This is a genomic window from Paenibacillus sp. LPE1-1-1.1, assembly GCF_040676435.1.
GTDB lineage: Bacteria > Bacillota > Bacilli > Paenibacillales > Paenibacillaceae > Pristimantibacillus.
Genome location: NZ_JBEGHY010000045.1, coordinates 173,014 through 230,684 on the forward strand (window position 1 = coordinate 173,014; position 57,671 = coordinate 230,684).

Consider the following 57,671-nt stretch of genomic DNA (forward strand, 5'->3'; position numbering starts at 1 on the left):
AATCCCCATATTCATCCGATGTCGAACAATAGCGTGGACGAACTGCTCTATTATGTCGAGCAAACCGATGATGCCTATGTGAGAGAGCGCATGCTCGATACGGTCGGTTGGGGATGCCAAACCTATAACCGGTTTGACCTTGAATTCGATTACGGCAGGAGGGGATGGATGTCGGAGCGATTCTGCCATTCGGAGGGACTGCTTACACAGAAATACAGCGACGGCTCTCCGGCGAGCACCTGGTTCTGTCTGATGCCGTGGGCGAGCGGAAGTATCATCGAAGGCCTCGTTGGCGATTTTTGGGATAGCGGCTTTGCATGAAGGTTGATGGCTATGAAACCGAATTATCTTGTCATAATTCGGTCTATTTTTTGACATTATGAAGCGCATACATTTCGCGATGGCAAATTGGAATGCAAGAGATGATTGACGGTTATGTTGGCCTGACTTTGAAAAATGCTCTTGAGCCAAGCTGCAATTTCGACACAAAAGGGGTCAAGCAGTCGGTTGTTATTTATATTGAATAATTACAAAAAGTATTTAATCCCTCTATGGTTAGTTTACATGAGGAATTATATCATTTTGTATATGGTAGCTGCATCGCTTCGGACTTCCCGGCTTCTAAAAACTTACGCGAACCGGCAACCATTGGAAGTAAAAAGAAGGTTTTTTGAAAGCGTTACATTTTTGGTGTAGCCAAATCCTAAGGGGGTATTTACATGAGGTTGCGCAAGTCCATGCTGGTATTCTGTACTCTGGTTTTGGTGCTCATGGCGGCATGCAGCGGTGGTTCAGGCGAAGGTGCGACTAAGAATGGAACCGGCAATGCGGGCAAAAATGCCGAGAACACGCCTGCCGCGTCAAATTCAACCGATGGTAACGAATCGACTGAAGAAGAAGTGAGCGGCACGCCTGAAATGGACTTCGATATGGGAGGCCGTACGATCAAATGGGTCTCTTGGTACGACGAGTCGATTTTGGAAGACAATCCGGATAATATCAAGAAGAAAGGAAATTTGGACGCGTTAATGAAGAAACATAATTTTAAAATAGAATACGTCGTTGTCGATTACGGAGAATATCAGAATAAGGTAACGGCTTCGCTGGTTGCGGGAGAGCCGCTAGGCGATATTATCCGGGTAGCCAGACCGTGGATGATTCCAACGCTGGTCAATCAGGACTTGTTCTGGCCGGTCGATGAATACACGAAAAACGAGAAAGTATTTATTCAGCAATATACGAACGAATACTCTCAATACGAAGGCAGAGGCTACGGTTTCAGGACAGGCATCAACGGTGCTTCAGGCGGCTTTTTCTATAACCGTACTTTGATGAATCAATTGGGCCTCAAGCCATTGCAGGAATATGTGAATGAAGAAGACTGGAATTGGGAGACGCTCATTCAGGTTGCTAAAGAGGCGAACAAAGATACGAATAACGATGGGAAGCTGGATACATGGGGGCTTGCCAGCGATTCGCTTCTTGTACCGGCCATGGCGTCGAATGAAGCGAATCTGGTCGCCCAGGATAAGCAAAACCTCGAGGACCCCAAAACGATAGAAGTGTTGAACTTCTTATCTCGACTAGCAACCGAGGACATCGCCAGACCTACGGAAGGTGGAGATTGGACCGAGCCCGGTCAATTTTTCCGCCAAGGCAACACGTTGATGTATGCAGGCCAGGATTATGAAATGGATGGTTTCAAAAAAGATATGCCAGATCATGACATCGGTTTCCTGCCTTTCCCCAAAGGGCCTAGCGCTACACAATATCATTCTTCCAACACAATACCAAACTACTTGACGATTCCTAGTGCAGTCGAACATCCGGAGCAATTGGTATACCTCTATGAGAAGATCAACGATATTGATTCAATCTACGAATATCCGAAACAAGCCTCACTTGAAGCGTTATTCAGCAACGAGGACGATATCAATAATGCAAAGATGGCCGGAGAGAGCATTAAAGTGGTCGATATTAATAATGGATATCCGTCCATGCCTTATTACGAGCTTACCGGGGAAATTCAGGAAGGAATTTCGGTATCGACCGTCGTCGAGAAATATAAAGGGCCTTTCCAAACGGCGATTGATGAGGTGTGGAAAAAATAAGATTTAATTTAGTGTATCAAACAGTCCCCGAAACGTATGCGGGGACTGTTTCCTTCCTATCGTTACAGCTGCGATAAGTTGCTGGAATGAAATGGATTCTATTTACTGCGAGAGAGGGATGTTTCAATGAGTACATTTATTTTATCCGCGTTTGCTGATGAAATTGATTCTGATTTAACAACTCAAATGGACGTATTGGATGAGCATGGGATTAAGTACATTGAAATGAGAGGAGTAAACGGGAAACTGCTCGTTTCCTATAGCTTGGACGAAATACGCGAGATTAAGCGGCAAATCGACGGAAGAGGGTTCAAGCTGTCGGCAGTAGGGTCTCCGATAGGGAAAATCAAGATTACGGATGATTTTGAACCCCATTTCGAGCTTTTCAAGCATACGGTGGAGATTGCCAAAATTATGGAATGCAAGTATATAAGGATGTTTAGTTTTTATATTCCAAGAGTGGAAGATCCATCAACCTATCGAACCGACGTGATTGATCGATGGGCGAAGTTTGCTGAATTCGCGGAAGAAAATGACGTCATTCTCCTTCACGAAAACGAAAGTGGAATATATGGAGATACGGCTGAACGTTGTCTGGATCTTCTGGCATCGTTGCGTTCCGATCATGTGAGAGGCATATTTGATTTTGCCAACTTTGTACAATGCGGCGTTACCAATTATCCGGACGCTTATGAACTGCTTAAGAACGATATCGAGTATGTGCATATCAAAGACGCCTTAAGAAACGGTGGTCACGTTGTGCCGGCAGGAGAAGGAGACGGCAACGTAAGAGAGATTCTTCACGCATTGCATAATCGGGGATATGAAGGTTTTTTATCACTCGAACCCCATCTCGAAAATTATACGGACTTTTCTACCCTTGAGCCCGATTCCCCCGGTTATAACCTGCCGGCAGGCGGAGCCAAACGCTTCGCTGTTGCAGTTCAAGCGATTAAGAAAGTGCTGAAAGAAATTGAAAACTAGGTGGAATCGATATAGAAAAGGTTCGGTTCATTTATTGCGAAAAACAATTCTTACGAGACTATTATTTACTTCTCTCTTCGTAACTTTTCCCATTATAATTCTAGGCTTGTATATGTATACCTGGAGTTATTCAAATGCAAGCCAAGAAATTTCCAGAAATACGCCGGCTCAGTTGTCTTCCTATATAAAGGATTTGCATCGCGAAATCGAATGGTTGGAAGTTCAACAGCTCGATATGCTTCAGGATATCGATTTGAATAAAATAGCTGTCGCATGGGACAAGATGGATAGGATCGAGCAAAGCCAAAGCATGAATGAGGTGTTGAATCGGCTAACTTCCATTAAAAACAATAGTACATACACGAAAGATATATTTATTCATTGTAACTTCTTAAATAAAACCGTCTCAACCCTGAATGGCGTCAGTACATATGATTATGAAAAGTTTGATTATTTTCTGCACAATGCAGGCAAAAATAAAAGTCGACTGATCAACTGGAACGATTCCCTTCATCTTGGCAGTGCTAAATTTGGCGGGAAAAATGGAGTGGAGCCGCTGTACATTGTTCAGATTGAATTAGATATGGAAAAACTGCAGGAATCCTTGCATCAAGTCAATTTATATCCTGAAAGCCGAGTCTTCTTACGATCCGAAGCGTTAGGTTTTACATTGTCCGGCGATGAAGAAGCCAATCTAGTCGAAGGCAGGAGTTATCAATTATATCAAGCATCATACGATGAACAAGGACTTTCCGTCGTTACGTATGTCCCTGAAGAACAGGTAAAAAAAACGATGAGAAAATTCAATTTATGGGCTTGGCTATTTTCCCTCGCGTCCATTGTCGCCGTGGTGAGCTATTCCTATTCTTCTTATAAGCTCGTCTATCAACCAATGCAGCTTCTCGTTCAGCGTTTTAGAAAAATGGAAGAAGGCGCGCCGGTTACGCCGATTGAGCACGAAAAAAAGGACGAGTTTGGGTTTTTGTATAACAAATTTAACCAGGCGCTTCTACAGATGCAAACGCTTATCGATCAGGACCATAAACAAAAGCTAATGATGAATAAGGCGGAGCTTAAACAGCTTCAATCTCAAATGAACCCGCAATTTATGTATAATAGCTTTTTTATTTTAAACGCTTTGGCGAAAACCGGAGACTTCGAGAGAATCGAACGGTTCGCGAATTTACTTGGCGAGTACTTTCGATTTGTTACCCGTAATGGGGAAGACAGCGTATTGCTGTCAGAAGAAATAAGGCACAGCCGTTTGTATACAGAGATTCAAGATTTCAGATTTTCGAGACGACTACGAGTAGAATTTAATGACTTGCCCAAGGAAATGGGGCAGATGTTGGTACCTAGATTGACTGTTCGTCTGATCATTGAGAGCGCTTACGAGCATAGCCTCGAGAAGATGCCGGCGGACGGACTGCTTCGCGTATCTTTCGAGATGAAGCAGGACGAGGCGTTAGTTATCGTTGAGGATAATGGGAACATCAACGATAACGAAATCGAAGCGTTAAAAAGTAGATTGGCTGGCACGGCCGAATCCTATGAAATAACGGGCAAGATCAATATTCTTCGTCGAATTCTCTTAACGTATGGGGATGGCATCGGTTTATTTGTTTCTAGGAGCGAGCTCAATGGGCTAAAGTTCGTTATTCGAATTAAGCTGCCGGAGATGAAGCCGGTAGGATGATCAGCTTCTTTGAAGTATCGATCACCCCCGATGCACCTTAAGTGTAGCGTTTTCATTTCATGACAACAACCTGCCGATCGTTCATTTATTACCTGTGAAATCATAGTTCTATTATTGTTTCTTAGCGGCAGAAGGAGAGTAGCCCTTCATTTCCTTGAACGCATTGCTGAAATAGGAAATATCGTAAAAGCCGCAGCGTTCAGCGGCTTCTGTCACCGTAAAGTCACCCGCCGACAGCATCATTTCGGCGTTGTTGATGCGAATGCGGTTAACATATTCTTTGTAGGTCGAGCCGGTGTTTTGTTTAAATAACTTGCCTAAATATACGGGATGAAGGTTTACCCTTTCCGCCAATTCGCCAATTGTAATATTTTCAGAATAATGGTCTGTAATGAATGCGATCAGCTTTTTAATCCGCGGATCGATTTGCGTTGCTGATCGCCGGTTATAGTTGCTGAGCAGTCGGTATAGGATGAGTTCGAACAAAGCCCGCGCTTGGATCATATAGAATGGTTGTTTACTCATCCACACCTGGTTGAATTCACGGATATAGCCAAGAATCTCTTTGGTGATCACATTCTTCGTTACGACCCCGAACGGCAGACGGATATGATTATGCGGTTCAGCCCAGAAGAAGTTGAAAGGATAGGAATGCATCGGGGTCTCCTTAAATGTGTGGGCTTCCCGAACGCTGCCACCAGGGACGTAGATAAGATCTCCCTCCTCGGCGGTGAATTTCTCTCCGTTAATGTAATAGCTGGCCTTGCCCTCAACTACGAACGTGAGATCGTGGAAACCGATTCTCGTCTTTTGGATCGTCCAATCCGGATAACATCTGCGATCGACGAATAGAAAGATATTCGGCACTAGGTGCGGATGATACTCAAGCTCCATAAAGAATCGCCTCCTCTATGAAAATATTAGATAATCCCTAAAATATTTTCAACTTTATGTTAAAAAACCATTTCACAAAGGATGTTCAGCATCAGATCGCCAAAAGGGATCTTCACATCCATATGATCCATGTGAATGGGAGGGAAATTCATAGTTGTGGCCTCCGTTTCCTTTCTTCCATCATAGCTTTGCCTGCATGCATCCGCAATGGATGAACCGCCGTTGCGATTATTTTGAAGAAGGCTGGTATGCCAAAGTTGAAAGTAGTCTTTAAAAATTACAACAAATAGCTAGTAATTATATAGACTCGAAATGTGACTCGATATTATGATTTAGGGAAACATGCGGCTGCCGTTTTGTGCGGGGCATGGTCAGAGGCTGAAGGGAGGATTATGATGATTTCGTAAGGCTAAGGGGCTTGTCAACGAATGATGTGCCGGGTTGATGGAAGAAGTTTTGTAAACGGTTACAAACCAAATGCTTTGCGAAGATAGAGGTTAAGAAATTGAATAGGGAGATGAGACCAATATGATTTCACGTATGAGAAAATCTATTTGCGTATCATTGGCATGCGTGGTTGCGCTGCCGCTATTTTTCGTGCCGGGGTCTACTAAAGCCTTAGCCGATCCGGCAACAACCGACGTTATCGTAAATTTATCGGCGGAAAATCAAGTGATCCGCGGTTTTGGAGGAATGAACCACTCCGTTTGGATTGGAGATTTGACACCAGCACAAAGAGAAACCGCTTTTGGCAATGGAGAGAACCAGTTAGGTTTTTCTGTGCTAAGAATTCCTATTGATGAAAATAAAGAAAATTGGCAAAGAGAAGTGGAAACGGCAAAAAAAGCGATTGAACACGGAGCCATCGTATTTGCCTCACCATGGAATCCCCCAAGTGAAATGGTCGAGACCTTCACGCTTGGCAAAAGCTCTGGCAGCGGTACCACTTATGAAGCGGAGACGGGTACAACTCTGACCAACACTGTTGTGCAAAACACCAATTCGGGCTACACCGGTACCGGATATGTCGAGTTTCAAGCTGCATCCGATGCGGCCACTCAGTGGAATAACATCGTCATTGGCAGCACGGGAACGAAAAATTTTCGAATCCGTTATGCGCTGCAGACGGGGACAAGTTATCTGGATGTATATGTGAACGGAACGAAAGTAATTGACGATGTGACCTTTGAAGCAACCGGCAGCCTTGCAACTTGGGGCGAGAAATCGATCCAGATTCCCATGAGCGTCGGCAACAATAATACGTTAAAACTGGTAACTACCGGTACAGGAGGACCGAATATCGATCATATCAACGCTACCGCATATGTTGAAGATCCAAACGCAAGACGGCTTAAGCACGATATGTACGATGATTATGCGCAGTACCTGAACGAGTTCGATTCGTTCATGAAGAGCAATGGCGTGGAGCTGTATGCGATATCGATTCAAAACGAACCGGACTATGCGCATGATTGGACGTGGTGGAGTTCGGAGGAAATCGTTCGTTTTATGAAAGAAAATGCCGGCTCCATCCATAACAGGGTCATCGCGCCGGAGTCGTTTTCTTACGTCAAACAAATGTCGGACCCTATTTTGAATGACCCGGAAGCGCTAGCAAACATGGATATTCTCGGCGCTCACACGTACGGCACTAGTTATAGTAATTTCCCTTACCCGCTATTCGAACAAAAAGGAGCGGGAAAAGAACTGTGGATGACGGAAGTGTACTATCCGAACAGCGAGACGAACTCGGCGGATCGCTGGCCCGAAGCATTGGGTGTTGCGGAACATATGTACAATGCCATGGTAGAAGGGAATTTCCAGACCTACGTATGGTGGTACATCCGCAGGCATTACGGTCCGTTGAAAGATGACAATACGATAAGCAAGCGCGGGTACAGCATGGCGCATTACTCGAAATTTGTCCGTCCCGGCTATGTAAGGGTTGACGCAACCAAAAATCCCGACCCTGAAGTATTCGTATCCGCCTATAAAGGTGACGACAATAAGGTAGTGATTGTCGTCATCAACAAAGGAGATTCAGCGGTGAGCCAAAATTTTGCTTTGCAAAACGGTACGGGGGCCGCTTCGCAAGTCTCTTCATGGGTAACGGACAGCAACAGGAATCTTGCGGTCGGAGCGTCTATTCAAGTGTCGAACGGTTCCTTTACGGCGGAGCTGCCTGCCCAAAGCGTTACGACTTTTGTAGCTGAGATTGCAAGCGACTTGGCGGCGCCCGTCACCACGCCTGCCTACGAAGGGGAAGGCCGGAACGGATGGTACCGCACACCCGTAAATGTAACCTTGACTGCCGAAGATGAGGGCGCGGGCGTTGCGCGCACGTTCTTCAAACTGAACGACGGAGCGGTAGCGGAAGGAACCTCTATCCGCATGCCGTATGAAGGGGAGAACAGCCTGCGCTATTGGAGCAAGGACAAGGCGGGCAACGTGGAGGAAGAAAAGGCCGCTACGGTGAACATTGACCTGACAGCGCCTACGGTCTCGTTCACCGTGCAAGACGGTACCGTTTATGGCATCGACCAAAACGTGGTTATCGGATGTTCGGCCGATGATGCGTTGTCGGGCGTGGTTTCCTCGGATTGCGACGAAATAGCGGCTGAAGCATACGAGCTTGAAACAGGCTTGCATACCTTCACGGCTACTGCGGAAGACGCGGCCGGCAACATTGCGAATCAATCGATTACTATATCCGTTACCGTGGATTTCGACAGCCTGTCCGAGCTGGTGGCACGGTTTGTGAACGCTGATAACGGCATCCGGCACGCTTTGGTTAAAAAACTTGACCAAGCGAAGTATTCGGCATCCAAAGGCAATTTGAAAGCCATGCATGGTCAACTCACTGCGTTTATCCATCAGGTGAACGCGCAGTGCGGAAAAGCGCTCACGGAAGAACAGGCGCAAGTTTTGAACGAATTGGCGAATTCGCTGAAATAATTGCAGAATATAGACGAATTTGTCTATATGTGACGAGAAACATGATGTTGTGTCCTAGGCTCCAAAAAATAACAAATGCCAAAACCCTTGAGAAATCAAGGGTTTTTTATATTTTTCACTTCTAAGCTTAGCCTTTTTCTAGTTCCACAAAATTGTAGCAATTAGGGATCTTCATGAAAGAATAAATTGTACGCCTTCCATTGCAATATATTTCGAATGGCGTTATTTACTACTCATGAAAATAAATCGGATAAGTGGAAATGGGACGATTACGATGAAGTGGATTAAGGGGAAAGGCGAGCATCAGGAAGCATGGGGGTCATTGACGCACGGTTATTGTCCAAAAAACGTAGTAAAGTTCATGTTCTCCCTTTCCCGTTACCGCTATAATCCAAGTTGATACTATTGAAAGCGCTTTATCTTTGTTGGGTCGTTGTTCGAGACAACTTTCATACATGTTGTTCTAACCAATTTATCTGGTGATGATGTAGCGCAGCTCGATCTATTTGAAGACGACTCTAGAGAGCGACAACTTATGTCAGCGATGGATGAGATCCGAAATAAGTACGGTACCGCATCAGTTGTATGGGCACACTCAAGTAGCTCTATTTATCGAATATATGTGCGGTGATGTTTTTCTCCGGTTAGCAATTACAGAAATAATCTCCAAAACGAACGTTACTGAAGATTTATTTAATAAGTATATCGAAGATATTGTAGATTTGTTTAATGTGTTTTTAAGAAAATTTGTAGAATATCTAGAGGAAAATGAAAAATTTGATAACTTCATAAATGACAAGAAGCTGAAAGATTTAATACCAAGAGTATATTATATTGCTAATGACAAGAGAGTAAAGGATAGATTGAAGATAGATTATACTATTGAAGATATATTATTTCACTTTCCAAAATTAAGAGATGGTTTGAGAAAGTATAATGTTGTTGAGGGGCTATCTGAGAAAGTAGAGAGTGAGTATCCACAATGGTCGACTATTTCAGAAGAAGCTAATGAACTTCATAATGGATTTTTTGAGGGTCAGACAACTCCTTTAAATCAGGAGTGGGAAAATGCCTTCAGAAAGTTGGAGGCAAACGTTTCGTTTATTGAGTATTTTAGTTATAAATTTTCTTGGAATTCCGTCAATAATGTAAGAGACTCTTTAATCGATATACTTGCGGCTATTCAGTATCGGTTTAGTTATATGAGAAATTTATCACGTATCTATGAAGACAATCCAATAATATTTAGAAAATTATCTAGAGATAGAGATAGACAGCGCTATGTTTCAATGTTCAATGAAAGAATGCCTGAAGCTTCAGAATGGAATAAAACATTGGACAACATAGTAACACATTTGCAATTTACTATTACAAGCGTTTGGACTATTGGCAGCATATTGTCTAGATATAAGCAAAAGTGTGAAGAATATGGGGTTGAACGTTTAAAACGACAGCTCGAAGTTTTTGACCTTTGGGGACGGATTGGGGACGTAAAAAATAAAATAAAAAATTGTGTTTCTGTATTTGCGACTTGCGGCGACAAATATGTACTGCTAATGAAGCTGTTTTAAATAAAGAGTCCTCATCATCAAAAGATGTGGAGCTATGTAAGAACAAAAAAACGGCACGTCTTTACGCACCGTTTGATTCAGTAATTTGAATTGTTTTCGGGGACAAGAGTGAATTGAATGAATTCACTGCACATGACAAGAACATGCTTACATTGCCGAGCTGTGACTAGAACCTACATACATAGCCGCGACTCACCTTAGCCAGCTGTGAAATTTACAATCTCACTGACGACTGAGGACAAGAGCTTGCAATGTTTGCCGACAAACGGATACGATAGTGTAAAATTCACCTTCGATCAGTCGTTCGACGGATTGTACAGCAGTATTAATCCCAAAATAATACGTCAAATACGCCATGACAACAGAACGATCTTGATATACAACGATGACTATAGACTTCTATCTAACAAAGCCCCGACTTGTTTGGCCATGACTTTAGGCGAATACGGCATTCCATTCCTGATCCACCATTCGATTACCCCTACATAAGCCGTCCCGGCATATTGCAGCATTACATCTTCATTTAGATCCGTATTTCTGCCGCTTTCTTTGTCGATCTCCTCTTTGAATCCTATCATGACAAAATCAATAAGCCGATTTCTGAATGACGGTGCTCCTTTGCTCGCTAGCATGGTCGAAAAAAACAAATAATTCTTCTCGAAGTATTCAAAAAAGGGTACGAGAGCGTTGCTCCAATCCAGCTTACATGCCCAATCACCCATCTCACTTAATTCATTGATATGTGCCGCAATGAGTTTATCCAATAAATCAAATTTATCTTGGTAATGAAGATAAATGGTTCCTCGATTTATATTTGCCCGATCGGCAATATCCTGAATTGTAATGTCGTCGAAATTCTTTTCCGTCATCAGCTCAATAACCGCTTTTTTCATGGATTCCTGCGATTTAAGAATTCTCCGATCCACTTTTGCCATCTTAAAGATCCACCAGACTTTCTTGGATAATTGACATTATCGAGTGTTATGTTGAGATATCAACAAATCACGTGTCTTTAACCATTGAATTTACGTACTTAATTAAATAATAATAGACATAAGTTGATTAATCAATTTATTTTGATTAGAGAACACATATCGATTTATGGAAAAGGAGACAAGCCCATGTGCAAAACTCACGTTCTAAGTGTTCCATCTGCCAAAGCGGCATTTGAAAAGAGCACAATTGAAAGGAGACCATTACGATCGGATGACGTCTCGATCGATATTAAGTTTAGCGGCATTTGCCATTCCGATATTCATAGTGCCTACGGGGACTGGAAAGGCGGAATTTTCCCTATGGTGCCTGGTCATGAAATCACCGGGGTTATAACGGCAGTAGGGGAGAAGGTCACGAAATTTGCTGTAGGTGATCGAGTTGGCGTAGGCTGTTATGTGGACTCTTGCGGCGAGTGCGAATACTGCATCCGAGGAGAAGAACAGCATTGTACAAAAGGCTTTGTAGCCACCTATAACTCCTTGGACTACGATGGCAATCCAACCTATGGCGGTTACAGCCAAAAAATCGTTGTTACCGAAAGATTCGTTGTGCATATCCCGGATCGTCTGGAGCTAGACGCAGCCAGTCCGCTTTTGTGCGCCGGTATTACCACGTACTCCCCATTGAAACGCTGGAATGCCGGTCCAGGAAAAAAGGTAGCGATTCTGGGAATGGGTGGTCTTGGCCACGTTGCGATACAGTTCGCGCATGCGATGGGTGCCGAAGTTACAGTCTTAAGCCGGGCGAAAGATAAGGAAAACGAAGCGTTGAGCTTTGGCGCGGATCATTACTTTGCAACTCTTGATCCTGAAACTTTCAACACGTTAGCCGGCCGTTTCGACCTGATTCTAAACACCGTGTCCGCCAATATTGACGTAGATTCGTATTTATCGCTACTTCGCGTAGACGGAACGCTTGTTAATGTCGGCGCGCCAGCGGAACCAAGTCCATACAACGTGTTCTCCCTAATCATGAGTCGCCGCAGTATTGCGGGGTCCTTGGTTGGCGGACTTCCGGAAACGCAAGAGATGCTTAATTTTGCTGCCGCCCATGGCATTACTCCTCAAATCGAGGTCATTCGTGCCGAGCAAGTAGACGAAGCCTATGAACGAATTCTGCGCAGTGACGTACGGTACCGATTCGTTATCGACATATCCACTTTATAGACCCGAATGGACGATAAACTTAAAAACCATTCACTCCGATTGGCTCTGATACTGGCCGCATTTTCCGCGTTGGGGCCATTTACTGTTGATATGTATCTCGCGTCGTTTCCGCAGATCATGGATTTTTTCGGAACTAACGCATCCATGATTCAAGCGAGTTTAACCGCCAGCCTATTAGGATTAGGCTTAGGCCAAATGGTTATGGGACCTTTAAGCGATAATTATGGAAGACGTACGCCATTGCTGATCTCCATGATTCTGTATATCGTTGCATCGCTGGGTTGTGCTTTTGTACCCAATATTGAATGCTTCATCGTTTTACGCTTCATCCAAGGGGTTGCCGCATCGGCCGGACTCGTGATTTCCCGTGCTATTGCTCGCGATAGATATAGCGGAGTCGAAATGACGAAATTTATCTCTCTGCTTACTATGATCAGCAATGTGGCTCCATTAGTTTCCCCAAATGCCGGAAGTGCCGTCACATCGTACAGCTCGTGGGTTGGCGTGTTTATTTTTTTGGGGCTGTTAGGAATACTATTAACGGGGATCACAACATGGGGGTTAGAGGAAAGCTTGCCTGTAGAGCATCGTGTCCCAAGCAACTTCATGGCATTAATGAGGAACTACAATCGATTGTTTCGTGATCGAACGTTTATGGGATATGCCCTTGTAAATGGTATTTTGTTCGCCGGTGTATTTGCCTTTGTTGCCGGCACTCCATTTATCTATCAGAACATTTTTGGTGTTTCGCCGCATCTATTTTCGATCCTGTTTGCAATGAACGGTCTCGCTATTATGATTGGATCGCAAGTTGTCAAACGAGTGGCTGGTCGGCTGACGGAACAAAGTATATTTCGGATTGGATTATCGTTGTCCTTTGTTTCTACTTCCGCTATCCTGATTGCGGTTCTTTCTAATGGCTCATTATCGGCGATATTTGTTTCTACCTTCTTATTCGCTGTATCCATCGGAATCATTGGACCTGTTTCTTTTACCTTAGCGATGGAGCCGCATGGACAAATTGCGGGGAGTGCGTCTGCCGTGCTCGGCACTTTTCAATTTGCATTAGGTGCAGTTACTTCTCCGCTTGTGGGAATTGCGGGCGAGAATTCGGCCATCCCTTTCGGAATCGTTATTTTTACAACCAGTCTACTGGCTATCGTTTCCTATATCGTCCTCATTAGGAAGGTGAAGACCGTAAGCGGTAGACACAACAACGTGGAAACAAATACCTAACTCAATCGGAGGGACTTAGAAAATGGAAATTAGAAGAGTTGGATCCCAACCTTCCGGCAAAGGACCGTCTGAATATTTTACCGGCACGGTTCGCATCGATCCACTGTTTGAAGCAACAGATCCTGCACGCGTAGCTGGAGCCAGCGTTACGTTCGAACCGGGCGCACGAACAGCATGGCATACTCATCCGCTGGGTCAGACGCTGATCGTAACGGCAGGCAGAGGACGAGTTCAACGCTGGGGAGGTCAGATCGAGGAAATTAGTCCCGGTGACGTGGTCTGGTTCCCGCCGGGCGAGAAACATTGGCATGGAGCTTCATCCACCACAGCTATGACGCATATTGCCATTCAAGAACGCCTTGACGGCAAAGCGGTCGAATGGATGGAAAAAGTCAGTGACGATCAATACCAGTCCTAAGACGACGAGTGCGACATATATGCCCATCATTGCAACAAGTACAGCAGCGCAGGTCTATCAGTATCATATGTAATGTTATCCTCTGGAACCGCCGTATACGGCCTCGCATGTACGGCGGTATGAGAGGAAGGAGGCTAGCCGCCTCCTCCTACTCGATTTATTAATGGGATACAAGGAGCAGTTTGCCGCGGCAGCTGCTTCTTTACTTTATTAAGCTAACGGGCAGGTTCGCTCAGTAAGAACCCGACGCAACTTCAGGATTTACTTAGGCTGCATAGGATCGCTAGGGAACTATGCAGTGACGGAGTTCGACTCGAACCATGGTTTTTAATGCGATTAATGATAGCGGGAAATCAAAAAAGAACCTGAGTAGCTTTATCAGGTTCTTGTATATTGCATATAAACAGACACGATGATATAATCAGATTACGACTTTCAATAACTAAATGAACATAATTACTTCATCTTACAATTAAAGTGTACCATGCCGGTAAACTCTTGTCAAATGTTTTTCTCAATTTAATGGTTAGGAGTGATATTGAATGAGTTCTTTGGTTCTTGGTTTTCAGGAAATGGAAAAAACGCAGCTTTTGCTCGTTGGCGGAAAAGGGTTGAATTTAGGGGAATTATCAAAAATTGAAGGAATACAAGTACCGGAAGGATTTTGTGTTACAACAGTGGGATATCAAAAAGCCCTCGAACAAAACGAAACGTATCATGCTTTGTTGGATCGACTAACCATGCTAAAAGTAGAAGATCGAGATCAAATTGGTGAAATCTGCAGGAAGATTCGACAAATCATTTTGGAAGTAGAAATTCCATCCGATGTTGTGGAAGCAGTTACTCACTATCTCTCCCAGTTTGGTGATGAACATGCATATGCAGTGCGATCTAGTGCGACCGCTGAAGATTTACCACATGCCTCTTTTGCTGGTCAACAAGACACCTATTTAAATATCATCGGCAAAGAAGCAATCATGCAGCATATCAGCAAATGTTGGGCTTCTTTATTTACGGATCGAGCGGTAATCTACCGTATGCATAATGGATTTGACCACTGTCAAGTTTATTTGTCCGTTATCGTTCAAAGGATGGTTTTCCCACAGGCTTCCGGGATTTTATTTACCGCTGATCCGATTACTTCTAACCGAAAGCTGCTATCCATCGATGCCAGTTTTGGACTTGGAGAAGCGCTGGTCTCTGGCTTGGTATCTGCCGATTGTTATAAAGTACAGGAAGAGGAAATCGTCGATAAGATGATAGCAACCAAAAAATTGGCTATCTATGGACTAAAAGAAGGCGGAACAGAGACACAGGAGATCGATCCTGATCAGCAAAAGACTCAAACACTTACTGAACCACAAATTTTACAACTGGCACGCATCGGAAGACAGATCGAAGCTTATTTCGACCGCCCCCAGGACATCGAATGGTGTTTGGTTGATGATACATTTTATATTGTCCAGAGTCGGCCAATCACTACTTTATACCCGATCCCTGAAGCGAATGATCAAGAAAATCACGTCTATGTATCGGTCGGTCATCAACAAATGATGACCGACCCCATGAAACCACTGGGACTGTCTTTTTACCTGTTAACGACTCCTGCACCCATGCGTAAATCTGGTGGAAGGTTGTTTGTTGATGTTACACATATGCTGGCTTCACCTGTCAGCAGAGAAACTTTCTTAAATACCCTGGGAAACTCCGATCCGCTCATAAAAGACGCATTTATGACCCTAATAGAGCGAAATTTTATAAAATCGTTACCAGATGATAGAAAAGAACTGAGTCCCGGTAATAGCAGTAAAGGTTGGTCGTCTGCAGGTTTTCAAGCACTAATCGAAAACGATCCGGCAATCGTTTCTGATTTGATTAAGAACAGTCAAACATCGATAGAAGAATTAAAACAAAACATCCAAACGAAATCAGGAGCAGATTTATTTGATTTTATTCTGGAAGATCTCCAGGAATTAAAGAAGATCTTATTTGACCCACAAAGTTCAAAAGTTTTTATGTCTGCTATGAATGCTTCGTCATGGATCAATGAAAAAATGTACGAGTGGTTAGGTGAAAAAAACGCAGCAGATACGCTTTCTCAATCTGTACAAAACAACATCACTTCGGAGATGGGTCTGGCGCTATTGGATGTCGCAGATGTGATTCGTCCTTATCCGGAAGTAATTGAGTATTTAAAACACGTAAAAGATGATAATTTTTTGGATGAACTGGTTAAGTTTGATGGTGGACAGGAAACTCAAGACGCTATCTATGCTTATCTCAACAAATACGGAATGCGATGTGCCGGTGAAATCGATATTTCGAGAACTCGTTGGAGTGAAAAACCAATTACACTTGTCCCCATGATTCTCAGTAATATCAAAAACTTTGAGCCTAATGCCGGCAATCGGAAATTTGAGCAAGGGCGACAGGAAGCTTTAGAAAAAGAACAAGAACTATTAGATCGATTGAAGCAATTACCGGATGGTGAACAAAAAGCTGAAGAGACAAAACGAGTGATCAGCTTAATCCGGAATTTCATCGGTTATCGTGAATATCCAAAATACGGCATGATTAATCGCTACTTCGTTTATAAGCAGGCTTTACTGAAAGAAGCCGAACAACTTGTACAAGCTAGCCTTATTCATGAAAAAGAAGATATATACTATCTCACTTTTGAAGAACTTCACGAAGTCGTACGCACAAATAAACTGGATTATCAGATCATCAGTAAACGAAAAGACGATTACAAATTTTTTGAAAAACTAGCTCCCCCACGTGTAATCACGTCTGATGGTGAAATCATTGCGGGTAAGTACAAACGAGAAAATCTGCCAGACAAAGCGATTGTAGGTCTACCTGTTTCTACCGGAGTTATAGAGGGACGAGCACGTGTCATCTTAAACATGGAAGATGCTGATCTGGAAGATGGAGATATATTAGTCACCGCCTTTACTGACCCTGGCTGGACATCATTGTTTGTATCCATTAAAGGCCTGGTCACCGAAGTTGGCGGACTGATGACCCATGGAGCCGTTATCGCTCGTGAATATGGCTTACCAGCAGTTGTCGGAGTGGAGAATGCTACCAAACTGATAAAAGATGGGCAACGTATTCGCGTGCATGGAACAGAAGGATATATCGAAATTTTGTAATGGCTTGTTGAACTAGCGGATAACGAAAGTGGAATGAAGCAGATTGCAGTGGCAGTCTGCTTTTTTCATTGAAGTAACGGGCAGGATAACGCAGTTACTCTCCAGAATTAAGAAAGAATTAACTTATAGGCAAGGGGTCGTTATTTTGAAATCATGCTTTGTTCACAATCAGGTTGAACATGAAACCAATTGTCCATTTTGTAGTAAATATTATTGCTCTAACTGTTTGAAGCTTGTCGGCAAGCGGAAAACAGTTATATGTAAAACCTGTTATGACCACTTTTTACGAAAAATTAAAAGGTCTAGTTTAAGAAGGTATTTGTTCATTTTGGCTGGTGCTTTTATAGCATTTCCATCGTTTTATATGGGTTTTCAGTCACTCGAAAACGATATTGACACCACTATACTTTATATTATAAGTGGCGGATTAGGATTGTTTTCTATTGTATTTAGCGCAGTCCGACTCCATCAATATAAGAACTGGGAAGTAGTAGACGAGTACCCTAGGCGAAATAAAACGTTGAACTAATGGGACATCATATTTAACATAGTGGCAGCTTGCTGCTGAACTGTAACCCTATTTGTAGACACAAAATTAAACTCAAGCAATTTAATCTGTATTGTTGTAAATAGGCGATTGGACATGGTGTAGGTTTACATTAGTGATAAGGAACATCACTTTAACGAATTTATGTTTGCTCATAAGATTGTTGAGATACAAAAAGCAGTTATTCGAGGTCTTATCTCCTAGGCTCCAACTAAACAAAAACCTTGTAGCACCGGGATTTCTCGGTGCTTTTTGATTTTTTGTAAGGCATTGAACTGCGGAGAATACTGCCGTAGTCACAGTGCGGATCATGCAGTCCTGACACGAGACAAAACTTAGGCATGATTAATAGCTTCGGTAATTTGCGTACTGAGGCTTTTTAACATGTTGAGCTTAAAAATGATGTTGACACGACACTAAAAGGTGTCCTATAATAAAAATGACACTAAATGGTGTCTTATTAGTGGGTAGTCATTTGAAAAGCTTTGAATCTAAATAAGTTCACTTGAAACCATTATGAGGAGGATGAGTATGATTATCGGTGCGGAAACAACCGCGAAAGTAGAAACCCAGCCCCGAGGAAAAATGATTGCTTATTGGACAGTCACATTACTACTTGCAGCAGCTGTTATGTTAAGCGGTATCGGGCAATTGATGCAATATGGGGGAAACGTCGAGTTAGTGACGAATCTTGGTTACCCATTATACGTCATGACCATTCTCGGGATTTGGAAAGTGCTTGGAGCCATCGCTCTCGTCATGCCAGGTTTTCCTCGGCTTAAAGAATGGGTTCACGCTGGCATCTTCTTTTTAATGACTGGTGCGGCTTTATCTCATGCGTTTGCTAATGATTATGGTGATAGCGGGTTTAATATTATCCTTCCGCTTTCATATGCTGCACTAAATATCGCTTCGTGGGCGCTACGTCCTAAGAGTCGCAAGCTTTAAGGAGTTGGGGGAATTAACGGATTTCCCTTCGTTTAATCTAATCCAGAAAACAATAATTTTGGAGGGAGAATGCTATGAGTGAGAACAATCAGTTGCGGGATGTGTTTGACGCGATTGCAGATCCAACTAGGCGCCGATTAATTCGTCTGTTAGCAGAGGCAGAGGAAGTACCGCTTCATGAATTAACGGAACAATTTCAAATGGGCCGTACAGCGGTATCCAAGCATTTGACAATCCTTAAAGAGGCCGGACTGGTACTTGACCGAAAAGTCGGCAGAGAAACGCGATTTAGGCTAAATGCCTCGCCGCTCAGAGAAATTCAAGATTGGGTGGCTTCCTATAGCAAGTTCTGGAGTATGAATATGTTGCGCTTGAACCAACTATTAGAGGAGGAAGAAGAATGAACTTAACATTATCCTTGGATTTTCAGTATACGACATCAATCGAGAAGCTCTGGTCCGCTTTAACCGATTCAAATAAGCTATCCAAGTGGGTGGCCAATATCCACACTGGTCAAGCGATGGAAAATGATTTTAAGCCTGTCGTAGGACATCGGTTTCAGTTTCGCACGCAGCCGACCGAATGGTGGGATGGAATTATTGACGGCGAAGTTCTTTTTGTTGATGCGCCAAACCAGGTGTCCTATACTTGGGTCAGCGGAGGAGAGAAGCACACGGTCAACTGGAAGCTGCAGGATTTAGGCGACGGAAAGGTTAACCTTCATCTCGAACAAACCGGACTCTCAAATGCTCAAGCTCTTAATGGAGCTAAGTATGGATGGAGTAAATGGTGCGGCCAGCTTGAAACGGTGTTGGAACAATAACCGCATTCGGCAAATTGGCCGTTACAGAAAGAATTGATGAAATTGAAAATGATCATACTTGACTATTAGCCGATGAGGAGTGTTCCTTTATGACGACAAGTAAAATGAATCCTAAGGTTGACGGATTTTTAAGAAAGGCTAAAAATTGGAAGGAAGAATTCGAGGAGTTGAGAAAAATCGTTCTTGACTGCGAGCTGACTGAAGATTTCAAGTGGATGCATCCTTGTTACACGTTTCAAGGTAAAAACATCGTTTTAATACACGGGTTTAAAAATTACTGCGCGCTTCTGTTTCACAAAGGCGCCTTGTTAAAAGATCCCCATGGGATTCTAGTCCAACAAACGGAAAATGTGCAGGCGGCTCGCCAAATTCGGTTCACCAGTGTTCAAGAAATAGATGAGATGCAGCTGATCTTGAAAGCTTATATTGATGAAGCCATTGAAGTTGAAAAAGCCGGCTTGCAAGTGGACTTTAAAGAGCATACAGAATACATCATCCCTGAAGAATTGCAAAATAAATTCGTTGAAATCCCTGATTTGAAAACGGCTTTTGAAGCATTGACGCCGGGACGGCAAAGAGCGTACATTTTTCATTTTTCTGAACCCAAACAATCCAAAACTCGAGAGTCAAGGGTTGAAAAATATTTGCCGCATATTCTGGATGGAAAGGGGTTAAATGATTAATATCTTTTTTTGTAAAATTCGATGAACGCCCGCCAAAATACCGAACAAGTACAAATCAAGTTGTCGCAATCCTCCTAACTTTGAGGGTAAGATTCGTTAAGAGGGTTGTGATGAAAAAATTCGTACGGAGCAAGCGTATCCTATTCTATCGGATGCGCTTTTCTTGTTATTCCTGTATCCCGTTCTTGTCGAAATATGGTATAAATGATAGAGATGACAAACTTCCGATAGGGACGATTTAGTTATGAAAAAGAGATTTAGTAGTTCTATAGTACTACTACTCATTCTGCTTCTGTTATCCGGCTGCTCCGCCACAGCTTCTATGCCGGAAGCAGAGAGGGGTAGGATCGACTTGAGCCGCTGGCATTTTGCCCAGAATGGCAGCGTGAAGCTGAACGGGGAATGGTCGCATTACCCAGGGCAGCTGCTAAGTCCGGACGAGCTGCAGGAGGGGCAAGGCGGCGATTACATCAAGGTGCCGGGATTCTGGAAAAACCATGGTTACCTGAAGGCTGGCCACGGCTATGCCACCTACAGACTGATCGTGCAGGTGGATGCGCCTGCGCCGAACCAGCTGTTAGCCCTTTATTTGCCGTTCGGGATCGAGTCGGCTTATAAACTTTGGATTAACGGGGAAGAAAAGGCATCGGCCGGCAAGGTTGGAAAGTCAAAGGCGGAGATGGAAGCGAAGTATCTCCCCCAAACCGTTATTTTTCCGGCGGATGATGAGGTGGAGATCGTTATTCAGGTGTCCAACTATGTCCAGCGGACAGGCGGCATTTGGGACGAGCTGCGGCTGGGCGAAGCCGGGGAAGTGACGGAATTTACGACGATGCGACTCGCGCAGGAGCTGTTCGTGGCAGGCGGGATCGTTATTATGGGCCTGTACCATTTGGGGCTTTATTTTATCAGGCGGAAGGATTTAACGCCGCTTTACTTTGGCGGTTTCTGTCTCTTGTTCGGCCTGCGGTCGCTGTTTCTGGGCGAGGTGATCATCAATCATATTTTTCCGGACATGAGCTTTGAAATCTATAAGAAATTTGAATATATCGGGCAATATTTCGGTCCGGCGTTATTCCTGTTATATGTGAAGCAGCTGTTTCCTAAGGAAACGCATAAGGGAATGGTCCGGTTCGGAACGACTGTATACGGGGTGCTTGGCGTCGTCGTTTTGGCGGCCCCGACCACGATTTTCACGCCTACGCTGGTGCTGACCCACGTGCTGCTGCTTATTCTCGCGCCTTATGTCGTTGGCGTCTTTATCCGCGCTGCGATAAGGAAGAGGGATGGCGCCTTGTTTTGCTGCATCCTGTTTTTAATTATGGCGCTCACTATTTTTAACGATCTGCTGTACTACAACAACATCATTCCGACCTTTGATATGGCGAAGTTCGGGGTGTTCGTGTTTATTTTCGCACAGGCGTTCATGCTGTCCAGAAAATTTTCGAAGGCGTTCTACGCGGTAGAGGATCTGTCGAACAAGCAGGCCAGATGGTCACAGGAGTTGGAGATGACGGTCGATGAGCGCACCAAGGCTCTTAAAAAGACGCTCGGCGACCTGAAGGATGCGCAAAGGCAGCTGGTCGAATCGGAGAAAATGGCGGCGCTGGGGGCTCTCGTAGCGGGGATAGCCCATGAAATCAATACGCCCGTTGGCGTCAGCGTGACGGCGGCTTCGCACTTAAATCAGAAGACAGGCGATTTCTCCGCTATCCTGCAGAGCAATAAACTGAAGAAGTCCGATCTGGATAACTATATCAAGCTGGCCGACGAGTCCTCACATATTATCTCTTATAACTTGAAGCGGGCATCGGAGTTGATCAATGGCTTCAAGCTCGTCGCGGTCGATCAATCCCACGAGAACAAACGGCAGTTCAACGTGAAGCAGTACCTGCAGGAGGTGCTGATCAGCCTGGGACCGAAGCTGAATCAAACGAAACTGGATGTGCAGCTCGAGTGCCCGGATGATATAGACATTACCAGCTATCCGGGAGCCTTCTCGCAGATACTAACCAATTTTCTGATGAATTCATTGATTCATGCCTATGATCCGGGCGAGAGCGGGACGATCCGGCTGACGGTACGGAAGGAAACCACGGGATTGTGGCTGAAGTACCGGGATAACGGCAAAGGAATGCCGCCGGAAGTGAAGGACAAAATATTCGATCCGTTCTTTACGACAAACCGAGGCGGCGGAGGCACCGGTCTCGGTATGCATATTATCTACAACCTGGTCACGCAGTCGCTCGGCGGTAAGATCGAATGCGAGAGCGAGCCGGGCCAAGGCACTGCCTTTATTATTAATATACCTCTAGAGGAGTAATTAACATGATATCTCGGACAGATGAAGAGCTGCGATTATCAGAGGATGAGGATGAACTCGTCTTTCTGGATGAGGGGGAGGACTCGGAGCAGGATGACCCTCTTGATTCCTGGCCCATATTAATCGTCGACGATCACGAGGAAGTTCACAAGGTGACCTCGTTAGTTCTTGGCGGCTTCGAATTCGAAGGGAAGGGGCTGCGGCTTCTTCATGCCTATTCCGGGGATGAAGCAAAAGCCATGCTGCGTGCTGAGCCGGATATTGCGGTCGTGCTGCTCGACGTCGTCATGGAGAAGGATGAGTCCGGACTTGAGGTCATCGAATTCATCCGCCGCGAGCTGCGGAACAGTGCGGTCCGCATCATCTTGCGGACGGGTCAGCCGGGGCAGGCCCCGGAACAGGAAGTCATTGTGAAATACGATATTAACGATTATAAGGAGAAAACGGAGCTGACGGCGCAGAAGCTTTTTACGACAATCATATCGTCACTGCGTTCTTATCGGGATCTTCGAATGATTCAAAGCAATAAGAAGGGGCTGGAGGACGTGGTGCGCTCCTCTTCTTCCATATTGAACGTTTATTCGCCCCAGGAGCTTGCGAGCGAAGTGCTTGTCCAGTTAAACACCATCCTTGATGCAGAGAACAGCTCAGAGGGTTTAGTCCTGCAGAAGGAAAATGACGGTTGGAGCATTCTGGCAGGCAGCGGAAAATTTGCGTCTGCTGACTATCTGCAGAAGCTGCCGCCCGAAGTATTGACCGAAGCCGATAGCGCGGCCGTGTCGAGCGTACGCTTCATGCTTGAGGATGGCTTCACCTGCTATTACCGGAACAGTACGGGTACGGAGAAAATGATCTATTTTAAGCGCGGGAAGCCTTTATCGGAATGGGACCGCTATTTGATTGAGGTCTACTGCGCCAATATATTGGCGGCTTTCGAGAATGTGGCACTAAACCGGGAGATCGAAAGCACCCAGAAGGAGATCATTTATACGCTTGGGGAGATAGCGGAGACCAGATCGAAGGAAACGGGCTTCCACGTTAAGCGCGTTGCCGAATATACGAAGCTGCTCGCGCTGAAATACGGGCTGCCGGACGAAGAGGCCGAGCTGATCAGCCTTGCAAGCCCGATGCATGACATCGGCAAGGTCGGAATCAGCGATGCGATTCTGAATAAGCCGGGTAAGCTGACCGCCGAGGAATACGAGATCATGAAGACGCACGCGCAATCCGGCTATGAGATGCTGAAGCATTCCGGCAGACCGATTATGAAAACAGCGTGCATCATTGCCCTGCAGCATCACGAGAAATATAACGGCAGCGGGTATCCGCAAGGGCTTAAAGGGGATCAAATACATATATATGGGCGTCTGACAGCCCTCGCAGACGTATTTGACGCGCTTGCCAGCGACCGAGTCTACAAGAAAGCATGGGCGCTTACCGATATTATCGGTTTTTTGCAGGAGCAGAGGGGAGAGCATTTCGACCCTGTTCTCACCGATTTGTTTATTAAGCACATCGATGAGTTTCTGGTAATCAGAGAAAAGTACGCGGACGAAAAAATATTTTAAGGCAAAGCTTGCAGCAATAGTCTTCCTTAAACGCTGGAGGAGGCGCAATAGTTGAAGTAACGCTTTCCGTACATAGACTTGCGTGAGCTGTATCCCGCTAGGTCCATCAAATATGAACTTCAACGCAACCTGATAGGGGTTGCGTTTTTTTATTTGGTGGGTTGCCTAAGGGGAGATGAACCCCTACAGGTTTATCCGCGCGTACGAGATGATGTAACGACTGCAGCGTGCGTAGGAGCATCATGGGAGAAAAATCGTTTCTAAGACCGTGCTCGAAGCCATTTCTTTATTTCCAATAGCAGCACTAATTGAACAAACCGTCGGATGAAAAGGAAACGATTTAGAGTGACACCGCATTATCAAAGGACAAGAACATACTTCCAAGAAGCTCCGCGCATAGCGCGGCTTTTTTATTTTTGTGATTCCTCATTGAGGACGGCCTAAGAGCTTTCACTTATAGGCAAAGTAATCAATTATAAATACTACATTGACAGTCATAGTAATGTGGCGTATTATACAAACATGGAGGTTGATTACATGAGCGAGAACAAAATTACATCCGACCTGCTGCGCGGACATACCGATACGATGATTTTACGGCTCTTATCCGAAGCTGACCGTTACGGCTACGAGATCGTAAAACTGATTGCCGAGCGCTCGGATGGCGAGTATGAATTAAAGGAAGCCACGATGTACTCGAGCGTCCGGAGGCTTGAGGCCGACGGTGATATCGAGTGGTATTGGGGCGATGAATCACAGGGTGGTCGGCGTAAATATTTTAGGATTACCGGAAAGGGTATGACTGCTTACGCCCGCAACAAAAGCAATTGGGAGTACGCAAAGCGCGTTCTTGAAAACTTATTATAAGGAGAGATGATGTTATGAATCAGAAATTGACGAATTATTTGAACGGCGTATTTACGCCATACGATGGAGTAAAAAGCGTCACCGAATTAAAGGCCGACCTGCACTCCGATTTACAGGAGCGGTTCCGTGAACTCAAAGCTGAGGGCAAGGACGATGAAACAGCGTTTAATATAACCATTGAAAGTATCGGTGACATTGAGCAAACGGTACGGGAGGTCGCTAACCTCTCCCGCTCACTGGAGCGGCAGGTGGTGACGAACTTTAGCGCGAGTAACCTGTCGAAGAGCGACTTTGCGGGCGTTACCGCGCATAAGGGGAAATTTACATCAAGCGTGCTGCGAGGCTCCGACTTCACGAACGCGGACTTGACCGGCAGCTCGTTTGCCAGCAGCGACGTGCGATATGCCCGTTTCGACGGCGCAAACCTGACCGACTGTAACCTGTCCGTCCTTGACCTTACGAATGCGAGCTTCAATAAATCCATCCTTGTGCGTACCAACTTCAGCAAGTCGGGACTATTCGGAACTACATTTATTGATGCAAAACTGACCGACGTCAACCTGACTATGACCGATCTCAGAAAAACCGTATTTGAAAACTGTATTTTCGACGGGGTGGACTTCACAAATACCGATCTGACAGGGCTGCGTCTTGACGGCCAAACCTTCATCGGCGTCAAGTTCGACAAAGCGGCCTTGAACGAAGTTTCGTTCAAGGGCGCGACACTCAAGAATGCGTCTTTCCAAGGGTCTTTGTTGTCCAAGAAGTACTACCGTGCCATCAAAACCGTCTGTTTTGACGGCGCGATGATGGATAAGTTGACCTATGCTGCGCTCAAAGGCATAGAGGCCGATTTGTCAAAGGTTACGGTTATATAAGGACGGGAAAATATGCCAAACAAATCAATTCAAGTAAAAGGACTGCAAAAATCCTAGATTTGAACGCAGGGCAAATTATAAAAAAAATCGTGATTGTGGCCACAGTCCCATTGCTTGCCGGCTAACAACTTGCGTTTTAGTTGAAATTCATTATAACAACAACAGATTAGAACAAGCGCAATTGACAAACCAACTACTACGTGTTACTTTATAGCAGTAGTAAGTAATACTGAATATCAGTCATACGGAATAGCGAGGGGTGATTGCGCTGGAAAACCTAACGGAAATGCTCAAAGGCGTGCTTGAGGGCTGCGTCCTTGAAATTATAAGCCGCAAAGAAACCTACGGCTACGAAATCACGCGGCGGCTGAACGCCCTCGGCTTCCCAGATGTTGTTGAGGGAACGGTGTACACTATCCTGATCCGGCTTGAAAAAAGCAAGCTGGTAGAGATCACCAAAATACCCTCCGACATGGGGCCGCCGCGAAAGTTTTTCGCACTCAACGACGCGGGGCGTGAGGAGCTGCGGAGGTTCTGGGAAAAATGGGGATTTGTTTCGTCTAAAATCAATCAATTAAAGTATGTTTACGGACTTAGTGGATTTATTTGAATCAAGCGCTGCGGATGGCAAGCAGGTTCTTGACGTCATAGGCAGCGACGCCGGCAGGTTTTGTGATGAGTTTATGCGTGCGTCGGTTAATACTGAAAATACTGAAAAGCTGCGGGAAAAACTAAACAATGAGGTTATGGAAAAATTTAAAAAGGAGGGGCAATAACGATGCTGGAGCTTATCAAAAAAATGATCGGGGACAAAAAAGAGTATAAGGGGCAAATGGCAAGGGTAGAAGCGCTGCCTGAAGACTATAGGTTCGTATTTGAAAAAATCCAGGGATACATGTGGAGTTTTGCGGGAGGAGACGGCTCTGACATGTTGAAAACTCAGCACGAGTTGATTGAGTTGTTTGAAGCCAGCGCGGCGGACGGCAAGCACGTTCTCGACGTGACGGGAGAAGATGTTGTCGGGTTCGGCGACGAGTTTTTGCGCGATACAAAAAAGTGGACCGATAACTTTCGCAAAAAATTAAACCGCGACATGATGAACAAATTCGGAAGGGGGAACGATTCTAAATGAAAGACATCGCAATTCAAGTAAAAGGACTGCAAAAATCCTACAAGCAGCATCAAGTCTTAAAGGGCGTGGATTTCGAGGTGGAAAAGGGCAGTATTTTCGCCCTGCTCGGGTCCAACGGGGCAGGTAAGACTACAGTTGTCAAAATCCTCACCACGCTGCTCAAACAAGATGGCGGATCCGTTACCGTAAACGGATTCGATGTTGCTTCAAAACCCGAGGATGTGCGACAAGCGATCAGTCTGACCGGTCAATTTGCCGCCGTTGACGAATTATTGACCGGACGGGAAAATCTTATCTTGATTGCCAAGCTACGATACCTTAAAAACCCACGGCAGGTTGCAGACGATTTGCTAAAAAGCTTCGGCCTGACAGAAGCCGCTGACCGCAGAGTATCCACTTATTCGGGTGGTATGCGCCGCAGGCTAGACATCGCCTTGAGCCTTGTGGGCAAACCAAAGATCATATTCCTCGACGAGCCGACCACAGGTCTCGACCCTGAGGCACGTATCGAGGTATGGAACATTGTCAAAGAGCTTGCGAAGGGCGGTACGACGGTTCTTTTAACCACGCAGTATCTGGAAGAAGCAGAGCAGCTTGCCGACAAAATTGCCATTCTGCATGAGGGTAAGATTATTGCCAGCGGCACGCTTTCGGAGCTGAAAAAGCTGTTCCCGCTCGCAAAGGTGGAGTATGTTGAAAAACAGCCGACATTAGAGGATATTTTCCTCGCAATCGTCGGCAAAAGGGAGGGAAAGTAAATGGAGAGAGTACAGAAACATTTCTTCAGAGATATGAGCATTCTGCTAGGACGTTCTATGCGTCATATTTCTCGCAGCATGGATACCATCATTACGGTCGCCATCACGCCGATTGCGTTGATGCTGCTGTTCGTCTATGTGTTCGGCGGTGCCATTCAAACCGGAACGGATAACTATGTGAATTACCTGCTGCCAGGTATACTTCTAATTGCCATTGCTAGCGGAATATCCTACACGTCTTTTCGACTGTTTAACGATGTGCAGAAGGGCATATTCGAGCGGTTTCAATCCATGCCCATTTCACGTTCCGCATTTCTTTGGGGACATGTTCTGACCTCACTAGTATCGAACGCTATATCCCTTATCGTAATCATTCTCATCGCTTTGATTATGGGCTTTCATTCGTCTGCGGGGATACTGTCGTGGCTTGCGGTTGTCGGCATACTCGCGCTGTTTACGCTGGCATTAACTTGGGTAGCTGCGATTGCAGGTCTGTCTGCTAAAACGGTCGAGGGCGCAAGCGCCTTTTCCTACCCGCTTATCTTCCTGCCGTTTATCAGCTCGGCGTTTGTGCCGACCGAGTCGATGCCTTCGGTCGTTCGCGCCTTCGCTGAAAATCAGCCGGTAACCTCGATCGTGGAAGCCATTCGTGCACTGCTGTCGGATCAGCCGGTGGGCAATGATATATGGGTCGCTCTTGCTTGGTGCGTCGGAATTTTGATCGTAGCCTACTTCTTTGCAATGAAGGTATATAAAAAGAAAGTTTGAAAAGGACAGCTGAATAACAACACCGCGGCAGCCGGCCAAATACGACCGGTAGCTTTTTTGTTGAGCTAACGGGCAGATTAATGCAACTTTCCAATATTTGGTGTCGTTTTAGAAGTTAAACAGACGGGACAACGGCTATAGAGAGAAGAGCGAGAAAAGTTTTAGGAGTGAACAAATGTGAGGATGTATTCTAAAGGCATTAGAATATTGTATGAATAGTTTGAATATATAATACGTTGATAGACTTGGAGGAATGGGGAATGTCATTTATTAAAGGAATAGAATTATGCCGTCGATTTCATTTGGAAATCGTTGAGCCTGTAATGACGGGAAATTACTCTTTCTTGTCATATTCATCGGCTCTAATTGGTCCCGGAAGCGAAGTGCTCGGATATGATACGGATATGTCGACTGATCACGATTGGGTGCCCCGGGTATATCTTTTTCTTAACCAATTAGATAGCGGGTATTCAGAACAAATACAATCAACTCTGCACGAGCAAGCTCCGGAACGGTTCTATGGCTTCCCCATCGATATAAGGAAGAGCGTAATTACAACGGTGCCGAGGTTCCTAGAAAGTTACTTGGCTGTTAATAGCGATGAACGACTAGAATCAGTAGATTGGTTAACGTTTCCTTCGCAGTCACTTCTCGAAATAACTCAGGGAGAAGTTTATAGGGACGATAATGGTCAACTTTCCACATTACGCAAACAATTCGAATATTACCCTCACGATATATGGCTGTATCTATTGGCATCTAGTTGGCAACGAATCGGTCAAGAAGAACATCTGATGCTTCGTTCGGGTTTTATAGGCGACGAACTTGGATCGGCTATTATCGCTTCACGTCTTGTCCGCGATATCATCAATCTCTGTTTTCTCATGGAGCGTCAATATGCACCTTATCCCAAATGGTTTGGTACTGCATTTAAACGTTTGAAATGTTCTGATCAAATAATGACTTATCTTTGGACAGCTCAAACGGCAGTTACATGGAGAGAACGCGAGCATGCTTTGAATAATGCTTACAAACATCTATCAAGTATGCACAACGGACTAGGGCTCACTGAAAAGATTCCTGATGACGTTTCAACCTTTTTTGATCGTCCCTTTAGAGTCATGAACGGTGAAGAAATTGCTAGCCTCATTGTAAATCAAATTGTGGATACCGACATTCAACAGTTATCCAAAAAACGTTTGATTGGTAACATAGACCAGATTACAGACAACACGGATTTCAGAAAAATGAATAAGTGGACTGAGGGAGAAGGAGAAAATACAAGAAAAGCTTTGAAAAATCTATTTAAATCCAGTTTGTTAACTAAAAGGGACTAATAGCTCAGACTTTGAAAGGCTGCTAAGGCAGCTGCTCCGTTTTTTTGTTAAGCCAACAAATGTCTAACCATTCTCGTCTGTAAATTTACTTAGGAATAATTGGGAGTAAGGGGTTGCGATTATGCGAAACTTACTGTTTGTGCTTATTGTTATCGTGTTTGTATCTGGTTGTACGCAGAGTCTTACTAAAGATACTGCAACAAGCAATGTTTTGGACAATGTACCTAAATGCGGCGAGAACTTGGAAACAATTAATAAAGTTATGGAAGCAAATAAAACTGAAGATGGCTTTATTATTAAAATCCAACAAGACTGTGAACCGAAAAATGGAGAAGGACCAGAAATACGTTCAACTTTTACTTATGCTGTAACTGCCGATGAAATAAAATTAATTGGCGAGAATGATTCATCTAACGGGTAACGATAGTTGAACAAACAAGGAGCAGTTTGCTATGAACTGCTCCCTCTCTATATTAAGCATGCTTGGTGTTTGCAATCAAGCCATCTCGATCGCCGGCTTCGTCGTGTATACGACTGGGAAATGGTCGCCCTGAAGAATTTCATAGGCCTTCACGTTCACATAATCATGCATCGGATGGTCCGCAGAGGGTTCGTATCTGGTATGACCCGGCATGTAGTGGACCGCAATTGCCCGACGATGCAATTCGGAACGGTTATGCGGGCTACCATGCCAAGTCATACAGTGGTGATAGCCGACTTGACCCTTCTTGATCTCGAATGGTACGGCCTTTACTTCGACACCCTCCGGCAGCAACTCGGGCTGCTTATGGTACGGCATGAAATTTTTGTCACTGGCCAAATATTTCTGATGGTTACCCCACTTGTGGCTGCCGGGAACCATCCACATACAGCCGTTCTCGATTACTGCATCGTCCAGCGCCACCCATGCACTGACAAGATCGGCTGGTTGTATGATCGGCCACAGAGGATGATCCTGGTGCCATCCGGTCGGTCCGCCTGATACCGGGGGCTTGTATTGGACCTGGTCGTGCCAGATGCGCACGGTGTCGGTGCCGGAAAGCTGGGCGATCTCCTCGCAAATCCGTCTGTTCGACGCATGCTTGAAGTAGGCATCGCTCGCCATCCAGATGTTTACGATTTGCACGACGCGCTCGCTGACCGTCATTTTCATATTGTCGTAGAGCGACCCTGCATCCACCATGTTATGATTCATAACCGGCTTGTTGACTGTCTTCCCTGCCATCACATCCTGCAGCTCGCGTCGGAGCACCTCAACCTCCTCATCGCTTAATATCACATCCCCTTTAAGAAAACCGTCCTGCTCGAACTGATTCACTTGCGCTTCCGTTAACATGTCCCAACACCTCTCCATTAAAATGAAGTTGATTTTGTATGCGCTTTAAATATACATTAGGAGCAATGAGTCGTATTTAGACAAATAACGGAGAGATTTACGTTTTTTCAAGATTTCGATCACAGGGGGACTGATCCGTATGCATTTGGGGTCGCTATTCGACTGCAACCCCGCGGTGAATTTCGCTAGCCGCGACGTCGCCAATCCGAACGTGCAGTGGGGTCCGCGCTTTATCCCTGACTGGCAGTTCTTTTATGTTATTTCCGGTGAAGGCATTCTGCGTTTGGGACCGAGCCGATACCGTATCTCGCCTGGCGAATGCGTGTTTTTAGGACCGAACGGTGTCCATTTGCTCACGACGACGAAGGCGACCGAATATTACAGCGTTCATTTCACGTTCCACAGTGATTCACCTATACCCGTTCACCCGGCCTACTTAATCCGGGGAGCATCTGCGGTGCAGCTCGATGCGGAGCCGGAGCGGTTCTGCATTGCAATCCCAGGCGCAGCTGATATCGAATTACCGAACCACTTTTCGATCGTTCACGTGGAGGCATTGTTCGCCCGTATCGTCAAGGAGTATGTCAGAGAGAATGCGGCATATCCGTTCGCGCTGCGCGCTCTGATGATGGAGTTGCTAACGCTGGTCGTTCGCTCGAATTTGAGTGCGCAGGCGGACAAACCAGCCAGTAAGATCGGGCCTGCGCTAGACGCGATGCGTGAACAGCCAGGCAGACAGTGGACAGTAGCTGAGCTGGCCGATCTGTGCTGCTATCATCCGAGCTATTTCACCGTTATATTCCACCAGGAGGTGGGACAGAATCCGAAGCAGTACCTGATCTCCGAGCGGATCAAACAGGCGAAGCAGTCGCTACTGCGGGGTAAGCCCATCGATGCGATCGCAACCGGACTCGGTTATGCGAGCATACACTACTTCAGCAACAACTTTAAGAAAGAGACGGGCCTCTCGCCGAGCGAATTCAGACAGCGGCCCTATGCCGCCAAAACAACGGAAAATGAGGGATAGGCATGCCACTCATATTCCATATGGCGCAGGAAGACGACACCTTTTTGGAGATGTTGGTAAATAATAATACAAGGTTACCGATAGAGAGCAAAATTGATCAACTCTACGCTTGTTTCCAAAATATCACACAAAATCCGTTTAAAAACGAAAGCAGACGAAAGTAACTACACTTTAATTAACGAAACTGTCTAAAAAATATGAAAACCGAACAAAAACGAAAGTCCACGAAAGACAACATCAAATGGGCGGCATGATGTAACCACATCATCAAAACCCTTGATATACTAGTGTTTAGAGGACCCTTCTGAGTCCTTTTTTTATATATGGTAACGAAAAGGTAACATTCATTTCAAAACAATTAGCTAAATATTCAGGGAGCAGTTCATGCGGCCTCTGCTCCCTTTCTTTGTTAAACTAACGTGCAGGATAGTTAAAGAACAGAATGAGATTTACTTATAGAAATCTTATTAAAATAACTGAAATAATGTTTAAAGAAAAACAGAAACACTGACATACCATTGTCAGTTACGGTTGCTTATAATCGTAATAGAAACCAGTACTAAAAATCATCTTAGGAGGAATTTGAGTATGAGCAAAATACAAACATTACGAGGATTTGCGACTATCAGTTATTGGGCGGATGATATGGAGGCGGCAAAGGCATGGTACTCGGAGCTGCTGGGCAGTGCGCCTTACTTCGAACGCTCAGGGCCAGATGGTCAACTAGTTTATGCCGAGTTTCGCCTTGGAGACTACCAGCACGAACTGGGTCTGATCGATCGCCGTTTTGCTCCTGCGCGTGGAACGGCTGGCCCCGGTGGTGCCATTATGTATTGGCATGTTGATGATATAGAAGCTGCACTTAACAATTTAAAGGCCATGGGAGCGGAAGAGTACGAGCCGCTCGTACACCGTGGGGAGGGATTCATCACGGCTTCCGTAACTGATCCATTCGGTAACGTGCTGGGTATTATGTACAACTCCCACTATTTGGAGATGCTGAATTTCAGAATTCAAGGGTAAACTAACGGGTACGATAGCTCAATAAATTAGACAACGAGGCTGCCGCGGATTCAACGGCAGCCTCGTTACGCTAACGGGCAGGTTAGTTCCAATATGTGTTAATATAGTTTATGTAAGACCAATAAATTAACACGGGTAAACCAGGTGATTTGTATTAGTTTAACCCGCGGATTTTTCCTTCTAAGCAACGATTTTGATTTGAATAACAGATATGAGATTATACGGGGTGTTAAAAAACGCCGGTGACCTTAAGCAGGTGACCGGCGTTTCCATATTAGCGTTTCGGCATTTTGCTCTCATCCATGTACAGCAGGTTCCAGCGGTGACCGTCCAGGTCGGCAAATCCTGCGCCGTACATCCAGCCGTCAATTTCACTCGGCTTGCCAAAGATGCTTCCTCCGGCAAACTCTACTTTTTGAATAAAGGCATCTACTTCTTCTCTGCTTCCAGCGCCAATGGAAAATATTACTTCTGCGCTATGGGAAGTATCTGCGGTTTTTGAACCTGTAAATTTCTCAAACGCCGCATCCGGAAACAGCAGAATCGTTGTTTGGCCTATGGCAAGCTTGGCTCTCTCGTTACCAACGTTCACCGCATGGAATCCAATCTCATTGAAAAAGGCAGTTGACCTCACAACATCTTTGACCGGCAGGTTAATCCAAATCTCCTGTGACATGGCTGTAGCCTCCTGGAATATATTTTCAACTACTCCTACTATACTCTACTTCTGGCAGCAGAAGCGAATCTTATAAAAGAAACCGCAAAGTATGACATTCCTGTCATGCATCCTGCGGTTTCCTTAGTAAACTTATTTACTTGTCTGCTCCAGCATCAGGGGGAAACGTTCGACTATATGCGGCCATTGTCAGAAGAAAATAAAGTATTAGACTGACGTTACTTCATTAAGCTAACGGGCAGGATAGTTCAATAACATAGGCTCTTAAAACAAGGTAGAAATCACTTGAATAGCGAATGTAGTAACAAACGGAGGGGTGAAAATCATGAAAAATGACTATGACAAGTTTTGGGATGAATCAGATTATTATACAAGTCCGAATCAAGTTACGGACACTATGATTTGTGAAACAGAAAAACTCCTTGGTTATAAACTACCGAATACATATATTGAACTCATAAAATTAAAAAATGGAGGTACCCCAGTTAATACATGTTTCCCCACAAATACGGCCACCTCATGGGCAAAAGACCATATTGCCATTACCGCCATTCTTGGAATAGGAGGTATGTAGGGGATTGACTCTATTGAACTCGGGAGTAAGTTTATGATTGAAGAATGGGGATACCCTGACATAGGTATCCTTGTATGCTCATGCCCCTCTGGCGGTCATGATGCTATTATGATGGATTATAGCGAATGTGGAATTAATGGAAATCCAAAAGTAATACATGTTGATGTAGAGACATTTGATGAACCTAATATTACAATACTTGCGGAGAATTTTGAAACTTTCATAAAAGGTTTGGTTCATGAAAAAGTATTCGCCCCATCTGAAGAAGAATTGAATAGTTAAGAAGTATCGGATGCTTGGATTGAGACTAATTTTTAGAATCAAATGAAGAAGGAAAATAAAGACTAGTAAGATTAAGCTAACGGGTAACGTTAGTTCAATATATCTTAATAAACACAATGAAAAGCCAGCCGGACATTCCAGCTACTTTTTCCACGTAACTGCAAATACTGGACTAAATACTTTTTCCGTACCTCCGGAACAAGGTGCACATCAAGGGCTTTTCCTTCCAACCGCAGAATCGGTCTTTGAGCATAATGCAGTGGAGGCATGCGATCGCATTTATGGGGATTCCTTTCTTGTTCAGGAACATAGCGTTGAGGGCTCGGCAATAACGTTTCTTTGGAGTTCGAACAAATGGATTTTGGGGGCGAAGGTGCCAAGCTTGTCGTTACGGCAGATCACCGATTGAGAAGAACACGATTCAACTTCGCTTCACGAGTCCGGAAGGAAAACGACAGCAATTGGTCGAATTCGTAAGGACCGAGGGATATGAGGAGCAATCCTTTGCATTCGACACATGTGACGGGGATGCAGAAGGTGACCTTTCTCTTCCTGCCGGGCTCGAATTTCGATTTTGGCTGGTTCCGATTTACAAAGTAGGCTGGAGCCGTGCTGTATGGGAGGTTGTAACGTGTGAAGCTATCGGTATGTATCGATTCCGTGTTTCGCGAGCAAGGATTGGAAGACAGTCTTCGTAAGGTGAAGGAAGAGGGCTTCCGGGCCTTCGAGTTCTGGGGCTGGGAGAAGAAGGACTTAGGTCTGATGACGAAGCTGGCACAGGAACTGGATTTATCGCTCAGTGCCTTCTGTGTGAAGCAAGCGAATCTGACAGAGCCCTCCGCACGTTCGGCTTATCTGGATGGATTGAAAGAAACGCTGGAGGTGGCGAAGCGACTGCAGTGCCGAACGCTCATCTTGACAGTGGGCAGTGAGCAAGCCGGTGTACCCCGGGAGGAGCAGCGGCGGAGCTTAGTAGAAGGACTCCGTGCGAGCCTTCCTCTGCTAGAGGGGACCGGTGTGACGCTGGCCGTAGAACCGCTGAATACCCTTATCGATCATCCCGGCTATTTTTTGTCCTACTCCCAGGAGGCTTGGGATATTCTGCAGGAAGTCCGTCATCCGCAAGTGCAAATGCTCTTCGATATTTACCATCAACAGATTACCGAAGGGCATGTGACGACGAATCTGCTCCGTATGCTGGAGCGGGTCGGGCATATTCATTCGGCGGGCAATCCGGGCCGAGGTGAGCTCGGTGAGGGTGAGCTTCATTACCCGTACATTTTTAGGCGGTTGACAGAAGCCGGGTATCAAGGGTATGTAGGCCTGGAGTATTTTACGGCAGGAGATCCGGTGGAAAGTTTGCAGCGAATGGCTGCTGCGTATAGTGAATGGCTATAAGCCTGTAGGCCTGCCGTGGCGGCGGGCTTTTTTATATGGCGAAAAGGAAATCAGCGGAAGTGTAACCATCATAAATTGCCCCATCCCTCATAAGCGGGAAGCTGGCAGTTTTATATATCGGCATCTTCTCGTTAAAGCACTATCTCTGCCGGCCCCGCTTGGCGAATTGCCTCCGCACGTGATACTGAACAAGAATGGGGGATGTCAATATTTGACAGCTTACCGGAGTTTAACCTTTAATTTGAAATTCAACAACTAGGACTGGCTGGAATGTCACTAAACAAACGGGTACGATAGTTGAATAACACATGGTTGAGCAGGTGCTATTGAAACTTTGAAGCACGAATAAACGGTTTAATAATATAATAAATCTAGGTCCTTACAATAGCCTGACAGATGATTCATGCTGCTTAGGCGAAGCGAAGAATGATTAGCAGCGTTACGGCAAAATATTAGGAAGAAGTGAGCAGCGAAATATGAAGCGATTGGTTCTGTCCTATCCGCTTAGCATAACTACACCGGTGTATAAAGACAATCCTCCTGTTGAGATCCGGCAACAATTCAGTATAAACAAGGGCGATTTATTCAATCAATTTTTCATAAATACCATTAATCATAACGGCACGCACATTGACGGTCCGTGGCACTTCAACCCACAAGGTAAAAAGCTCAGCGAGCTGCCCATTGATAATTTCATCTTCACCCGTATGAAGACCCTCGACATTCCCAAATCGGATGATGAATTGATTACAAAAGAAGATCTCGAGCCATTTGCGAATCGGATCGCAGGTTCAGATCTGCTGCTTATACGAACAGGGTTCGGTAAAATCCGAGATTCGGATTCAGTTCGCTACGGTAATCGTAACCCTGGTTTTTCAGCATCTGCAGCTCAGTACTTAATGATATTTGAATCATTGCGTGCCATAGGCTTTGATTTCATTTCCGCCTCAGCGGCACAAACGCTGGATGAAGGTATCGCTTTTCATCAAATAGTTGCCGGGACAGGCCGTAAGGATGGCAGATTTCTATTGATTATTGAGGATATGAATTTAAACTGCGACTTGTCCGGATTGAACATCGTTTACGCTGTACCTTTGTTTATCGAAGGCATCGACAGCAGTTTTAGTACGGTTTTCGCAGAAAAACGTTAATCATGATTCTGGCACTAATCGATGAGTTGCATGCTCGATGTCTCATCGATCACGATAGCGGCTCTCTATGAACAGACAGTCACAGAGACGCGAACGACACCGGTAGAGTCGGTGTCGTTCATCGTTGTTATGAGACGCGGCGTTCAATTAATCATTAAGCTAACGGGCAGGATAGTTTAATTCACTTCGCGAATACTCAAAAATAGAAAATTTGCAAAGTTTGTAATAAGACGTTGCTTAATATTCTGTTAAAACAATATGTAGGAGTGGTTCTATTGCAGAATTATCAAGACCTTTTTAAGTTGGAATTGTACGAAAACGAGGAACCAATTGATTTTTATAGAGTTCTTAATCAGGAACAGAAGGCTGATCCTGATCTGTTTCAAATTCCAATATCAATTGTAAGTAGAATTGTTCACATAGGATATGGATATCAACTAAAATACTGTTCACTGATGATGTGTACGGAGAAATTGATTTAGGACCGATGCAACTAGAAACTTTGAATGAGGAACTATCTCTAATTATTGATTTGGTCAATGATAGCGTGTTACGACACTATCTAGTCCCACTAATTGAATTTATAAAGCCATGCCTAAATAATAAAAACAACAACATAGTAATAAGAATTGTGGGTGCGTAATAAAGGGTGCTGAACGAACTTCATACACGCATCGAATTTATGTATTGGGGCATGCGACCATCGGACCTCCTGAGGACTTACGAGGAAGGAATTTAGGCGGAATACGCTGCGAGACTTTGTTCGTCGGATAGCAGTAAATGGTTAAGCTAAACATTCCTGTTAAGGCTAAGAAATAGCCTTTGTCAAAAAAGGAGCGCCTCGGTATGATGGGTTTGTCGACAACACATCAAGGAGGCGCTCTCACTATGAAGTTTAAGCAATCAGACGCACAAAATCAACGGATTGAACGAATTACCACCTCGCATCTCGTCGTAGGAATTGACATGGCCAAAGAAACTCACGTGGCACAAGCTACGAATTTCCGAGGAATCGTGGTTTCCAAGCGACATCTCTCATTCTCAAATAGCATTGAAGGTTTTGAAAAATTGAACCGCTGGATGACGGAGTTACAGCAGAAATACCGATTAAAGAAGCTCATCATCGGCATGGAGCCAACCGGCCATTACTGGTTTAACCTGGCCAACTGGTTATCAGATAAGGAATTACACGTGGTTATGGTTAACCCTGCTACGACCAAGAGAAACAAAGAAAACCGTGATAACAGTCCATCAAAAAATGATCCCAAAGATGCTCTTGTCATCGCAGACTCTGTCAGCCTTGGCTTCTACTACGAGTACACGCGTCAATCGGTTGTGTTTCAACGATTACGGACGATAATGAGTGATCGCGAATTCTGGGTGTCGAACAGTGTACGCCTGCAGAATCGAATCATACGTTGGCTGGACATTCGTTTTCCTGAGTATCCATCTGTATTCAAAGACTGGACCTGTAAGCGATCATTGGCGACCCTCAAGATATTCCCTTGCCCACAGGATTTGGAGACGTATGCAGTACCGGATGTAATCCATGCTTGGAGAACCCATATGCAGCGCGCTGGGGGTTCTACGGGAATGGAGAAGGCTGCACAGCTCATCGCGCATGCTAAACACAGTGTCGGAGATCGAGCCGCGGTAGAAGAATCGAAGGCAGATTTAGTACGGCTTCTTGAAGAATATGAACGCGTTACCAGCATGCTTGAACAGATTGAAAAGGACATCGAAGCTCTTCTTTCTGAGATTCCAATGGCACAGCAGCTTCGCACCATAAAAGGTCTCGGGAAGATCTTCACCGCGGCCATACTAGCAGGCACAGGAGACTTAAGACAGTATGCACATGGACGTCAGGTATTACGGAAGGCTGGCCTGAATTTGGCTGAAAGTACGTCAGGAAAGCGAAAAGGACGAATTGTTCTTTCGAAACGAGGAGACTCAGCCCTGCGAAAATATCTCTATCTCGCGACGGTTCAGCTCGTTTGGAATAACCCTGTATTCCGCCATCTGCATGAGCATAATGTGCAAGAAAAGAAGATGAAAAAACAGCAATCCATAGTTAAGTTAATAGGAAAGCTGGCACGAATTCTAGTTGGTATTGTTCAACGAGGAGAAAAGTTCACGCCAGAGAAAACCGTACTTGCATGGGCAGAAGCAGCTTAAGTTAAGTAGCAATCACGTATATTGACTCATTCACAGGATTTCACAAAGAAAGCACGGAGGACCGAGTTCGTTTCCCAAAAGGGCTCTGACCCATCCGCTAAACGCTATCGGTCTCCACACCTTGGACAGGTATAACGAAGGAATGTAAGGGCATTGACCCGTTGAGTTGTGGGAGGGTGAACCTCCAGGGATCATGTGGAGTATGCGTGCAGTAGAGATCGACTGGGGAATATTTCCTGAGTGTTCCTCTATTTCCGCATGCCCAGCCCACCACCTCAACCGGCATCGACTGCGTTGCTATCAGAGATGGAATTGATCCAAGGTGACGAAATCCTGCGAATGAGTGAGTATATGTGAGATAAATCCTTAAAACCGAGGGACGGATAACGATAGCGCAATAACAACAGGCAGGACAGCACAATGATTTCGAGAATACTTAAAAGAATAATAATTGCGAGCATTCTTATATTGTTTGCAGGTGAATTAGGAGGGGAAATGCTGAGAATACTGGTCACTGGAATGTCCGGAACTGGAAAGTCGACAGCCTTGGAGAAACTTGGTGAACGAGGTCACCGCGTTGTGGATACCGACAGCGATGTATGGAGCCGTTGGGTTCATTTTCCAGACGGCTCCACCGACTGGGTCTGGCGTGAAGAGGCAATTATTGAACTTCTGACCAATCACCAGGAAGGTAAACTCTTCGTTGCTGGTTGCAAGTCAAATCAGGGAAAGTTCTACCCATTCTTCGATCATTTGGTTTTGCTTAGCGCGCCTGCCGATGTAATACTCGCACGGATAGCTGGCCGGGTGAACAACAACTACGGGAAAAACCCCGAAGAGCGAGAGCGTATCTTATGTCATCTCACTGAAGTCGAACCCCTATTAAGGGCCACAGCAACTACTGAGGTTGACGCTTCTAGACCATTAGACGAGGTCGTTCTGCAACTCGAATTACTGGATTAAGAAACCAGACACCAGCGTGTTGAACTAACGGGTAACATTAGTTCAATAAAACAGCGGCAGTCTAGGATTTTATTTTCTCGTCCAAGACTACCGCTGTTTTTATTGTTGGAGCCAGTCTAATACTTTTTTTGCGAAAATTAATTAATGTGACAAGGCCAGACCCGAGCAGTGCCGATCTCCATCAAGGTATATGGGGCTCTGAGCATTATCGTGTATCATGAATTAGATCAGCGTTACAATCTTAAAACAGGGTGATGAAAAAACGTAATTCGTTTTAAATATTCCTTTACAGGAATATTCCTGATGTGGTATATTGATTTCAGAGGAAAATACAAACTCCCAACACTAACGAAGGACGCGTACGACTACAGCAAGAGAACGGATGATGACTATGAATACTAACGTCATGAGTGCCTTGGCAGAGCCTAACCGCATGCAGATTGTTGATCTTTTGCGCGAACGTCCGCTCACTGTAGGGGAAATCGCCGAACGGCTCCAACTGCGCCAGCCTCAAGCATCCAAGCATTTACGTGTTCTAAGTGAGGCGGGCATCGTGGAGGCCCAAGTTGACGCGAATCGCCGGATCTACAGGCTGCGTCCAGATCCTTTCCGGGAGCTGGACGATTGGTTGGAGAGCTACCGCGTAATCTGGGAGGATCGGTTCGACCGCCTGGATGACTATTTGCAGAAGTTGCAGGGAAAGGAAATACGGAAAGAGCAGCAAGACTGAGCTTAGGATAATGAATGAGTGGCGTGAACGCTGTGGTGAACTATTTTGACCAAATAATGAAATCGAGGAGGAAGTTAAAAATGACAAATCAAATGGTATCCAAAGTAGAGGAAAAGGTGCTTATTCTGGAGCGTGAATTCAATGCCCCTCGCGAGCTGGTGTTCCAGGCATTCTCGCAAGCCGAGCATCTGAAGCATTGGTGGGGGCCGAGAGGCTGGACGCTTCCGGTTTGCAACATCGATTTCCGAGTCGGCGGCGTGTGGCATTATTGCATGAAATGCGAGGACAAGAATCAGGGCGATTTCTACGGCATGGAATCTTGGGGCAAGGGTGTATATAGCGAGATCCAGGCGCCGGAGAAGATTGTGTATACGGACTATTTCTCCGATGCGGAGGGTAATATTGCGGAAACGATGCCAGCCACAATCAGCACACTGACCTTCATCGAGGTCGAAGGCGGAACCAAAGTCATCAACACCGCCGAATATGCAACGGCTGAAGGCTTGAAGCAGGTGCTGGATATGGGCATGCTGGAGGGCATTACGGATACCTGGAACAGACTGGTTGAGCATCTTGAGTCGATCCAGAAGAACGGTTAAAGTGGAGAGTATCTTACGCAAACGTGAAGTTGCATGAATCAAGGAACTGAGAAAAAGATCATTCCTCTTAGAGGATTGACCTTTTTTCTGATCAATTGTATATGAAATGATCAGACGTACACGATAATACGAAATTCAATCTTGAAACTTCCATTGGAGTGCGGCAACTGGCTGCAAAGCGGGGCGGAAGTTGCCTCTCAGACCTTGGACCATGCAAAGTAAAACGACGCATGCTGCAAGGTCTCATATTGGTAACAGTACTTCCTTTCCCGCATGCGATCTTGTTCTCCATAACAAGACTAATGAAAGAATCACAATCACCAGACACATCCAATAAACCGATCGATATCCTGTAAACTGGGCAATGATACCACTGCCGAGCATTCCTGCCAGCCTACCGATAGTAGATGCGTTGGTATAGAGCGTTGTGGCTACTCCCGGTGAATCCGGCAGCATATTCGTGAAATAGCTGAGTCCATTGCCCATGACGATCGCCACAAACGTTGCCTGCAGAAGCTGTGCTATAATCAGCTGCATCGGATCATTCGATACACTCAAGATAACGAAATAGAAGACCGCGATAATACTGCCTATCATCAAGAGAGTATGATTTGATATCCTTCTGCCAAACGCACCCAGCACCAGCATAATGGGGATTTCAAGGCCGGCGCAAATACCTACCACTAACCCGACATCCGTATGCGTGCCTTGAAGCTCGTTCACAATAAAGAGCGGCGTGTTGACTAAGTTCATCGCGTTAACCATGAACAGAAGGATAAAGGCGATAAACGGCTGCCTGATCTGCATGCTGCTGAGCGACGAGGTACCCGCTGCGTTGCTCTTCCCAGGATTTCTCGGATTTGCTTTCCGACTTGCGAGAAACAGGAATACTAGCGATGCGGTTGTTAGATAAATGGCGGATGTCACCAGAAAGAGACCTCTATACCCGGCGGCCGCCAAAAGGAGAGTCCCTGCCAATGGTCCGATTAAGAATCCTAGAGAGATCAGGGAACGCAATGCAGACATCGCAAACGTTTTGTCGTCGGATTGGCTTGCATTGGCAGATTCTTGCGCGTAAGCATAAATTTGCGGTATGGCGGCGGCTCCTAGTCCACTCAAAATACTTACCACAATCATCAGAATAAAGAAACTATCGAAAGCCAAATACGAAGCATACCCCAAAGCGGATGAAAGCAGCGCTGCAATCAACAGCCATTTCCGGTCCAGACCGCTATCCGAGCGTTTGGCAATGAGAGAGTTCACTGCCACACCGCTTAACAAACTTACCGCCATGAACACGCCGAACGCTCCCGTGCTCATCCCTAATTCTTCCGTGAAATAAAGGGAGAGATAAGGCATTGTAATCGATATTCCGATCCCGATCATCAGCATGCAGAGGACGAATGTACGGTACCCTTTGATCTCGAATATCTTTTTTATTCTCGCGAGCAACCGCTATTCCTCCTTCTATCCGATTCATTACTTTGCCTTATTTGATCGACACTGCCCAAGATATTTAAATATCGAGTTTACGGGTACCGATCCATTTCACCATGTCAGGATCGCGATGGGAAAAGAACAGGCTCTGTTTTGTATCTAGCTCAGTAATCGATTCCATATCCTCTTGGCTTAACTCAAAGTCAAAGATGTTAAAGTTTTCGATCATTCTTTCTTTACGAGCAGACTTCGGAATCACAACAACTTCTCTTTGTGACAACCAACGTAAAACCACCTGAGCAACGGATTTATTATACTTTTCAGCAATGGATACCAATACCTCATTCTGGAACAAGTTATTTTTCCCTTCAGCAAAAGGCGCCCAGGATTCGATCTGAACATTATTCTCTTTCATGAATTTTGCATTTTCGATTTGCTGATTGAATGGGTGCGTTTCAACCTGGTTTACGGCAGGAATTACTTCATTATGAATAATTAAATCGATCAGTCGATCCTCGTGGAAGTTACTAACGCCAATTGCTCGGACCTTTCCTTCACGATACAATTCCTCCATAGCACGCCAAGAACCAAACACATCTCCATATGGCTGATGAATTAAATACAAATCCAAATAATCCAATTGCAATCGTTCCAGTGAATTTTCAAATGCCTTTTTTGTGCGCTCATATCCAGTATCCTGAACCCAAAGTTTCGTAGTTATAAACAACTCCTCTCTTGCCACGCCACTACGTTTAATCGCTCTGCCAACCGCTTCTTCGTTTAGATAAGAAGCAGCGGTATCAATCAGGCGATAGCCTACAGAAATTGCATCATAAACACTTTGTTCGCATTGATCTGCATCAGCAATTTGGAACACTCCGAAACCAAGGATTGGCATTTTTACCCCGTTGTTTAAAGTCACGTTTTGCATCTATATTCCTCCCAATAGTAATTGATCTGTCTTACTCTGCCACATAAGAACTTCTTGGCTATGACTTCATTATGCAATTTTTTAATAAAGAACCGATATCAAAATTGTCTCAAATTATTGCCTAATCCTCCTATGACCCTTATATTCGGAATTGTCTGTCGTATGAAGAAAAGAATCTAAAGTTAGGACAGGTGACATAGGAAAGGCAGCCGACCTAAGTCCGCTGCCTCTCTTAACATTATAAACGAATTGGCTCAGTTGACTGCGTTTTGTCCTCAAATTTGTCCCTTAATTGTTTGATGTCTGTTTTTGGAGGAGAACCAAACATACGGGCATATTCACGGCTAAATTGTGAAGCACTCTCATAACCGACGCGGAATGCTGCATCAGCGGCATCCGCGGATTCTGATAATAATAATCGTCGGGCTTCTTGCAATCGAATTTGTTTTTGAAATTGAATCGGACTCATTGCAGTAACATCCTTGAACACGCGATGGAATGTTGATATCCCCATTTTAGCCGCATCTGCAAGTTCTTCAATTCGTAGAGGCTTATCAAAATTATTAATAATTTCTTCAATGCTTTCCTGAATACGATACGAGCTGCTTCCTTCCAAAGCGATTTGGGCAAGAGTGGAACCATACTGACTTTGGAGAAGTCTATACAGCACCTCTTTTAGATAGATCGGAGCCAAATAGGGTATCTCCTTGGGGTTGTCTAATAATCGAGCTAAACGGAGAGTTGCATCTAACAATGAGAGCTCGATCTCTCCTACGAACAGGGCTCTTCTTGCATCCTCGGACGCTGTCATTTGAAATCCTGATTCATTTAATACTTCTAAAATCTGATTCTGTGTGAATTCAAGTTTTAAACTTAGATAAGGTACAGCATTAGATGCTTTTATAATTTGTCCAATTACAGGCAGATTCATCGATGAAACAAGAAAATCCGCCGGATCATACTCAAAGCGCTCTTTGGCTAGCCAAACTTCTTTCAATCCTTGTGCTATAAAGCAATATGAAGGATTGTAAACTCTGTAACCCTTCTCCGACGAATAGGAGTATCGAATAAAAAACAATGATGGAATTGCCGTTTGGATAACTCCGTCATTAATGGTGTGACGCTCAATTAGGCTTGTGAGCTCGCTGCGTTTATTCTCAGTATCTTCAGTCATAGGTTCCCCTCAAACGATAATTTATTTTTTTCAAAGTATACCGCATTTATTCTTTATTCGTAAGTAACTGCGAGAGGATTAGGCAAACATTCGAGACGATTGAGATAACGATTCAACCATGACATCGGACATAATGAAAAGAGCACTTTCTCTTGTGCGTATTCCTTAGACATCATAACGTTTTGGATGTGAAATCAGTTCTACTGAAAAATCGAGGAACCAAATACAGCAGGGGAAAAGCAAATGGTTGAAAATGAATGATGAATTAGGAAAGAGGGAGCCCGATTGAATCCTAAAATGATCATCAGACTGTTCATTGACGTGACAATGACTGTTCTTATGTTAGTGGCTATGGCTTACCAAATGACTGGGATTCTAATCCACGAAGTTGTTGGTGTCATCCTTTTGGTTTTATTTATTGCCCATAACATTTTAAACCGTAGGTGGTATAAGACTCTTTTAAAGGGGAAGTTCGATCTTCGACGCATACTCAGCATCATGGTAAATTTGTTATTTCTAGTTTCAATGGCTGCAGTGTTAATCAGTTCAATACCAATTTCCCGTGAAGTTCTTACTTTCATTCCGATCAAAAATGACACGATCTTCATGCAAATCCATGTCATGACTTCTTATTGGGGTTTTATTATCATGGCTGTTCATATTGGAATGTCGTGGGGGACGATAATTAATGCCATGCGAAGAATGACCGGAATAACGGGTTCAAGCACAGTCCGAACTTTCTTATTGCGCATATTGGCAGTATTTATTGTTGTTTTTGGAGTTCAGACTTCGTTCGAAAGAAATCTAGGTACAAAACTCGTTGTATATGATCCATTCGGATCCTTTGGTTTCGATGATTCCGCCATTATCTTTATTATGGATTACCTTTCAATTAAGGGAATCTATATCTGTGGAACACATTATGCTGTGAAGTTTATACAAAAGCAAAAACAACGTATATAGTGACGGATAAATTATTAAAGGAGGAATTACGAATGAAAAAAGTATTTGTATTATTGACTTTCTTAACTACAGTTATCTTGTCTGGGTGCGGAGAAGGAATTAACAATCAAGTTGATAACATGACTGGCGAACAATCTGAGCAACCAGAACAACCAACACAACCAGAACAACCAACACAACCAGAACAACCAACACAACCAGAACAACCAACACAACCAGAAGAACCAGAACAAACTGTTGAAAATGGTACTGCAATTGTTGATTTACCAGATAATTATACCGATCAAATCATTTATACGACTGTTGATCGTGGGAATGCACATGAAAAGCTATACGCAAGTCCGGAAACCATTAAAGCAGTTCAAAACGGAGAGCCAATTCCACAAGGAACGGTATTAACTCTTGAAATCTACAGAGATGAAATTTTATCGGATATTTTTGTCATGGAAAAACGCTTAGACTGGGGCGATCAACCAACCGAAGAGCAAAATGGAGATTGGCGCTTCCAGGCTTACAATGCAGACCAATCATTAAATACCAAAAGGGATGTAGCAAGCTGCATATCATGCCATGCTTCTCAGGAGAGGGATGATTTCACTTATACACTCGATGAATTGAAAACATTCCGACTTGAGGATTTTACAGCTGCTACCGATTTAATGAATGATACGGCCTTAGAGGAGTGGAAGATCAAAGCATTAGCTGATCATCTGGCTAAAATACCTAACGCATAAGATCAAATGTAATAATTGATCTATCATCGATTTAGTTACAATTCGAAATGGGAAGGGAGTACTGGAGCCAAGAACGGTCGAAGTTATTAAAGCGCTCGGAATCCAAGACGGAGATTGAGGGAATGATTAAGGATGATCCTTTCCATAAAGAAAAACCCGCTGAATATACCGTTATTCCGTTCACGCCATCCATTTACGCCGAGTCTCTGGCATTTTTGCCTGGCGGAGGTATATGATATGGATATAAATTGAAAGGGAGGATGAAATCACCGATGAGTTATGAAACCTATTTTCAAAACTTAAGGGAACAGCAGTTGGACGAGCTGAAGCAATGGTTGTCCATTCCGAGCGTATCTGCCCTGTCCGCGCATAAAGCGGATATGAACAAAGCGGCCGAATGGCTCGCGGATGCGCTCACTCGCGCGGGCCTCGAGAACGTGGAAGTGCATCAAACCGACGGCCATCCGATCGTGTATGCCGATCATCTTCATGCTCCTGGCAAACCTACCGTGCTTGTTTACGGCCATTACGACGTGCAACCAGTCGATCCGCTTCATTTGTGGACGACGCCTCCCTTCGAGCCGGACATCCGGGACGGCAAGCTGTACGCGCGGGGCGCGACGGACGATAAAGGCCAGGTGTTTCTGCATATCAAAGCGATAGAAGCCATATTGAAGCAGGAAGAGCGGCTTCCGGTCAATATCAAGCTGTGCATCGAGGGCGAAGAAGAAGTTTCCAGCCGGAGCCTCCCTCCTTTCTTGACGACGAATCGGGACAAGCTGGCCACTGACGTCGTCCTGATTTCGGACACGTCGCTGCTCGAGCCGGGCAAGCCCGCCATCAGTACGGGACTTCGGGGATTGTGTTCTCTTGAGGTCACCGTGAACACCGCGAATACCGATTTGCACTCCGGAACATACGGCGGGGGCGTTCCCAACGCGCTTCATGCCCTTGTCTCATTGCTTGCGACTTTGCACGATGATCGGGGCCGCGTAAGCGTCGACGGATTCTATGAAGGCGTGCCGGAGCTTTCGCTGCTTATGAGAGAAGAGTTCGCCAAGCAGATGCTGGATGAAGATCAACTGAAGGCAAGTCTAGGTCTTGACGCGTTGTACGGCGAAGAAGGTTTCTCCTTTGTGGAACGCGTCGGAGCGAGGCCGACGCTTGAACTGAACGGCGTTTACGGCGGATTTCAGGGCGAAGGCACCAAGACGGTCATTCCGAAGGAGGCGCATGCCAAGATCACCTGCCGCCTAGTTGGAGACCAGGATCCGCAGGACATTCTGGACAAGATCAAACGGCATTTGCAGAAGCATGTTCAGCCCGGCGCGAAGCTGCAAGTAAAAGACGGCGAGAAGGCCCGCGCTTTCAACATCGATCCTTCCGACCGGATGCTGCAGTTGGCTGCGGATGCTTACGAAGACGTCTACGGCACTCGAGCGCTGTTCACGAAAGACGGAGGATCGATTCCGATCGTCGCAACCTTCTCCCGTGAACTGGCGGCTCCTGTCGTTATGATGGGCTTTGGTCTTCCGGACGAGAATCTGCATGCGCCGAACGAACATTTTAATCTGTACAATTTCGACAAAGGGCTTCTGACGATTGTATCGTTCCTGAAGCGGTTATAGGTATGAAAAATCGCGAAGCGGCTGGCTTCGCGATTTTTTTTGAGCATTAGGCTGTTCAACGAAAATAAAGTATTTTCTTAGTGCTTAGGTTAAGATAAGTCCCCTGTTTAAGCACTACTTGCTACCCGCGTACGTTCTTTAATAGGTGATTGGAAATGAAATATAATGAGGAGGACGTAGCCCAAGCGAAGGCGCGGGAGCGTTCTTTTTATTGAACTAACGGGCATTTTAACTGAATAAGAAGGAGAAGGCATAAAAGAGACGAAATGACTATTCAATATTCATAAAAAGGAGAGAATTATCGTGGAGATAACGCCAGTAGAACTGATAGGAGAAAGGGTTAAGATACTTCCTATGGAAGTTGATCACGTACAGGAATTATTTGATGCGGGAAACTATCCAGATATATGGGCGTATATGCCAATGAAAATAAATTCAATTGAAGATATGAAATGTCTTGTGGATGGAGCGCTTCAAGCAAAAGTACAAGGAACTGAATTTCCTTTCGTTATCTATGATAATGATTCAGGAAAAGTTGTGGGAAGCACTCGTTTTCTTGATATATCCATACCTAATCGGAGTTTGGAAATTGGTTGGACATGGCTGTCTCCGACAGTTTGGCGAACAAGTATAAATACTGAGTGTAAGTATCTTCTTTTGAAGCATTGCTTTGAAACACTAGGGACAATTCGTGTACAAATAAAAACAGATGGTCGTAATCTTAGGTCTCAACAGGCAATTGAAAGATTAGGTGCTGTTAAGGAAGGAGTGCTTCGTCGGCATCGCATCATGTATGATGGATATGTGCGAGACTCTGTGTATTACAGTGTAATCGATGAAGAATGGCTTTTCGTGAAGGACAGATTAGAGAGTATGCTACGACAATAGCGTAAGTTCTTGATTATTAAACGAAGGGATTCGATTGTTCGATAAGATGGGCTGCGTTCGGCAGCCCTTTTTTTTTGAAGTGATATGTTTCATCATTAATGATTCCAACCTAACTCTTTTTATGCCCCTTTGTGAATATACATTTCAATGGGGGGGGATTTAATGGAGTTACAAGGGAAGATAAGTTTAAGTGTTGGTTGGATAACTTTGTTTCTTATGGGTACTGACTTATTTGTGGTGTCTCCGTTATTACCGTTCATTTCGGAAGCATATCAGGTTAGTACATCGACCACTGGATGGATGGTAACAGTTTTTGCAGTTACATATGCTTTTTCAGCTCCTTTTTTTGGTTGGTTTTCAGATAAAAAGGGACGGAGATTATTTATTACGTTTGGTTTATTGCTGTTTGCTATTTCTAATACACTAACCGCTTTTACTCCTTCTTTTTTATGGTTAATTATAAGCCGTATTTTAGCTGGTTTGTCCGTCGCTTCAATTACCCCTTTGATTTATGCAATCATTAGTGATATTGCACCACCAAATCGGAGGGGAACATGGCTTTCAATTGTTGTTTCAGGACACTTAACGGCTCTTTGGGCAGGAGCGCCGTTCGGTACGTTATTGGAGCATTTTCTAGGTTGGCGTTCAGTATTTGTTGTAATGGCTGCCATAGGAGCAATATTGGCAGTAGTGAATTTCAAAATATGGGTTTCTATTCCAAGAAGTGATTCAACTATAAATCTACTACAAGGAAATCTTCTTCGAATATTAGGTTCTGTAAGTGTTACTACCATTTGGGCAATTTCGATGTACACTCTTTATGTTTATTTGGGAGCAGCTCTTTACTCCGAAAATAGATTCTCGTCATCAGAAATCGCATTAGCTGTTACTTTTTATGGTATCGGAGCGGTTTTAGGAAGCCTTACAAGTGGACAATTAACAGATAAGTTTGGAGAAAGAAAAATTTCAAAGGCTACACTAATTTTCTTGACTCTTATACTCATTTGTTTAGGGATATTCTTCTCATCTGGCGATTGGGTTTATTTCTTTCTGTTTATATGGGCTTTGGTTGGTTATGCAGGATTCACATCATATCAAGCAAGATTAGCAATGGAATATTCAAAAGAACGAGGAATTGCAATGGCATGGAATAATACAGCTTTATATATAGGTATCACGATTGGTTCAATGATTGGAGGTTATGTCATATCTAATTGGGGATATTCACTGCTCCCTTATGTTTGTAGCGGCGCAGCAATCGTTAGTTTTATACTCAGTACCCAAAAGGTACAAGAAGCCAAAAAAGAATATGTTTTTTCAGAAGATAGATGACCTCAGAACGAGGTCTTGTTATTTAGCTAACGGAAAACGTTAGTTCAATAAATAGGCTTTTACCACTTTTGAGCAACATGCTAAAATACCTTAGTACCAGTTAACCTCTGGGTCTAATGTGGAGCTTAGAAAGACTTCTTTAAAGTATTTGTGGTAACTGGTACCGTATTAGAAGGAATTAGCCCTTAATAGGCGTATATATAATTGTGCAGTGACCTCTCAGGGAACAACCGCCCAGAATAGGTTTGGAGCCGGCAGGACATCCTCCTGGACTTCTTTAACAGAAATGAGGCGCTCCATGTTTTTGGCGCTGCACATTTGATGATTATTCAACCTGTCGATATGACAGGTTTTTTTGCATAGAAAAATAAAGAACTTAACAGAGAAATCAGGAAATTATTCCCTTCTGTCGAAAGAACTTAACAGAAGCCCTTTAAAGTTATTGAGGCGGATTCTCGACCTCTCAGTTTATTATGGGTAATGCACCGAATCTAAAACCTGACATGCTACATTGGGCCCATTGTGGAGCTCTTAAGAAAACTTGGTTAATCTGGTGCAAATGATTCGAATAGGTGATCATAAGTTGAATAATTTTATGCTTACGGATACGAGCATTATTGAAGACCGAGACAACCCAAGAGCTTTTTATCCCTTCTATGTTGGAATAGATATTGGTTCGGATTTCCATGTTGCTGCTTGCATTCCATTTGATAAGTTCCGCAGTGAGAAGGAATGGAAACGCAGTAAAACAATGAAGTTTAACTCGGATAGCCAAGGAATTACAAAGTTTATCCATGCTTTAGAAGATATTCAAGCACAATTCGGGTATGAACCTCAGGATTTCTTTGTATTACTGGAACCAACTGGTGGGCATTATTCATATTTAATTGTTCGAGTTCTATTAGATCGAGGCTATTCTATATATCAGGTTGAAAATAAAGCTGTAAAGGATTTTCGTGAACGCCAGCTAGGACTTAATGAAAAATCCGATGAAATTGATGCTAGAATCATGGCCTATATGGGATGGCACAAAACCATTCATCCTGATATGCGTTCGGTTCGAATAGTTCGTCCTGCAAGTGCAGAGCAGGTTCTATACCGCACATTAACTAGGGATCGCTGGTTACTTACTACTCAATTAACGAGACGTAAGAATCAAGTCCAGCAATTATTTTCTGTTACCAATCCTGAACTTAAACGAGCTTTTAAAAAAACAGGTGCGTTAAGTGTCCTCAAATTAGCGCTGAAGTATCCTACAGCGCAAGAAATGGCCAAGGTAACTCAGGATGAACTTAGGCAAACGCTAATAACAATTGGTGCAAAAACTACAGCTACGAAAGCCTCTATGACCTTGGCAGAACTGTTACCTAACACATTAGCCAAGCGGCAAGATTGCCCAAGTATTATACTCATGCCTTAAAAACAATGAACCGTATGATCCTTTCAAACACGCGAGCAAAATGGGAGTAATCCTTGATGGTGATAAAGTAAGATTAAAGATCCCAGCTAATTTAGAAGATTACGAACGCCAAGCGGATGAGTTAGCTGATGACGATGTCTTATAAACGACAGTATCTTACACTGCCTTACATTTAACATAAATAGCCCATTGCCATGTGAAATTGGAAATAAGAAGCATCCAAAGTTACGGGGGTGGGCTCATTTAATTTTCCTAAGCGCTACACTACATTAGTCCTATATAGTTGCAGACTAGGAAAATAAAGGATTAGACTGAAGATGGCATTGAACTCCCTTGGTACGATATGTTTTTCTCATGAATGATGTTGGATGAAGCGGGAAAAGCTTCGGTGCATCTGGATTTTTTTTACATATTGGTTAGCGCAATATAACCACCTGCATGCCCTGCCCCCTTGCGGTCAGGGCTATTTTTAATTTATGGTAGGTACGTTGGGAAGCGCTTTATCGTAAGCTAAGCGAGCCAGAACCTCATACACAAAGGCGAGCGCCGGCAAGATGCGTTCGCGGGCTCACAGGATTCAAGCGGTTCTCGGTAACTCAACAAGGCGGGAGAGAAACTGGATGAAGATGACCACCTATCGGAAAGTGATTGCTCTTATCATTGGCCTGCTCGTGCCAATCATGCTGCTCTACAGTTATTCAAATCATGTCAGCATTCAGGTGGTAAGGTCCACGATTGAGGATCAGAACCGTAACCGTTTGGCGTTCTTCATGAATCAGATGGATGCGATGGTCGATCAGCTCACGAAGCATTCGATTACGGTCAGCCGCGATTATAGCGTGAGGGAGTATTTGAACGGGCGGGGCGAGTCGGACCCGCTTACACAGCTCAAGCGGCATCTGCGGATAGTGGACATGCTGAATATGCAGACGTCGACGAGCGCTTGGAGCAATCAAATTATTTTTTACCTGCGGGATTCGAAGGAAGCGATAGCGACCGATTATTCGGCGGTATACAACGACGCGGAGCTGAATGACCAGAAGCTTGGGGAGTGGGAGCATGCGAGCAAGCTGACGTTCGGCAACAAGGAGCTGCTATTCTCGCGCATTCAGGAGGCGGATACGCCGGAGCTGCTTGTGGAGGTGAGGTTCACGGACGTGAACCTGAAGAATATGCTGAACTCGTTGCAGCAAGGCCAGTCCAGGGAGCCGTTCCTTTATTCTCCCGGTCAGGAGCCGATTATTAATTACGGTGCCAACTACCAGCTCATTACGCGGATGGTGCAGGAGTTGGGCGATCAAGCGCTGTCAGACAGCGGCAGTCTGAACGTAGCGATCGCGAATCAGCAATACATTGTCAACTATATCCGCTCGGAGACGATTGGCTGGTATTTGATCGATATCGTGCCACTAGAGAGCGTGTTCGCTCCGATTCATACGAGCCGGAATTTGTTCTACGTTTCTATCGGTCTGCTGCTCGCGCTTGGCCTGCTGGCGACGTTCCTGCTGTACCGCAATGTGCAGCGCCCGATCCAGCTGCTGCTGCGCGGCGTTCAGCGACTGAAGGACGGGCAATTCTCGGTGCGGCTGAAGCAGAGGCCCCATAACGAGTTTGAGTATTTATTCGATCGGTTTAATGAGATGGCGGAGCAGATCGAAGAATTGATCGACAAGGTGTACAAGGAGACGCTGCGCTCGAAGGAAGCAACGCTGAAGCAGCTGCAATCGCAGATTAATCCGCATTTTCTGTACAATTGTCTGTTTTATATCAAAAATATGGCCAACCTCGGCGACAAGGATGCCGTAGTGGCGATGGCGCTTAATCTCGGCGAATATTACCGTTATACGACCCGGTTGGAGAAGACGATGACGACGCTGAGGGAGGAACTGACGCTGATAGAAAATTATCTGAACATCCAGACGCTGCGCATACAACGCTTCCGTTTCGAGATCGACATGCCGGAATCGATGCTGGAACTGGAAATTCCGCGCCTGTTGCTTCAGCCGCTGGCCGAAAATGCGGTTATTCATGGTGTAGAGCGTTCCTTGCAATTTGGCGTTATTAGCATACGGGGCGAGTCGGCCGGCGGAGTGCACCGCGTCATTGTGGACGATACGGGGCCGGGACTATCTGAGCCTGAACGGTTTGAGCTGCAGAGCAGGGTGGCGATTCCGATGGACGAGCAGTCCGGCTGCGGACTGTGGAATATACACCAGCGCCTGGTCCATCTGTATGAGGGGAAATCGGGCCTGCAATTCTCGGAGTCGCCGCTTGGGGGATTCCGGGTTGAATTAATTTGGGTGCAAAAGGAGAGCTGGGGATGAGCGAGCAAGGACGATTTCAACTGTTGTTGGTGGATGACGAGGCAAGCGTTGTCGACAGCTTGGCGGATACTCTCCCCTGGCAGGATATTGGCGTGACGGGAGTGCACAAGGCTTATTCGGGATACGAGGCGCTGGACATTCTGCGAACCCATTCGATCGATATCGTCATTTCGGATATTCAGATGCCGGGGATGTCGGGATTGGAGTTGCTGTCGCAGGTGCGGCGAAGCTGGAAGCGGGTGAAATGCTTGCTGCTGTCCGGCCACGCCGAGTTTGCTTACGCGCAGCAGGCGATTGCCCACGAAGCGTTCGACTACATGCTTAAGCCGATTAGCGACGGAGTGATTATGGCGAAGGTGGAGCAAGCATTAAAGGCGCTGCGAGAGGAGCTTGACGAGACTCGATTCCGGCAGCGGCTGGCACAGGCGTTCCAGGAGAATCTGCCCAAGCTGCAGGGGGAACTGCTGAGCGAGTTGCTTCAGGGCTTCAAGTATGCGCCGGGACGGCTGGCGGAGAAGTTGGAGTCGCTCAAAGTACAAGTGGCGCATGAGCAGCGGTTCGCGGTGATGCTCGTCCGGCTGGAGGGACAGATGACGGAGATGGATTTCTACAGCCTGTCGCTTATGGAGTATGCCGTCGTCAACATGGCCGTGGAGCTGTTCGAGGATACGTTTAAACTGTGGTCCTGCAAAAGCGTACACGGATATTTGGTGTTCCTAATTACCGTAGCCGAAGAACGAAACGAGCGTACTTCACCAGAGGCGTTTACAGGAGCATTGCTTGAAGAGCTTCATTTAAAGGCGACGCAACTGCAGCTTAGCGTGAAACGTTACTTGAAGGGCTCAGCTTCGGTCGTCGTGGATAAATGGGGCGTGTTCCCGCATGACGTGAAGCCGCTGTACGAGGACATGCTGCTGACGCTGCGCAGACGTGTTGGCAATCAAAGCGATCTGTTCGTGGAGGTATCGTCCTCGGATCAGGCGCAGCCGTCGGTCCATGCGCTGCAATCGCTTTACGAGCCGCCGCTGCTCGTGCATTTGCTGGAATCGGGTAATTTCGACCTGGTAGAGGTGAAGCTAACGGCAATCTGGCAGGAGCTGAATCCGAAGTGGGCCGATTCGCCCGAGCATCTGATCGAGGCTTTCTTCGCGATCTATGCCTCCTTCAGCTCCTTCGCACACAAAAACGGTCGTGAGCTGGCGGATATTATCGGGGGCAGCCTCACGGACGTAGCCGGACAACTGCCCGCCCGCTCGGCAGCTGCTCTGCATAACTGGATTACGCAGTCATTCGCCGCGCTGCGCGCATGCATGGAGAACGAGACGCGCAACGAGCGCGAACTCACGGTGCAAAGGATGAAGCAGTTCATTCGCAAGCACCTAGTCGAGGATGTGTCGCTGCAAGCCATCGCAGATCACATGTATATGCATCCGGTCCATGTGTCGCGTATTTTCAAGCTGGAGACGGGGGACAATTTAAGCGACTATGTGCTGCGGCTAAAGATGGAGCAAGCGGCGGTGATGCTCGCGAATCCCGCGCTCAAAAGCTACGAAATCGCTTCGCAGCTTGGCTATCAGAACCCGAATTATTTCAACAAAGTGTTCAAAAAATATTACTCCCTCACCCCGCAGGAGTATCGCCATAAGCAGCTTGACGGAGGCAGCCCTTGACCTAGGCGCTGTCTTTTTTTACGGCGGGAGCTTCGGTCCCATGATGTAGTTACGATAACGGAATTCCTTTTTTACTAGATGCGATTAGCGGAGTTGATGGCTGACAGGTCCTGTTATCGCATTTGCAAGATGTTAATTTAGTATCATCCAGATTAAATTGTTGCTATAGGAACGCTCGGTAAAGCGCTTTACAATAAGGACATAGCAAGCCGGAGCGCTTGATCGGAGGCTGCTACATTACATCATACGGAGGTCACCCGCTTATGAAAACCTGGATCAAGAAGGCAACAGCGGTTACATTGCTTACGGTGCTTGTCGCTGGCTGCAGCGGCGGCAACGGCAGCGCGACAGACGGTCAGACCAATTCTGGCGCCGGATCGAATGCCGGAGAGAAGCCAACGCTGACGTTCTGGATGAAGAAGCAATTATTCGAGGATCAGAATAAGTCAATCGAGGAGCGCGCCAAGCAGTTCGGCGAAGAGAACAATGCGAATGTCAATGTCGAATTGATTGCATACGAGGATTTCTATCCGAAATGGACGGCGGCGATAGAATCGAAGCAGGTTCCCGACGTATCCTTCTTCGGTTATCAGGAAATCGGACAGTTCTACGGCAAGGATGTGCTGGAGGATGTGAGCGATGTCGTCGCCGATATCGAAACCGCCAACAGTCCGATCGGGGACAATACGAAAAAAGCGATTACGTTCGGCGGCAAGCAATATGGCGTGCCATTCTGGACGGAGACACAGGTGCTGTACTATCGCAAGGATCTGCTGGAGGCCGCAGGCTATAACACTCCGCCGAAGACCTGGGAGCAGTTCCGCGAGATGGCGGCGAAGCTGACCGATAAGAGCAAGGGCTTGTACGGCGCAGGGATGGGCTACGGTAAAGGCAATTCGGATGCAGAGTTTCTGACGCGCGGCATCATCTGGTCGTTCGGCGGCTCGGTCGACACCGAGGACGGCAGCAAGGTGATTGCGGATTCGCCGGAAACCGTTGCGGCGGCGAAGTTTATTCGCGATATTTTTCTCACGGACAAGAGCACTCCGCCTAGTGCCATCGGTTGGGATGACAGCGGCAACAACAAGGCTTACCTGAGCGGACAAGCTGCGATGATCTTCAATACAGGCAGCGTGCTTGCCTCCATCAAGAAGGACAACCCGGACCTTTACGAGAAAACGGGCATCGCGCCTTATCCGGAAGGTCCGAAGGGACAGTTTATTCCGGGCATCAGCAACAATTTAGGGATTTTCAAGGACTCCAAAAACAAGGATCTTGCAAAAAAATTCATCGCTTACATGCTCGATGAGAATTGGTACAAAACATGGGTTGAAAAGGGAGCTCCGCTCACGGCGCCGGTATACGGCGACTTGATGAAGGAAGCGGTATGGCAGGACGAGAAAAACAAGGCGTTCGTCGATT

49 protein-coding genes and 3 pseudogenes (2 of these 52 only partly in view) are annotated in these 57,671 nt (G+C 45.3%); 45 read left to right on the top strand and 7 right to left on the bottom strand.

Annotation, left to right across the window (positions count from 1 at the left end; all coding sequences use genetic code 11):
• From MRBLPE1_RS29730 to MRBLPE1_RS29745, 4 genes are all read left to right on the top strand, one after another.
• Positions 1-321 carry the end of a hypothetical protein gene (locus MRBLPE1_RS29730; protein WP_364153098.1) on the top strand. Its footprint begins 1,659 nt before the window's first position, so only the last 321 of its 1,980 coding nucleotides appear in the window; its start codon lies beyond the left edge, outside the window; its stop codon occupies positions 319-321.
• Between the two features lie 398 nt (positions 322-719).
• On the top strand, positions 720-2,111 hold the full coding sequence (locus MRBLPE1_RS29735) for an ABC transporter substrate-binding protein (RefSeq protein WP_364153100.1): 1,392 nt from the start codon (positions 720-722) through the stop codon (positions 2,109-2,111).
• Between the two features lie 126 nt (positions 2,112-2,237).
• Positions 2,238-3,095, top strand: coding sequence for a sugar phosphate isomerase/epimerase family protein (locus tag MRBLPE1_RS29740; protein ID WP_364153103.1), 858 nt, complete (start codon positions 2,238-2,240; stop codon positions 3,093-3,095).
• A 112-nt stretch (positions 3,096-3,207) separates the two neighbouring features.
• On the top strand, positions 3,208-4,791 hold the full coding sequence (locus MRBLPE1_RS29745) for a sensor histidine kinase (protein WP_364153105.1): 1,584 nt from the start codon (positions 3,208-3,210) through the stop codon (positions 4,789-4,791).
• Positions 4,792-4,902: 111 nt separating this feature from the next.
• Here MRBLPE1_RS29745 and MRBLPE1_RS29750 read toward each other — a convergent pair whose 3' ends face one another.
• A complete protein-coding gene (locus MRBLPE1_RS29750; RefSeq protein ID WP_364153107.1) occupies positions 4,903-5,685 on the bottom strand; it encodes a helix-turn-helix transcriptional regulator in 783 nt (260 codons plus the stop codon).
• A 528-nt stretch (positions 5,686-6,213) separates the two neighbouring features.
• Between MRBLPE1_RS29750 and MRBLPE1_RS33210 the strand changes: the two are divergent.
• The 4 genes and pseudogenes from MRBLPE1_RS33210 to MRBLPE1_RS29770 form a co-directional block, all read left to right on the top strand.
• Positions 6,214-6,987: pseudogene (locus MRBLPE1_RS33210) on the top strand (carbohydrate-binding protein); the annotation flags it as partial.
• 36 nt (positions 6,988-7,023) lie between these two features.
• A pseudogene (locus MRBLPE1_RS29765) lies at positions 7,024-7,902 on the top strand (glycoside hydrolase family 30 beta sandwich domain-containing protein); the annotation flags it as partial.
• 9 nt (positions 7,903-7,911) lie between these two features.
• Positions 7,912-8,640, top strand: coding sequence for an OmpL47-type beta-barrel domain-containing protein (locus MRBLPE1_RS33215; RefSeq protein WP_414698943.1), 729 nt, complete (start codon positions 7,912-7,914; stop codon positions 8,638-8,640).
• 506 nt (positions 8,641-9,146) lie between these two features.
• Complete coding sequence (locus MRBLPE1_RS29770) at positions 9,147-10,211, top strand: hypothetical protein (RefSeq protein WP_364153109.1); 1,065 nt, start codon at positions 9,147-9,149, stop codon at positions 10,209-10,211.
• A gap of 389 nt (positions 10,212-10,600) precedes the next feature.
• Here the strand turns inward: MRBLPE1_RS29770 and MRBLPE1_RS29775 are convergent, their stop codons facing one another.
• Positions 10,601-11,146, bottom strand: a complete 546-nt coding sequence (locus MRBLPE1_RS29775; RefSeq protein ID WP_364153112.1) for a TetR/AcrR family transcriptional regulator — start codon at positions 11,144-11,146, stop codon at positions 10,601-10,603.
• Positions 11,147-11,332: 186 nt separating this feature from the next.
• On the opposite strand from MRBLPE1_RS29775, the gene MRBLPE1_RS29780 reads away from it, so the two are divergent.
• The 19 genes from MRBLPE1_RS29780 (at position 11,333) to MRBLPE1_RS29870 (ending at position 30,235) form a co-directional block, all read left to right on the top strand.
• A complete protein-coding gene (locus MRBLPE1_RS29780; RefSeq protein ID WP_364153115.1) occupies positions 11,333-12,373 on the top strand; it encodes an NAD(P)-dependent alcohol dehydrogenase in 1,041 nt (346 codons plus the stop codon).
• Between the two features lie 6 nt (positions 12,374-12,379).
• Entirely contained in the window at positions 12,380-13,609 is a 1,230-nt protein-coding gene (locus tag MRBLPE1_RS29785; RefSeq protein ID WP_364153118.1) for a multidrug effflux MFS transporter, read from the top strand.
• Positions 13,610-13,631: 22 nt separating this feature from the next.
• On the top strand, positions 13,632-14,027 hold the full coding sequence (locus MRBLPE1_RS29790) for a (R)-mandelonitrile lyase (protein WP_364153120.1): 396 nt from the start codon (positions 13,632-13,634) through the stop codon (positions 14,025-14,027).
• Between the two features lie 542 nt (positions 14,028-14,569).
• Positions 14,570-17,182 (top strand): phosphoenolpyruvate synthase, encoded by a 2,613-nt coding sequence (gene ppsA / locus MRBLPE1_RS29795; protein WP_364153123.1) that lies wholly within the window; start codon positions 14,570-14,572, stop codon positions 17,180-17,182.
• A 1,072-nt stretch (positions 17,183-18,254) separates the two neighbouring features.
• The gene (locus MRBLPE1_RS29800) at positions 18,255-18,677 is read left to right on the top strand and encodes a DoxX family protein (protein WP_364153125.1); all 423 of its coding nucleotides are present in this window, start codon (positions 18,255-18,257) and stop codon (positions 18,675-18,677) included.
• Between the two features lie 74 nt (positions 18,678-18,751).
• Positions 18,752-19,081, top strand: coding sequence for an ArsR/SmtB family transcription factor (locus tag MRBLPE1_RS29805; RefSeq protein ID WP_364153127.1), 330 nt, complete (start codon positions 18,752-18,754; stop codon positions 19,079-19,081).
• Positions 19,078-19,500 carry an SRPBCC family protein gene (locus MRBLPE1_RS29810; RefSeq protein ID WP_364153129.1) on the top strand — a complete coding sequence of 141 codons (423 nt, stop codon included), beginning with the start codon at positions 19,078-19,080 and terminating at the stop codon, positions 19,498-19,500. The genes MRBLPE1_RS29805 and MRBLPE1_RS29810 overlap by 4 nt, the downstream gene beginning before the upstream one ends.
• Before the next feature lie 89 nt (positions 19,501-19,589).
• Positions 19,590-20,183, top strand: coding sequence for a YdeI/OmpD-associated family protein (locus tag MRBLPE1_RS29815; protein ID WP_364153131.1), 594 nt, complete (start codon positions 19,590-19,592; stop codon positions 20,181-20,183).
• A 352-nt stretch (positions 20,184-20,535) separates the two neighbouring features.
• The gene (locus MRBLPE1_RS29820) at positions 20,536-22,506 is read left to right on the top strand and encodes a sensor histidine kinase (RefSeq protein WP_364153134.1); all 1,971 of its coding nucleotides are present in this window, start codon (positions 20,536-20,538) and stop codon (positions 22,504-22,506) included.
• Positions 22,507-22,511: 5 nt separating this feature from the next.
• A complete protein-coding gene (locus MRBLPE1_RS29825; protein ID WP_364153137.1) occupies positions 22,512-24,074 on the top strand; it encodes a DUF3369 domain-containing protein in 1,563 nt (520 codons plus the stop codon).
• A 537-nt stretch (positions 24,075-24,611) separates the two neighbouring features.
• Positions 24,612-24,941 carry a PadR family transcriptional regulator gene (locus tag MRBLPE1_RS29830; protein WP_169086171.1) on the top strand — a complete coding sequence of 110 codons (330 nt, stop codon included), beginning with the start codon at positions 24,612-24,614 and terminating at the stop codon, positions 24,939-24,941.
• 14 nt (positions 24,942-24,955) lie between these two features.
• Positions 24,956-25,819 carry a pentapeptide repeat-containing protein gene (locus tag MRBLPE1_RS29835; RefSeq protein ID WP_364153141.1) on the top strand — a complete coding sequence of 288 codons (864 nt, stop codon included), beginning with the start codon at positions 24,956-24,958 and terminating at the stop codon, positions 25,817-25,819.
• A gap of 286 nt (positions 25,820-26,105) precedes the next feature.
• Positions 26,106-26,429 (top strand): PadR family transcriptional regulator, encoded by a 324-nt coding sequence (locus tag MRBLPE1_RS29840; protein ID WP_364153638.1) that lies wholly within the window; start codon positions 26,106-26,108, stop codon positions 26,427-26,429.
• Entirely contained in the window at positions 26,401-26,595 is a 195-nt protein-coding gene (locus MRBLPE1_RS29845) for a DUF1048 domain-containing protein (protein ID WP_364153143.1), read from the top strand. Before MRBLPE1_RS29840 ends, MRBLPE1_RS29845 begins: the two co-directional genes overlap by 29 nt.
• A 2-nt stretch (positions 26,596-26,597) precedes the next feature.
• A complete protein-coding gene (locus MRBLPE1_RS29850; protein WP_364153146.1) occupies positions 26,598-26,951 on the top strand; it encodes a DUF1048 domain-containing protein in 354 nt (117 codons plus the stop codon).
• Positions 26,948-27,709 carry an ABC transporter ATP-binding protein gene (locus tag MRBLPE1_RS29855; RefSeq protein WP_364153149.1) on the top strand — a complete coding sequence of 254 codons (762 nt, stop codon included), beginning with the start codon at positions 26,948-26,950 and terminating at the stop codon, positions 27,707-27,709. Before MRBLPE1_RS29850 ends, MRBLPE1_RS29855 begins: the two co-directional genes overlap by 4 nt.
• On the top strand, positions 27,710-28,477 hold the full coding sequence (locus MRBLPE1_RS29860) for an ABC transporter permease (protein WP_364153151.1): 768 nt from the start codon (positions 27,710-27,712) through the stop codon (positions 28,475-28,477).
• A 260-nt stretch (positions 28,478-28,737) separates the two neighbouring features.
• The gene (locus MRBLPE1_RS29865) at positions 28,738-29,814 is read left to right on the top strand and encodes a DUF4037 domain-containing protein (RefSeq protein WP_364153154.1); all 1,077 of its coding nucleotides are present in this window, start codon (positions 28,738-28,740) and stop codon (positions 29,812-29,814) included.
• Positions 29,815-29,935: 121 nt separating this feature from the next.
• A complete protein-coding gene (locus MRBLPE1_RS29870; protein ID WP_364153156.1) occupies positions 29,936-30,235 on the top strand; it encodes a hypothetical protein in 300 nt (99 codons plus the stop codon).
• 75 nt (positions 30,236-30,310) lie between these two features.
• On the opposite strand, the gene MRBLPE1_RS29875 is transcribed toward MRBLPE1_RS29870, so the two are convergent.
• The gene (locus MRBLPE1_RS29875; RefSeq protein ID WP_364153159.1) at positions 30,311-31,150 is read right to left on the bottom strand and encodes a phytanoyl-CoA dioxygenase family protein; all 840 of its coding nucleotides are present in this window, start codon (positions 31,148-31,150) and stop codon (positions 30,311-30,313) included.
• 139 nt (positions 31,151-31,289) lie between these two features.
• On the opposite strand from MRBLPE1_RS29875, the gene MRBLPE1_RS29880 reads away from it, so the two are divergent.
• A complete protein-coding gene (locus MRBLPE1_RS29880) occupies positions 31,290-32,177 on the top strand; it encodes a helix-turn-helix transcriptional regulator (protein WP_364153161.1) in 888 nt (295 codons plus the stop codon).
• 588 nt (positions 32,178-32,765) lie between these two features.
• On the top strand, positions 32,766-33,200 hold the full coding sequence (locus tag MRBLPE1_RS29885) for a VOC family protein (RefSeq protein WP_364153163.1): 435 nt from the start codon (positions 32,766-32,768) through the stop codon (positions 33,198-33,200).
• A 274-nt stretch (positions 33,201-33,474) separates the two neighbouring features.
• Here the strand turns inward: MRBLPE1_RS29885 and MRBLPE1_RS29890 are convergent, their stop codons facing one another.
• Entirely contained in the window at positions 33,475-33,876 is a 402-nt protein-coding gene (locus MRBLPE1_RS29890; protein ID WP_364153165.1) for a VOC family protein, read from the bottom strand.
• A gap of 397 nt (positions 33,877-34,273) precedes the next feature.
• Between MRBLPE1_RS29890 and MRBLPE1_RS29895 the strand changes: the two are divergent.
• From MRBLPE1_RS29895 to MRBLPE1_RS29925, 7 genes and pseudogenes are all read left to right on the top strand, one after another.
• Positions 34,274-34,732, top strand: a pseudogene (locus MRBLPE1_RS29895) (SMI1/KNR4 family protein).
• Positions 34,733-35,365: 633 nt separating this feature from the next.
• Positions 35,366-36,130: a hydroxypyruvate isomerase family protein gene (locus MRBLPE1_RS29900; protein ID WP_364153168.1), complete on the top strand. Its 765-nt coding sequence runs from the start codon at positions 35,366-35,368 to the stop codon at positions 36,128-36,130.
• A 476-nt stretch (positions 36,131-36,606) separates the two neighbouring features.
• The gene (locus MRBLPE1_RS29905; RefSeq protein WP_364153171.1) at positions 36,607-37,281 is read left to right on the top strand and encodes a cyclase family protein; all 675 of its coding nucleotides are present in this window, start codon (positions 36,607-36,609) and stop codon (positions 37,279-37,281) included.
• 888 nt (positions 37,282-38,169) lie between these two features.
• Positions 38,170-39,456 (top strand): IS110 family transposase, encoded by a 1,287-nt coding sequence (locus MRBLPE1_RS29910; protein WP_364153173.1) that lies wholly within the window; start codon positions 38,170-38,172, stop codon positions 39,454-39,456.
• A gap of 495 nt (positions 39,457-39,951) precedes the next feature.
• The gene (locus tag MRBLPE1_RS29915) at positions 39,952-40,419 is read left to right on the top strand and encodes an AAA family ATPase (protein ID WP_364153176.1); all 468 of its coding nucleotides are present in this window, start codon (positions 39,952-39,954) and stop codon (positions 40,417-40,419) included.
• A gap of 391 nt (positions 40,420-40,810) precedes the next feature.
• The gene (locus MRBLPE1_RS29920) at positions 40,811-41,149 is read left to right on the top strand and encodes an ArsR/SmtB family transcription factor (RefSeq protein ID WP_364153641.1); all 339 of its coding nucleotides are present in this window, start codon (positions 40,811-40,813) and stop codon (positions 41,147-41,149) included.
• Between the two features lie 80 nt (positions 41,150-41,229).
• A complete protein-coding gene (locus MRBLPE1_RS29925) occupies positions 41,230-41,748 on the top strand; it encodes an SRPBCC domain-containing protein (RefSeq protein ID WP_364153179.1) in 519 nt (172 codons plus the stop codon).
• A 243-nt stretch (positions 41,749-41,991) separates the two neighbouring features.
• On the opposite strand, the gene MRBLPE1_RS29930 is transcribed toward MRBLPE1_RS29925, so the two are convergent.
• From MRBLPE1_RS29930 to MRBLPE1_RS29940, 3 genes are all read right to left on the bottom strand, one after another.
• Positions 41,992-43,200: a sugar efflux transporter gene (locus tag MRBLPE1_RS29930; RefSeq protein ID WP_364153182.1), complete on the bottom strand. Its 1,209-nt coding sequence runs from the start codon at positions 43,198-43,200 to the stop codon at positions 41,992-41,994.
• A gap of 64 nt (positions 43,201-43,264) precedes the next feature.
• A complete protein-coding gene (locus MRBLPE1_RS29935; RefSeq protein ID WP_364153184.1) occupies positions 43,265-44,116 on the bottom strand; it encodes an aldo/keto reductase in 852 nt (283 codons plus the stop codon).
• A 238-nt stretch (positions 44,117-44,354) separates the two neighbouring features.
• Positions 44,355-45,290, bottom strand: coding sequence for an AraC family transcriptional regulator (locus MRBLPE1_RS29940; RefSeq protein WP_364153186.1), 936 nt, complete (start codon positions 45,288-45,290; stop codon positions 44,355-44,357).
• A gap of 285 nt (positions 45,291-45,575) precedes the next feature.
• On the opposite strand from MRBLPE1_RS29940, the gene MRBLPE1_RS29945 reads away from it, so the two are divergent.
• The 9 genes from MRBLPE1_RS29945 to MRBLPE1_RS29985 form a co-directional block, all read left to right on the top strand.
• Positions 45,576-46,253 (top strand): DUF4405 domain-containing protein, encoded by a 678-nt coding sequence (locus MRBLPE1_RS29945; protein ID WP_364153188.1) that lies wholly within the window; start codon positions 45,576-45,578, stop codon positions 46,251-46,253.
• A gap of 32 nt (positions 46,254-46,285) precedes the next feature.
• Positions 46,286-46,987 (top strand): cytochrome P460 family protein, encoded by a 702-nt coding sequence (locus MRBLPE1_RS29950; RefSeq protein ID WP_364153192.1) that lies wholly within the window; start codon positions 46,286-46,288, stop codon positions 46,985-46,987.
• A 272-nt stretch (positions 46,988-47,259) separates the two neighbouring features.
• Positions 47,260-48,615, top strand: a complete 1,356-nt coding sequence (locus tag MRBLPE1_RS29955; protein WP_364153195.1) for a dipeptidase — start codon at positions 47,260-47,262, stop codon at positions 48,613-48,615.
• A 303-nt stretch (positions 48,616-48,918) separates the two neighbouring features.
• Complete coding sequence (locus tag MRBLPE1_RS29960; RefSeq protein ID WP_307605905.1) at positions 48,919-49,503, top strand: GNAT family N-acetyltransferase; 585 nt, start codon at positions 48,919-48,921, stop codon at positions 49,501-49,503.
• Between the two features lie 162 nt (positions 49,504-49,665).
• Positions 49,666-50,835: an MFS transporter gene (locus MRBLPE1_RS29965; RefSeq protein WP_364153199.1), complete on the top strand. Its 1,170-nt coding sequence runs from the start codon at positions 49,666-49,668 to the stop codon at positions 50,833-50,835.
• A gap of 583 nt (positions 50,836-51,418) precedes the next feature.
• The gene (locus tag MRBLPE1_RS29970; RefSeq protein WP_364153201.1) at positions 51,419-52,255 is read left to right on the top strand and encodes an IS110 family transposase; all 837 of its coding nucleotides are present in this window, start codon (positions 51,419-51,421) and stop codon (positions 52,253-52,255) included.
• Positions 52,256-52,875: 620 nt separating this feature from the next.
• Positions 52,876-54,579: a sensor histidine kinase gene (locus tag MRBLPE1_RS29975; protein WP_364153204.1), complete on the top strand. Its 1,704-nt coding sequence runs from the start codon at positions 52,876-52,878 to the stop codon at positions 54,577-54,579.
• Positions 54,576-56,249, top strand: a complete 1,674-nt coding sequence (locus MRBLPE1_RS29980; protein WP_364153207.1) for a response regulator — start codon at positions 54,576-54,578, stop codon at positions 56,247-56,249. The genes MRBLPE1_RS29975 and MRBLPE1_RS29980 overlap by 4 nt, the downstream gene beginning before the upstream one ends.
• 263 nt (positions 56,250-56,512) lie before the next feature.
• Positions 56,513-57,671, top strand: the 5' portion of a protein-coding gene (locus tag MRBLPE1_RS29985; RefSeq protein ID WP_364153210.1) for an ABC transporter substrate-binding protein. It continues 179 nt past the right edge of the window; the window shows 1,159 of its 1,338 coding nt (coding positions 1-1,159); the start codon lies at positions 56,513-56,515; its stop codon lies off the right edge, out of view.

Coding starts and splice junctions, on each gene's coding strand:
- MRBLPE1_RS29940 (WP_364153186.1), bottom strand. CDS start 45,290: ATGACTGAAGATACTGAGAATAAACGCAGCGAGCTCACAAGCCTAATT.
- MRBLPE1_RS29980 (WP_364153207.1), top strand. CDS start 54,576: ATGAGCGAGCAAGGACGATTTCAACTGTTGTTGGTGGATGACGAGGCA.
- MRBLPE1_RS29905 (WP_364153171.1), top strand. CDS start 36,607: ATGAAGCGATTGGTTCTGTCCTATCCGCTTAGCATAACTACACCGGTG.
- MRBLPE1_RS29775 (WP_364153112.1), bottom strand. CDS start 11,146: ATGGCAAAAGTGGATCGGAGAATTCTTAAATCGCAGGAATCCATGAAA.
- MRBLPE1_RS29810 (WP_364153129.1), top strand. CDS start 19,078: ATGAACTTAACATTATCCTTGGATTTTCAGTATACGACATCAATCGAG.
- MRBLPE1_RS29950 (WP_364153192.1), top strand. CDS start 46,286: ATGAAAAAAGTATTTGTATTATTGACTTTCTTAACTACAGTTATCTTG.
- MRBLPE1_RS29870 (WP_364153156.1), top strand. CDS start 29,936: ATGCGAAACTTACTGTTTGTGCTTATTGTTATCGTGTTTGTATCTGGT.
- MRBLPE1_RS29750 (WP_364153107.1), bottom strand. CDS start 5,685: ATGGAGCTTGAGTATCATCCGCACCTAGTGCCGAATATCTTTCTATTC.
- MRBLPE1_RS29935 (WP_364153184.1), bottom strand. CDS start 44,116: ATGCAAAACGTGACTTTAAACAACGGGGTAAAAATGCCAATCCTTGGT.
- MRBLPE1_RS29850 (WP_364153146.1), top strand. CDS start 26,598: ATGCTGGAGCTTATCAAAAAAATGATCGGGGACAAAAAAGAGTATAAG.
- MRBLPE1_RS29800 (WP_364153125.1), top strand. CDS start 18,255: ATGAGTATGATTATCGGTGCGGAAACAACCGCGAAAGTAGAAACCCAG.
- MRBLPE1_RS29865 (WP_364153154.1), top strand. CDS start 28,738: ATGTCATTTATTAAAGGAATAGAATTATGCCGTCGATTTCATTTGGAA.
- MRBLPE1_RS29825 (WP_364153137.1), top strand. CDS start 22,512: ATGATATCTCGGACAGATGAAGAGCTGCGATTATCAGAGGATGAGGAT.
- MRBLPE1_RS29955 (WP_364153195.1), top strand. CDS start 47,260: ATGAGTTATGAAACCTATTTTCAAAACTTAAGGGAACAGCAGTTGGAC.
- MRBLPE1_RS29735 (WP_364153100.1), top strand. CDS start 720: ATGAGGTTGCGCAAGTCCATGCTGGTATTCTGTACTCTGGTTTTGGTG.
- MRBLPE1_RS29805 (WP_364153127.1), top strand. CDS start 18,752: ATGAGTGAGAACAATCAGTTGCGGGATGTGTTTGACGCGATTGCAGAT.
- MRBLPE1_RS29910 (WP_364153173.1), top strand. CDS start 38,170: ATGAAGTTTAAGCAATCAGACGCACAAAATCAACGGATTGAACGAATT.
- MRBLPE1_RS29890 (WP_364153165.1), bottom strand. CDS start 33,876: ATGTCACAGGAGATTTGGATTAACCTGCCGGTCAAAGATGTTGTGAGG.
- MRBLPE1_RS29875 (WP_364153159.1), bottom strand. CDS start 31,150: ATGTTAACGGAAGCGCAAGTGAATCAGTTCGAGCAGGACGGTTTTCTT.
- MRBLPE1_RS29745 (WP_364153105.1), top strand. CDS start 3,208: ATGTATACCTGGAGTTATTCAAATGCAAGCCAAGAAATTTCCAGAAAT.
- MRBLPE1_RS29855 (WP_364153149.1), top strand. CDS start 26,948: ATGAAAGACATCGCAATTCAAGTAAAAGGACTGCAAAAATCCTACAAG.
- MRBLPE1_RS29975 (WP_364153204.1), top strand. CDS start 52,876: ATGAAGATGACCACCTATCGGAAAGTGATTGCTCTTATCATTGGCCTG.
- MRBLPE1_RS29830 (WP_169086171.1), top strand. CDS start 24,612: ATGAGCGAGAACAAAATTACATCCGACCTGCTGCGCGGACATACCGAT.
- MRBLPE1_RS29835 (WP_364153141.1), top strand. CDS start 24,956: ATGAATCAGAAATTGACGAATTATTTGAACGGCGTATTTACGCCATAC.
- MRBLPE1_RS29860 (WP_364153151.1), top strand. CDS start 27,710: ATGGAGAGAGTACAGAAACATTTCTTCAGAGATATGAGCATTCTGCTA.
- MRBLPE1_RS29815 (WP_364153131.1), top strand. CDS start 19,590: ATGACGACAAGTAAAATGAATCCTAAGGTTGACGGATTTTTAAGAAAG.
- MRBLPE1_RS29920 (WP_364153641.1), top strand. CDS start 40,811: ATGAATACTAACGTCATGAGTGCCTTGGCAGAGCCTAACCGCATGCAG.
- MRBLPE1_RS29880 (WP_364153161.1), top strand. CDS start 31,290: ATGCATTTGGGGTCGCTATTCGACTGCAACCCCGCGGTGAATTTCGCT.
- MRBLPE1_RS29740 (WP_364153103.1), top strand. CDS start 2,238: ATGAGTACATTTATTTTATCCGCGTTTGCTGATGAAATTGATTCTGAT.
- MRBLPE1_RS29840 (WP_364153638.1), top strand. CDS start 26,106: ATGCTCAAAGGCGTGCTTGAGGGCTGCGTCCTTGAAATTATAAGCCGC.
- MRBLPE1_RS29885 (WP_364153163.1), top strand. CDS start 32,766: ATGAGCAAAATACAAACATTACGAGGATTTGCGACTATCAGTTATTGG.
- MRBLPE1_RS29925 (WP_364153179.1), top strand. CDS start 41,230: ATGACAAATCAAATGGTATCCAAAGTAGAGGAAAAGGTGCTTATTCTG.
- MRBLPE1_RS29845 (WP_364153143.1), top strand. CDS start 26,401: ATGTTTACGGACTTAGTGGATTTATTTGAATCAAGCGCTGCGGATGGC.
- MRBLPE1_RS29915 (WP_364153176.1), top strand. CDS start 39,952: ATGCTGAGAATACTGGTCACTGGAATGTCCGGAACTGGAAAGTCGACA.
- MRBLPE1_RS29780 (WP_364153115.1), top strand. CDS start 11,333: ATGTGCAAAACTCACGTTCTAAGTGTTCCATCTGCCAAAGCGGCATTT.
- ppsA (WP_364153123.1), top strand. CDS start 14,570: ATGAGTTCTTTGGTTCTTGGTTTTCAGGAAATGGAAAAAACGCAGCTT.
- MRBLPE1_RS29965 (WP_364153199.1), top strand. CDS start 49,666: ATGGAGTTACAAGGGAAGATAAGTTTAAGTGTTGGTTGGATAACTTTG.
- MRBLPE1_RS29785 (WP_364153118.1), top strand. CDS start 12,380: ATGGACGATAAACTTAAAAACCATTCACTCCGATTGGCTCTGATACTG.
- MRBLPE1_RS29790 (WP_364153120.1), top strand. CDS start 13,632: ATGGAAATTAGAAGAGTTGGATCCCAACCTTCCGGCAAAGGACCGTCT.